Genomic DNA, 57,671 nt, shown 5'->3' with positions numbered 1-57,671 from the left:
TGCAGGACGCCCTGCTCGCGGGCGTGTCCATGGGCGGTATTCAGGCCCTGGCGTACGCCGCGGCGTACCCCGGCACGCTGTGCGGCCTCGTTGTGGCGGACAGCTTCGCGTCGCTGCCGGTTGAGATCGCTGCGGCGAAGATCGCCTCGTTCACTGACCAGGCGCACACGACGTCGATGGCGGAGGTCGCGGCGACCTATGTGGCCGACACCTTCCGCGAGCCGGTGCCCTCGGCCGGCGACGCGGTGCGCCACGCGATGGCGGGGCTCGACGCCGAAGACTTTGTCGCGGCCGTCGAGGCGTGTTTCGGCGCGCAGCTCGACGATCGGCTGTCCGACGTCAAGGAGCCCGTCCGCGTGCTGTGGGGTGAGCGCGACGGTAAGACACCGCGGGCACTGTCGGAGTCGATCGTGCGGCAGCTCCCCGAGGCCACGCTCCGTGTCATCCCAGGCGCGGGGCATCTGTCGAACGTCGACAACCCCGACGTCTTCGCCACCGAGTTACGCGAGTTCAAGGCGGCGCTCCGTGCGCGACCCGCCTCAGAGGTCTAGGAGGGCCACCCACCCATGAGCAGCACCCATGTCATCGACGTCGACGTCAATGGCGAGGTTCGTCGATGTGAGACCACCGGGCGTACCAGCCTGGCCGATTTCCTCCGTGATGCCCTCGGGCTGACCGGCACGCACCTGGGCTGCGAGCAAGGCGTCTGCGGGGCCTGCACGGTCCTGCTCGACGGCCAGCCGGTCCGCTCGTGCCTGATGCTCGCGGCGCAGGCGGACGGGCGGTCCGTCACGACGGTCGAAGGACTCTCCGGTGTCGACGGCGAGCTCAATCCGGTCCAGGAGGCCTTCTGCGGTAGCCACGCACTGCAGTGCGGCTTCTGCACGCCAGGGATGGTACTCGCGGTGCAGGCCCTGGTAGAGAACGTCCCCGAGCCGACCGACCACGATATCGACGAGGCGATCGGCGGCAACATCTGCCGCTGCACCGGCTATGTGCAAATCCGCGAGGCGATCGCCAAGGCACTCGAGGCGAGGTCAACGATCGAGACGGTGCCGGCGCGATGACCCTGCAACAGGAGCGCCCACGCACCGGACCGCTGAGCGAGCCGGAGCGCCACTACCTCTCGAAGCCCGACCGGGTCCGCGAAGACCGGCGGTTCGTCACCGGCAAGGGCCGCTACGTGGCCGATCTGATCAGGCCGGACACGCTGCACGTCGCCCTGGTCGCCAGCCCCCACCCGCACGCCCGCATCGGCGCGATCGACACCTCGGCTGCCCTGCAGGTGCCGGGCGTGGTGGCTGTCCTCACCGGTGACGAGCTCGCAGCGGAGACCGAGCCGCTGCGCCAGTACCTCGACGTCCCCGAGGTGCAGTGGTGGCCGCTGGCCGTCGGTTCCACGCGGTACGCCGGCGAGTGGGTCGCCGCGGTTGTCGCCGATTCGCGTGCGGTGGCCGAGGACGGTGCCGAGCTGGTCGTCGTCGACTACGAGCCGCTGCCGTTCGTCATCGATCCCGAGGTCGCCGCGGGGAAGGACTCGCCACTGGTGCATCCGACACACGGGACGAACGTGATGGCGGACCGCCACTTCGCCTGGGGCGACGTTGCGGGCAACCGCGCCCTGGCGGACCGCACGACGACCGTCCGGACGCGATGGAACCGCAACTCGACCGTCCCGTTGGAGACGTTCGGCGTGATCGCGGCTTGGGATCCCCACCGCGAGTTGCTCGACGTCTGGGCCTCGATCCAGATGCCGCAGTTCCCCGAGCAGGTCGCGGGCTCACTGCGTATCCCCACCAACCAGGTGCGCGTGCACTTCGACGTCGACGTGGGCGGCAGCTACGGCGTCAAGCGCGGCATCAAGCACGCCGTCCTCGCTGGCTTTCTCGCCCGCCGGCTGGGCCGAACTGTGGCGCTCATCGAGGACCGCAGCGAGAACATGCATGGCGGCGATTTCCACGGGCCGGACCGGATCTTCGAGGTCGAGCTGGCCTACACCGACAAGGGCGACATCACCCACATCCGCATCGACGTCCTCGATGACGAGGGCGCCTACCCCGGTCGCTCGCCGCTGCAGCTGGCGAAGCCGATCGGCGCGATCGTTGGCCCTTACCGGATCACGAGCGCGGAATATCACGCAAAAGCCGTGGTGACGAACAAGACCGGACAGGTTGCCGTCCGCGGCTTCGGCCAGTCGCCGACCAACTACGCGATCGAGGCAGCGGTGGACGCGGTGGCCCGTGACCTCGGCATGGACCGCATCGAGCTGCGTCGGCGCAACTTCATCAAGCGCGACGAGTTCCCCTTCCGCATCCCGAGCGGCACCGAGTACGACTCGGGCGACTACGAGACGGTGCTCGAGAAGGGCATCGCCGCCGCGGACCTTGCCGCTTTGATTGCCGAGCGTGACGAGTTGCGCGGCAAGGGCTACCTCGCCGGCATCGGCGTCGCGTCATGCCTCGAACCGGGCGGTGGCAACGCGATCTTCGAGAACATCATGAACCCGAAGAACGACAAGACCACTTTCCCCGAGGCCTGCCGCATCCGGGTGGACGGCGAGGGTGCGGTGACTGCGGTCATCTCGATCTCGTCGGCGGGCCAGGCGCACGAGACGATGGTCGCGACACTGGTGGGCGAGGAGCTTGGCATCAGCCCCGACCGGATCGCGGTCGTCCGCGCCGACTCGCTGTCCGGCTTCCCCTCACAGAGCCCGGTTGGGTCCCGGATGACCATCGTGCTCGGCCAGGCAATCCATGGCGCGGCCGGCGAGCTGAAGAACAAGCTCCGGATCATCGGCGCCCACCAGCTTGGCCTGCCGGTCGACGAGGTTGACTACCGCGACGGCGCCGTGGTGTCCGGCTCGAACCCCGACGTACGCCTCTCGTGGGGAGAGCTAGTCGCCATCGCTCATCGCAAGCAGCATCTGATGCCTCCGGGGATGCAGCCGGGGCTAGAGATGGTGCACGTCGCCCACACCCCACGGTCCGGCACGTTGACCTCGCCTGAGGGCACGGTCCAGCTCTACCCGACGTACTCCTTCGAGCTGCACCTGGTGCTCGCCGCTGTTGACCCTGGTACGGCGAAGGTCGAGCTCAAGCGCTACGTCGTGGCACACGACTGCGGCACGGTCATCAACCCCGACGTCGTCCGCGGCATGGTCTACGGCGGCACTGCGCACGGGATCGGCGTGGCGCTCTACGAGCAGTTCGCCTTCAGTCCCGAGGGCCAGCCGCTCACCTCGTCCTTCATGGACTACCTGTTGCCGAGTTCCCACGAGGTGCCCCGCATCGTCGACGTGGAGCACTGCACTCCCTCGCCTTACACCTCGCACGGCCAAAAGGGCGCCGGCGAGGCGGGCTACATGGGAGCGCCGGCCGCCGTCGCCAGCGCCGTCAACGATGCGCTCAACGGCGTCGGCGCCGCTCCGTTGCACAGCCTGCCGATCAAGCCCAGTGACATCTGGTCCGCGCTGCGGGCCGCAGAACAGGAGAGCTCGTGACCAGCGTCGTCGACGTCCACGCCCACATGGTGCCCCTACGCCTCATCGAGCAGGTGCACGGCGGGGAGCTGAGCTTCCCGGACATCGAGGTGACGGCGCACGAGTCGACGTACCGTGTCGCCTTCAACGGTGGTGCGCCGACGCGCCCCATCGCGCCTGGCCTTAGCGATCTCGGCAAGCGGGTGGCCTGGCTCGACCAGAACGGCATCCACCACCAGCTGGTCGGCGGCTGGCTGGACATCTTCGGCTACGACCTCCCGGCCGAGGAGGGTGCGGAGTGGTCGGCCGCACTGACCGACGCACTGCGTGAAGTGGCAGTCGAGGAGCCGCGGCTCACCGTCCTCGGAACCGTGCCGCTGCAGGACCCCAAGCGGGCAGCCGAGGCGCTGCGCCAGCAGGTCTCCTCCGGCTCGCCGGGCATCATGATCGCCACCCGCGCTGCTGGCCGAGACCTCGACGACGCCGCGTTCACGCCTTTCTGGGAATCCGCCCACGAGACTGGCGCGATCGTCTTCCTGCACCCGGGTTTCGGCGGCGCCAGCGAGCGCTACAGCGACTTCGGGCTTGTCAACGGCCTGGCTCGCTTGGAGGACACCACGGTCACGCTGGCGCGGTTGCTCTACGCGGGCATTCCGGAGCGGTACGCCGGGGCGAAGATCGTCGTCGCCCACGCGGGTGCCGCGCTGCCGTACGTGCTGGGCCGGCTCACTCGCAACCACCTGCTCAACAAGGACACCACCCACGATCCCGTGGCCTCCTTCCGCAACCTCTATTTCGACTCGGTGGTCTTCGACCCCGACGCCCTGCAGCTGCTCATCGGCAAGGTGGGCGCGCAACGGGTGATGCTGGGGTCGGACTACCCGTTCCCGATCGGCGACCTGGAGCCGCGCAAGCTGGTCGCGGATCTACAGGTCGGTGACGAGGACAAGCGCGACATAGAGGGGCGCAACGCTGCCCAGCTGTTCGGCGGTGGGGCGGCGTGAAGCCCGTCGACTTCGAGCTCCACCGACCCGAGACACTCGCGGAGGCACTCGAGCTTCTCGCCGAGCACGGTGCCGACGGCAAGGTGCTCGCCGGCGGCCAGAGCCTCATCCCGCTGCTCAACTTCCGGCTGGCGCGCCCTGACCACGTCATCGACCTCGGCCGGATCGGCGCTCTCCGGGCGATCCGGCGGAATACCGATGCTCTGGTGATTGGGGCGATGGTGACCTATCACCAGGCCGAGCGGTCCGCCGCGGTGGCCGAGACCGCCCCGCTTGTCAGCGCCGCGCTGCCCCATGTCGCCCATCAGGGAATCCGGGCGCGGGGCACGATCGGCGGGAGCGTGGCGCACGGCGACCCTGCCGCCGAGCTGCCCGCAGTGTTCTCGGCTCTGGACGCCACGATGGTGGCGGTCAGCCGGCGTGGTACCCGCGAGATCGCGGCACGCGACTTCTTCCTTGCCAACCTCGTCACGGCGCTGGAGGAGGACGAGCTGCTGGCCGAGATCCGCGTGGCCCCGGTGCCCGCCCGCACCGGCGCGGCGTTCAACGAGGTCGGCCGTCGGCATGGCGACTTCGCGCTTGCTGGGGCCGGTGCACAGCTCACCCTGACCGACGACGCGACCGTCTCGTCGGCGCGGATCGCGCTGACCGGCGTCTCAGCAAAGCCGTTCCGGGCCACCGAGGCCGAGAACACGCTCGTCGGCCAGCGGGTCGACGAGCGGCTGTGGCGCCGGGCCGCCGACGTCGTACGCCGCGATGTGGACCCGGCTGCCGATCTGCACGCCACTGCCGACTACCGCCGCGACGTCGCCGGCACGATCGTCGAACGCGCCCTGGCCGCCGCCGCCGCGCGGGCCCTGGGTAACCGAACCGGATCCATGGAGGCAACCGGATGATCTACGAGCTGCGCGAGTACGTCGCGCACGACCACACCACGGACCGCGTCCATGACCGGTTCCAGAAGGCGACCATCCCCTTGTTTGAACGGCACGGCCTGGAGCTCATGGGCTTCTGGGTCGACGCCGGTGACCCGCGGCGGATCGTCTACCTGCTTCGGTTCGAGGACGAGCAGGCGCAACGGCGGGCCTGGGAGGGCTTCCAAAAAGACCCCGAGTGGAAGGACGCCAAGCAGACGTCCGAGACCGATGGCCCGATCGTGGCCGAGATGAGCAGCCGCAACCTGCTCGAAGTGCCGTACTGGCCCAGCTCTGACACCGGAGGCACACGATGATCCCTCTCAACCAGCAGTTCCGGGTCGACCTCGGAGTCGACGACGCGTGGGGCCTGCTGACCGACCTTCCCAAGGTCGCACGCTGCATGCCTGGCGCCAACCTCGACCAAGTGATCGACGATGAGTACCGCGGTCGTCTCTCCACGAAGATCGGCCCGATCAACGCCACTTACCAGGGCGTCGCCGTCTTCCGCGAGCGCGACGATGTGGCCCACCGGGCGGTTGTCGAGGCGCGGGGTCGCGAGGCGAAGGGCAGCGGCTCAGCCTCCGCCCTGGTCACCCTGCACCTCAAGCCGGACGGCGAAGGCACTCTCGTCGACGTCTCGACCGAGCTCGCGATCAGCGGCCGTGCTGCACAGTTCGGGCGCAGCCTGCTCGCCGAGGTCAGCAACGCCATGCTCGACCAGTTCGTGCAGCGGCTCGAGGCGATGATCGCCCAGTCCGACGACGGTGCCGACACCACGGGGACGCCCGAGACGGCCGCACCGAGCATCTCCGGCGTAGCCCCCGCTGCTGCGGCCGACGCTCGCGGCGAGCTCGGCGGCACGGACACGAACGTCACGGGCAACCAGTCGCTCGACGTCGTCCGGGCGATCGTTCTGCCGTTGCTCCGGCGCGCGGCCGTACCGATCGTCACGGCAGGTCTCGGCGGTCTCATCGGCCTTCTGGCCGGACGCCGCGGCCGACGGGCCAGCCCGGGTGGCATCCCGGTCACCTATGTGCTGCCCTACCCAGGCTCCGCGCCGCACCTGCCCTGACCGGCCACCAGCTCGGCATACCGACCAATCCGTCCAGAAGTCTGTGATATCCCTCAGAGACGAGGTCATCTTGCTTCGCAACACCGACTCCCGGCATCTCCCGGGAATACGCACGACCGCTCCGCGCCGCCGCATCGCGGCAGCCAGCCTCACCCTCGCTGCGCTGGCACCGCTGGCGGCGTGCGGCTCCGACGAAGGATCGGCCGAGGGCGGGGGCGCCCGCGTCGACGTGGTGGCCTTCCAAGCGCCGTCGCTGGGCGCCTTCCTCCCCGCCATCATCGATGATCAAGACCTCGACGCCGCCCACGGCCTCGACATGCGCTTCACCTACGCGACGCCCGATAACTACAACTCAGAGTTCGGTGCGGGGCATTACGACGTGGGTGCCAGCGCGGCCCTGCTCTCGGAGGCCTTACGCACCGAGCGCGGGTCCGAGGTCACTTACCTGTTCAACCTCTTCGACTTCTACGGCACCGTGGTGACCCAGAAGGACGACATCCAGCAGTTGACCGACCTCAAAGGCCGCACGCTCGCCGCAGCGACCGGCACGACGAACTACGCGATGTTCGCGTGGTTCGCCCAGGAGGCGGGCCTGGACCTCAGTACCGTAGAGACCCAGAATCAGACCACTCCCGGCCTCTCGACCATGGCCCAGACCGGTCGGACGGACGCGACCCAGCTGTGGGAGCCGGCGTACTCCTCGCTCGCGGCCGCCACCTCTGACATCCACAAGATCGACCTCGACTACGACGCGTGGAAGGCCAAGCTGGGGACCGACCAGATCCCCTATCTCGGCGTGGCCGCGCAGCTGGAGTGGGCCAAGAGCCACCCGCAGGAGGTCCAGGGCCTCTACGACACCTACAAGGCCGCCGCTGACTGGGTTCTGGAGAACCCCGAACAGGCGGCCGAGATCATCGCCAAGGAGATCCCCGGTGGCGACGCGGGCGTTATCCAGCAGCTCATCGAGACCAACGACGAGCGGCTGAAGATGAATGTCCAGCCTGCCAGCGCCGTGGCAGACGGTATCCGATCGGTCTTCCAGGCCGGCCAGCAGACCGGATACCTCACCAAGGAACCGCCGGAGACGGTCATCTACGACGGGCTCGACTGACCGCCGGTCGAGGCCACTCGCGGCGAACACCTTGTTAGCCGTGAGTACGCCGCTTATCACGGGCCAGCCACCACCCACTACGGCGGCAGCCTCTGCGACCGTCACCGCGACCACCGCTGTGGCGACGCCCGAGGAGGACTATCTGGCCGTGCTCGCAAGCACCGGGCAGTTCCCCAACGTCGAGGGCCACGCGCGCGAGCTGTGGCTGCGACACGGTTACGAGGCGTGCCGACAGCTGGAGCTCACCGGCGACATCGTCGCGACGAGATTCCCTATGGCGGACGCGATGGCGGACTGGTCCCCCCAGGACAGGGCCGGGGCGAGCCCGGGCTCGCCGAGCGCGCCGTGATCCTCGTCGACACGGCGGGGATCCAGCTACGCCCGGACGTGCAGGCGTACTAACCCTGCGGCTCCCCTCGGCCAGGCCTCCCGAACTGCCGGACTGCCGGACTCCGGAAGGCCCGGAGCCCGGCAGTCCGGGGGGTGTCCCTATGTGGTTGTCAAGCCGCAGCGGGCGTGGTCTCGGGTTGCGGGGTTCGGTAGTAGGTGTGGTTGCGGAGCATGGCGAAGAGCACGTCGCAGCGGCGGCGGGCCAGGCAGATGAGGGCAGCGTTGTGTTTCTTGCCTTCAGCGCGCTTGCGGTCGTAGTAGGCCCTGCTGGTGGGGTCGTGCAGGGCGGCGAAGGCGGCCAGGAAGAACGCCCGTTTGAGCTTGCGGTTACCGGTGCGGGCGGGGTGTTCGCCCTTGATCGAGCTGCCGGAGGTGCGGGTGACGGGGGCGATCCCGGCGTAGGCGGCGAGGTGTGCCGGAGCTTTTGAAGGCGGAGGCGTCGCCGATCTCGAGCAGGATGCGGGCGGCGGTCCTGACCCCGATGCCGGGCATGGAGGTCAGGACCCCGGCAAGAGGGTGCGCATCGAGGATCTCCTCCACCTCCGTGGCGACGGTTTTCCGTTGTGCCAGCACGGCTTTCAGGCTGTCAGCGAGCCGTGGGAGCACGGCGTCGGCGGCCGCCGTGCCGGGGACGGTCACGGTCTGCTCGTCCAGCGCGGCGAGGATGCTCTCGACCAGCTTGGCGCCCATGCGAGGTGCGTGCTTGGTCGCGATGGCGCTCAGTTTGCGGCGTCCGGCCTTGCGGATCCCGGCCGGGCCGCCGCAGCGGGAGAGGATCTCCAGCACGGCCGTGTGGGTGATACGCGGTCCGAGGACGCGTTCCAGCGCGGGGTGGATGCCGGTGAGCAAGCCGCGGATGCGGTTGCCGAGGCGGGTGGCCTCACCGGCCAGGTCGTCGTCGAACCGACCAGCACCTCCAGCTCGGCAAGGGTGTCGTCACCGGTGTCGACCTGGCGCAGCGTGTGCGGCAGGCTGCGGGCGGCATCGGCGATGACGTAGGCATCGCGGGCGTCGGTCTTGGCGGTGCCGGGGTAGAGGTCGGCGATGCGGCGCATCGCCAGGCCGGGCAGGTAGGCCACCTGGTGCCCGCAGGCGCGGGCGACCGCGACCGGCAGGGCGCCGATCGTGGCTGGTTGGTCGACGATGACCAGCAGCGGCCCGTGGGCGGCGAGCTTGTCGAACAGCGCCCGCAGCTTGGGTTCGCTGTTGGGCAGTGGCCCGTCATGCAGCCGTTTCCCGGCCGGGTCGAGGCCGACGGCGTGGTGGTTTCCTTTGCCGACGTCCAAGCCGAGGAACACGCCATAACTGCTGGTCATGTGCAGTGTCTTTCGTCCGTCGCGGGTGGTCGCCGGTCGAGCATCGATGGCCGGCACCCACGCCTGCGACGAGACCTGCCCGAAGGCGGCCGTGTCCCTATTCAGCGGTCCCTCGATGCCACCAGGTCCGGTGACACCACCCCCCGGATCATGCGTGCGACTGGGGGCATCAGTCATGCCGGACCTGGCGACCACAGCTCCTTGATCAGGAACTACGAAGAAGGTAACGGGGCGGTGCGGGCCAAGGGACCTGCGCCGGGATCGTCGGCGGTCGACCACGCGGTCAGCGTTCAGGTGCGGATGATCTCGTTGAACGGCACCCAGATGCCGCGCGGGTCAAGCAGGGCGATGAGTTCGTCGAGCGCTTCCGTGATCGCGGTGAGCCGTGGCCGCGCCCGCGCGGGATCCGGGATGTAGGCCGCGATGTCCTGCTGCAAGGGCTGAAACCAGCGGGCAAAGGCGGGGTCGTCGAGCCGGTCGACGAAGGCGACGTAGCTGATGCAGGCAGGGTCGTCGGCCGGACTGTCTGGGTCGATCATCAGCTCACCCAAGGCCCACTGCTCGCCCCCGAGCAGCATGAACGTGAGGTCTCCGTCCCTGCTGGAGATCGCGCCCTGCACGGCGGCGAGTCGGCGCACCAGCTCACGGTTACGTTCCTCGTTGCCGAAATCGAGGACCCGGACTTCCCGCGAAACGATGTGCACCCAGCACAAATACCGGCCGATGCGGTACATCGTCTCGTTGATCGCGTAGTCGAGATAGCGCTGGCTGCGTGGTTCGTCGGCGGCGCTGAACTCGGTGATCTGCTCGGGGTCCATGACGTTACGCAGGCGACTCGCCAGGGCGGAGGCTGCGGCCAACAGGGGGCCGCTGTAGCGGTCGGTGTGGTCCAGGCGTTCCTGCCGCCGCTGTTCCAGCTGCCGCCGACGCTCGAACCGAGCACCCAGCACCACCGTCACCAACGCACCGCTGACCGAAATGAGCGCAGCGATGACCGCAACCGCGTTCCCCATCCGAGAAACCGTACAACAGGTAGAACACGGATACGCTGAGTCGCCAAGTCCGCCGAGCCTTCCTGCACCGCCGTCCGCTCCACGTGGTCGACAGCAAGCTCGCCGCAGACTCACAGCGAGTGATGGCCGACCCCGGCGACGAACTGCTCGACGAGCACCTCGCACCCGAGTTCGTCGCCGTCCTCGGTTCGGCCAGCAAGACACTGGCCCCGGGACTGCGCCTCGGCTGGCTCGTCACCCCGCCCAGCTGGACCGAGCACGTTGCGGTCGCGCGCCGGGCGATCGACCTCGGCATCTCGACACTGGACCAACTGGTCCTCACCGAGCTCTTCGAATCGAGCGCGCTCGCGCGGCACCTTCGCCAGATGCGCAAGACCTACTCGAGCCGGCGAGCCACAATGCTCGACGCCGTGAAGCAGGCACTGCCGTCCGCACAGGTCCCCGGCGTCGCCGCCGGACTGCACATGCAGGTGATGCTCCCTCCAGAGATCGATGAGGAGCGACTGGTCAGCGACGCAGCTCTCGAGGGGCTCAAGATCTACGGCCTGCACAGGTACCAGCAGACCGCGTCCGCGCCACCGGGCGTCGTGCTCGGCTTCGCCCGCGCGACCGACGCTGCGATCGTCGAGGGGGTGCAGATCCTGGCGCGCCTGGTCGACGCTCAGGCCTGACCCCATCTGACGGACCGTAGTCGACGTCGGAGCGCCGAACAGCCGCCATCGACCGTTGATGTTCGCGCAGCCAGTCGGTGGCGGCCGCGAACACCCGGTCGGCTCGCACCCGGTGATCGTCACCATCTTGGCGGGCCTCGGTGCTCAGCGAAATGTCCGCGTCGGTGGCCATCGGCTGGACACCGGGTACCACTCGTGGGCGGACTGGCGGCTCACGCCGAGGCGGCGCCGATGTCGGTCCCAGGTGGCCCCGGTCTCGCGTGCCTCCCGCATGACGTACCAGCGGCGGCCGGTGAGTAGCTCGACCAGCCGCTGGCCGGCGGCCACGGCTTGGGTGGCGGTGACCGGGGCAACTTGTCCAGGTCGTGCTGGAAGTTGCACGGATCGTCCGGTTTGCGGGCCACCATGCGGTGCAGCAGCACCCGCTCGTCCTACTTCTCGCGGATCACGCGGTCGACGTCGGGCCCGGCGGGCAGGTAGCGCCGCCCGGCGCCGATCGGCGATAACCGTTTATGCGGAATTACGACTGGAGACCGACTTGCCATAGCAGGACTAAACCATACTCCGCCGACGAAAAGACTCTGCCATTCACCACTATCGCTTCGCAAATATCTTCTACCCGCCTTTGGGTTCGATTGGTGAGCTTTCTACCGTACTCGGGTGATCCCCCGATAACGAATAGATCCGGCGAACCGGACATTTTCGTGGGCGGGCTCGGCGAGCGCAGAATGGTCGCCCGCGAGCCCGCCGTGCGCCTCCGATTCAGGACTCGGCCGGACGATCAGGGGTTCTGCCCAGGCGGGGCCTGACCGGCCGGGTTCTGGTTCTCCGTGTCCTGCGTGAGGCCACCACCCTGGCAGCTCGGCTGCTGGCCGCCCGGCTGGTTGCCACCTTGGTTGGTGCAGGACACATCGACAGGCTGGATCTTGGCGAACGCTGGCGTGGCAGGCAACAGCACCATCGCCACTGCTGCCACCGCTGCCGAAACAGCTGCAGCGACTCTCTTCTTTGTCATTTCAGAACAACCTTCATGATTTTTGCGCGTCGTTATTCTCCGCTCGCACAGCCCGGACTGTTGAGAGAAGTCCTGACCCTTTTCATTGGCCAGTTGATTCGCTCGAGCGGCTGTATCGTCACGCCGCTCGCGGCGGGATGTCAATTGGACTCCCGGAAAAATCCCATTGCGTTTTTCGACGCTCATTCTGAGTGGACGATCCACTACCATCGGAGAACAGACACGCGAGTATGACGGACCACGGCGGGAGGCTTCAGCGCAAGCCGAGCAAACTCGCACTGACGCGCAACCTCAGGTGCCTCAACCCGGCGTCGAGGCTGCTCGCTCGTGCACCACAGTTCGTGCCTAGCGGGGCAGCCGCGCGAGGAGGTCGTCAACCCATTGCCTGCGGGCGCCGCCGCTGCGATGCGGCCCCAACCGAGGCGGTCGGTGAGTGCCCGAAGCACCGTGGATGCTTCGCTCGGCCGGATCCCGCGTCGGATGAGTAGGTCGCTGAACTCGCGTGCCCCGTCGTGCGTGCCGGCCTGGCATGCGTGGTCGAAGTCGGTGACGCGCACGTTGACGGGCACACCCGTGCTGCGTGTGCTCGATCGTCAACCCGCCCTCCACCATGGTCACCGCCAGCGCCGCGGTACCCAAGCCCTGCGCGAGCTGGGCGTTGTCGAACTCCGGTTCGAGGCCGCCCTCGCCGATCGCGACTCCCAGTACCGGAAACAGCAGCAAGCTCGGCAAGCCCGGCCGCACCACAGCGTGGGTGGCGGCGATGCTGACCAGCAACACGTGCCCCCGGTCAAGAGCACCACGTAACTGCGGCAGCGTCACCAACGCCCCACACGACCCGATGGCATCTCAGGAATGCGACGTGGCGCGGTCGATACCCGGCACACGTCAGCCGGTGTCTCCGACGCAGGACCGTTGCACTGGCCGGACAGGGCCCCGACCTCCCAGATCTCCATCTGTGCAGGTCAGGGCGATTGCGGCGGCTACCTTGACGGTCGAGGTCACTGGTTCGATCCCAGTATCGCGCACCACCTGTTTCCCAGGTCAGACTCCCAACGGTGATCACCGCCGGTGGGGTTTCGTCATTCCTGGGCGGACTTCCAGCGCCGCCGCCGTCAGGGCTCAGGCGACGGACGGCGGGCGTGGCTATCGCGACCCGGACCGATCGATCTGTTCGCGAAGGATGTCACCGTGTCCCGCGTGCCGGGCGAACTCTTCGATCATGGCGAGGAGAGTCCAGCGCATGCTGACTGTTCCTTCCCGGGGATTATCCCTGGTGTCGTCGAGGTCGAAACGGGCTGCGATCACCCGCGATCGCTCGCTTGCCCGCTCGAACTCGGCGATCACGTCGACCAGCAGCTCGTCGTCGGCGACGGCGAAGGTGCCCTCGTCCCGGTTCGAGTATCCGTCGCATTCGGATTCGTCGAGTCCCGCCCAGAATCGCTGGAACCAGATCCGTTCGGCGGCCGCGGCATGCTTGATCAGGGAGATCGGTGTCGTCAGTGACGCAACGAGCCGGCGCCGCGCGTCGGCCTCGGAGAGGCCGCGTACGGTGTCGATCAGGGCTTCGCGGTTGCGATCGAGCATGTTCTCGATGATCGCTCGCTCGGCGCCGTTGGTCATTCGGTTGGTATCCACGGGTTTCACTCCATCTCCAGCGAGGCGTCGGGACCGTGCGGTCCCGCCTCGGTCGGCGGTCAGGCTGCGTTCGGCGAGGGCAGGCGAAGCCGGGACGTCGCATCCAGAGCTGGAATGAGCCGGAGCGTTCGGGGTCACCGCTGTGATCCGCAGGGCGCGGGTCGACGCGGGCGGAATTGAACATCACAGCCGAAGCCGGTTCAGGTCGGGAGCCGAACCGATCGCTGACGCGTATGCCTGTCTGTCGCAGATCATCCCATGACTTCGGCCGTCAGGCCATGTACTTGAACCGAGGGTCGGAGACGACCTGCCCGCCCGCCCCTGAGGTGGAGAGTTGACACGGCCGCGTTTCAGTAGCCCTCACGTCTGCACTAGCCTGGACAACTCCTCGAACAGCAAGGACCGTGAGGCTGGCATGCGCACCTACTTCGAGCCCGAGGACACCGACGCGCTCGAATCGGCCAAGGCCGTCCTGATCCGACGCTGCGTGGCCTGGGCGGAGCAACAGGGCCGCGAGCTCGATCCGATGGCGTTGAACACGATGCTGGACTTCCGGCACCACAGCGTCGACGGGCGGCTCGGGTACTGGACCACCGGCTTGGTCGAGGAATTCCTGCTGTCGCACACGCCGCGAACGGTGTCGGCCACCGCGCAGGACGTAGCCCACATGCCCGAGGACCTGCGCGCGCTCATCCGTTACCTGCACGCGACCGGGCTGGCCGACCCGACCGGTGATCCGCAGGCCGAGCTCGACGCGGCGATCACGAAGGCCGGGGCCGAGTTCCCCGCGGCGATGGCCGACGAACGCAACTTCGGCGTGGCCAAATTCTGGGTGATGAAGGCCCTCCGCCTGGGGGTGGACCCCACGGACGATGCCGCCATGGCAGGGTTCCTCGACGACGCCCGCGCGGGCCGGGTCGACTACGACGACGGCATTCTCGCTGAGATCGCCGCCCGGCATGTCCGCGATGGCGGTGGCCGGCCCGAACGCGCGGTGCTCCAGCTGCCGGTGTCGCTTCCGCCGGACGCGGAACTCGCGGCAGCCGCCGAGCGGACCCCGGTGGTCGCCCGGTTGCGAGGGCTGGTCGACTGGGTCGGCGAGGGTCGATCGCTGACCCCGAGCGGCAACCTGAAGCTCGCTGATGCCCGCGAGCTGGTGGCGCTGCTGGACACCGGCGACCGGTTCGACCCGCGGATCGGGGACCGGGTCTTTCAGACCCGGAGCAGCTCCGACCTGCCGGTGTTGTCCTCTCTGGTGGAGCTGGCCAAGCAGGTCCGCGTCGTCCGGGTGGTGAAGGGCAAGCTGGTGCCGGTGGCCAAGAACGCTCGGCTGCTGCGCGACAGCCTCGCGTTGTGGACGGCCGCGTTCGGCGCACTGCCCTCACCCGAGCTCGTCACGCAAGGACGTCACTGGGTACCTGAGCACACCACCCTGCTCAGCGTCCTCATCGACGAGGTGCTGGCCGACGTGCTCAACACCCTCTACGGGCTCCCCGAACCGATGCCGGTCGTCCGGCTCGCGGAGGGTGTCTGGCTGTCCCTGAACGAAGCCTTCGACATCGATGATCTCGATGCGGCGTCCGAGACGACGTGGCGAAAGGGGGTCGGCGACGACCTTCGTCGGCTGTTCGCCACGCTCGCCGACTTCGGCGCGGTCGAGCTGACCACCGCGGAGCCCGATCCGGTTTTCCGCGCCGATCTGGGCCTCGACCCGGGGGCGGCTGACCAGGTCGCGCCGTTGCCGCCGGACATGCTCGATCGGCTGCGGGCCGCACTGCGGCCGGGGGCCGGCCCGATGGAACTGGTGTCCCTCACGCCGCTGGCCACCCGGGCGGTGCGCGCCCGGCTGGTCGAAGAGGGCCGGCACGCGCCGCTGGTCGGTGAGCTGGCCGACGCCGAACCCGGGCCCATGCTGGGCATGCTCTCCGAGCACTACAGCCCGGAGACAGCAGAGGCAGAGGTCGCCGGATGGCTGGCCGCCCACGGCGGCCGGGACCGCGGCCTGCCGCGACTGCTGGACGCGATCCGCGACTGCCCGTTCCGCACGCGCGCGCTCGGGATGCTCGACATCCTGTCCCACACCTTTCCCGACCGAGCCGCCTTCCTGCGGAACCTGCGCGCGGACCGGCACCTGGGCCCGATCGCGACCCACTTGCTGGTCGAGGACGGCGAGCTCGCGATGGAGGAACTCGGCGAGGAGGAAAGGGTGCTTGGCATGGCCGAGCAGTTCATCCACCTGCTGGAGATCGGCGGCCCCGACGCCGTTGCCGACATGCTCAGCGAGCTCCCCCCGGACGAGGCGCGCGGCTTGACGGCGACGCTGCTGGCGTCCGGTCATCCGGACGAGACCGGGCTCGAGGAGCTCCGCGAGCTGCTCGCCGCGCGGCGGCCCGGGCTCGCGACCGTGCACCCGCTCGCCGGGACGTCCCGGTCGTCCCGGTCCTCTCGGAAAGCGCGCGAGAAGCGACGCAAGCGCCGGCGTTGAGCCCGGCCTCGCTCGACCTGCCACGGTGCGAGCGCGACCCACCGGCGACCGCAGTGAAGGCCACCTTCACTGCGTTCAACGCAGTGAAGGTGGCCTTCACTGCAGCGGGTGGCCGCAGACGTGGTGGCCTTCACCGCGGCCGGGCGGTCACTGCTCGGTGGAGTCGTTGCCGCCCTGCTCGGCCAGGAAGCGTTCGAACTGGCTCGCCAGCTCGTCGGCCGTCGGCATCGGGGTGTTGTCCGCCAGCAGGTTGCCCTTCGCACTCGCCGCCGTGAACGCGTCGTACTGGCGCTCCAGCGCGCTCACCACCTCGGCCACCTCGTCCGACTCGCGGACCTGGCGGTCCACCTCCTCGTCGGTGCGCCGCGCCGCCTCCCGCAGCGTGTCGGACGGCAGGCTCAGTCCCGTCGCACGCGTGATCGCGTCCAGGAGCGTCAGTCCCGCCGCCGGATACCGCGCCTGCGCCAGGTAGTGCGGCACGTGCGCCGCGAAGCCCATCGCGTCGTGGCCCGCCTCCCCCAGCCGCAGCTCCAGCATCGCCGCGGCGCTCCCGGGAATCCGCACCTCGTTGAACAGCGGCTGGTAGTCCTCGATGAGCTGCGCGCGGGTCGCGTGTGCCGTCAGGCCCAGCGGCCGCGTGTGCGGCACGCCCATCGGGATGCCCTGGAAGCCCACGCTCAGCCGCACCTGCCAGCGCTCCACGAGATGCCGCACGGCGGCGGCGAAGCGTTCCCACTCGTGGTCCGGCTCCGGTCCCGTGAACACCAGGAACGGCGTCGCGTTCTCGTCGTGCAGCAGCCGCACCGCCAGCTCCGGCGCCTCGTAGTCGGTCCAGTGGTCACCCGAGAACGTCATCGTCGGCCGCCGTGAGCGGTAGTCGATCAGCCGGTCGACGTCGAACCTCGCCACGACCGGCCCGTCCAGCTCCTCCAGGAGGTGATCGGCGACCGCCCTGCCCGCCGAGCCCGCATCGATGAACCCGTCGAAGTGGTAGAGCAGCACCGCACCGTCCAGAACGGGAACGTCGGAATCCACTTCGTACAATTCGACCGGATCCGACACCACCGCGAAACCTCCTGATCTTCAGCTGTCTGTCCCAAGCGGATACCAACGCATGGCGGTCCTGTTTCCATCCCACCACATCGACCTGCCCCCGGGCGCCCCGTGGTGGAAGATGTTCGCGTGCAGGAGCCGAAGACACCCCGGACCCCGACCGTGCCGAGTCCCGAGCACGTCGACAGCCTCGCGACCGTGCTCGACCTCGTTCGCTCGGGCACGGCGCGCACCCGGCCCGAGATCAGCCGCCACTCCGGGCTCGGCCGCACCGTCGTGACCCAGCGCGTCAACCAGCTCACCGAATGCGGGCTCATGGAAGAGGGCGCGCTCGGCCCGTCGAGCGGCGGGCGCGCTCCCCGCGAGCTGCGGTTCCGGGCCCGCGCGGGCGTGATACTCGCCGCGGAGCTGGGCGCCACCAGCATCGGCGTCGGCGTCACTGACCTCAGCGGCACCGTGCTCGCCGAACGGGAGGAAGCCGCCGACATCGCGCTCGGCCCCGATCCCGTGCTGGACCGCGTCGAGATCCTGTTCGACGAGCTGCTCACCGAGATCCGCGCCGAACACGGCGACGTCGCCGTGTGGGGCATCGGGATCGGCCTCCCCGGTCCGGTCGAGTTCGCGACCGGACGGCCGAGCGCGCCGCCGATCATGCCCGGCTGGGACGGCTACCCGGTGCGCGACCGGCTCACCGCCCGCTTCGGCGCGCCCGTGTGGGTCGACAACGAGGTGAACACGATGGCGCTCGGCGAGCTGCGCGCCGGATCCGCCAAGGGGCAACGCGACATCCTGTACGTCAAGATCGGCACCGGCATCGGCGCCGGGCTCGTGTCCGGCGGGCGGCTGCACCGCGGCAGCCAGGGCTGCGCGGGCGACATCGGCCACGCCGCCGTCAACGACGAGGCGACCGTGGTGTGCCGCTGCGGCAACACCGGCTGCCTCGAGGCGTACGCCGGCGGCGCGGCACTCGCGCGCGACGGGCTCGCCGCGGCACAGGAGGGGCGCAGCGAGTTCCTCGCCGGCGTACTGGAGTCCACGGGCACCGTGACCGCGGCGGACATCTCCCGCGCCGCGCAGAGCGGCGACCGCACCTCCGTGGAGCTGCTCACCCGCGCGGGCAGGCTGATCGGCAGCCTGCTCGCGACGCTCGTCAGCTTCTACAACCCCGCGCTCGTGATCATCGGCGGCGGGGTGGCCGCGGCGGGAGACCTGCTGCTGGCCGCAGTGCGCGAGTCCGTCTACCGGCGCTCCCTGCCCCTCGCGACGCGTGAGCTGCGCATCGCGCGCTCCACGCTGAGCGACCGGGCCGGGCTCGTGGGGGCCGCGTTCATGGTCATCGACGAACTGTTCGCCCCCGAGCGGCTAGCCCATTGGGTGGCGGCGGGAAGTCCGGCCGGAGCACCTGAACTCGTCGACGTCCCATTGCGCGCTCCCCTGCTCTAGCCTGGGAAGATGCCCGATCGCGTCTACGGGGGCCGGACGGCGGCCGATCGCAGAGCAGAGCGCAGGCAGCGCCTGCTGGACGCCGGGCTGGAACTGTTCGGTACCGAGGGCTACCTGGCGACCTCGATCGAGCGCCTGTGCTCGGCGGCCGGAGTGTCCACGCGGAACTTCTACGAGGAGTTCACCGGACGCGAGGCATTGCTGACGGCTTTGCACGACCTGGTGCTGGAACGCGCGATGAGGGCCGTTGCCGACGCGTTCGCCCGCGCGGAGAACGAGCCGCTGGCGCTGCGGATCGAGCTCGCCGTGCGTGCCTACATCACCACCACCGCCGAGGATCGCCGCTGGGCGCGACTGTCCTATGTGGAGATCGTGGGCGTCAGCGAGTCCGTGGAGCGGCACCGGCTCGCGTGGCGCGAGCGGTGGGTGGCGTTCCTCGTCGCCGAGGCGCGCCGCGCCGTCGAGCACGGGGAGGCCATGTCGCGCGACTTCCATCTCAGCGCGGTCGCGCTGATCGGCGCCGTCAACGAACTGGTCTACCACTGGGCGGTCGGCGACCACCGCATCCCGCTGGACGACGTGATCGCCGAGATCGTGCGCATCGCCACGGCGACCCTCACCGGCCCCTAGGCGCAGCGTCTCCGTTTGGGTGGTGGGGGGAGAGGCGTCCTAGGGCAGAGCGGTTTCCTCCAGCCAGGTGGTGAAGAAGGCGTCCAGGGGGCGGGCGGCGTGGCGGGCGGCCAGTGCGGTGAACTGCTCCGTGGTCACCGTCGCGTGCCGGTGGGTGTCCGTCCACGCGCGCAGCAACCCGAAAAAGGTCTCGTCGCCGAGTTCGCCGCGCAGCGCGTGCAGCAGCAGCGCGCCCTTCTTGTACACGCCCTCGTCGAACATCCCGGCCACACCGGGATCGGCGAGCCGCAGCCCCGGCCGCTCCGCGAGCACCCCGCGCCAGTACCGCGCGTGCTCGCCGGCCGGCCGCCCGCCCGACGCCTGCGACCACAGCCATTCCGCGTAGGTCGCGAAGCCCTCGTTCAGCCAGATGTGCCGCCAGCCGGCGACGGTGAGGCTGTTGCCGAACCACTGGTGCGCCAGCTCGTGCACGACAAGCCGCTCGTGGGTGCGCCCGCCGTCGACGTGGTTGGCGCCGAACACGGCCATGCCCTGCGCCTCCACCGGATCGTCGAGGTCGTCGTCGGTGACCACCACGACGTACTCGGCGAACGGGTACGGGCCGAACAGGTCCGCCAGCACCTCCAGCATCCTCGGCTGCCGGGCGAAGTCGGCCTCCGCGCGGGCTTGCAGCCTCGGGGGCACGGCGAGCCGCTGCCCCGGCCCGGGCTCCAGTTCGGTGTAGCGGCCGATCTGCACGCTCATCAGGTACGTGGCGGTCGGCGCGTGCTGCTCGTAGACCCACGTCGTGGTGCTCGCGGACCGCTGCCGCGACACCGGCGTGCCCGTCACGTACACCGAGTACGCCGACGCCGTCGTCAGCGCCACGCGGTAGGTCGCCTTGGCGGACGGGTGGTCGTCGCACGGGAACCACGACGGCGCGCCGATGGGCTGCGCGGCGACGAGCACGCCGTCGCTCAGCTCGTCCCAGCCGATCTCGTCCCAGTACCGCGACGCGAGCGGGCGCGGGTTGCCGGAGTAGCGGACCTCGACGGTGAACTCCTCACCGTCGGCGAGCGACCGGGCGGGCGTGATGGCGAGCTTGTGGCCGCGGTGCGCGTACCGCGCGGGCCTGCCGCCCACCAACACCCTGCCGACCTTCAGGCCCGCGAGGTCGAGGCTGAACCGGGACAGCGCCTGGGTCGCGACGGCGTCGATGCGGGCTCTGCCGGAGAGCCGGTTGGCGCCGATCCGGTAGTCGAGCTCGAGGTCGTAGTGCCGGACGCGGTAGCCGCCGTTGCCGTGCTCGGGCAGGTACGCGTCGCCCGATGTCCTCGCGCCCGCGGCCGGCGCCGACCTCCTCACCACGGCGTCACCGCCAGGCGGCGATGGCGTTGCCCTGCCACCGCGTGCCGGCCGGCACCACGTCGCCCCGCGTCACCAGCGAGCCGGGGCCGATCGTCGTGCGGGCGCCGATGCCGGCGCCGGGCAGCACGATGCCGTGCGGGCCGAGCGTCGCGCCCTCGTCGAGCACCACCGTGTCCATGCTCATGATCCGATCATGGAACAGGTGGGTCTGCACCACACAACCCCGGTTGACGGTCGCGCCGTCGCCGATGCGGACGAGGTCGGACTCGGGCAGCCAGTACGTCTCCACCCACGCCCCGCGCCCGATCCGCGCGCCCATGCTCCGCAGCCACGCCGGCAGCAGCGGGGTACCGCCAAGCGAGCCGACGAGCCACGGCACGGCGAGCACCTCCACGAAGGTGTCGGCCAGCTCCGCGCGCCACACGAACGAGCTCCACAGTGGCCGCTCTGACGCGCGGAACCGGCCCACCAGTACCCATTTCGCGACGGTCGCGGTCGCGGCGGCGAGGACGCCCGCCGCGAGCAGAACGCCGCCGGACAACAGCGCGGCCACGCCGGGCCCCATACTCGCCATCAGCGCGACGAGCGCGCCGACCACGAGCACCGCCAGCGCGACCCCGCACATCACCGGCACCACGCGGCACAGCTCCACGACCGCCCGCGCGACCCGCAGCCTGGCCGGCGGGTCGAACGTGCGGCTGGTGTCGGCGTCCTCCACCGACCGGCGCAGCGGCATCGGCGGCATCCCGAGCCACGACGAGCCCTTCTTCGCCTTCGGCGGTGTGGACGACAGCACCCCGACCAGCCCGCGCTTGGGTACCGACCGCCCGGGCGCGGTCATGCCGGAGTTGCCGAGGAACGCCTGCTTGCCGATGCGCGCGGGGGCCACGTGCAGCCAGCCGTGGCCGAGCTCGTAGGTGGCCACCATCGTGTCGTCGGCGAGGAAGGCCCCGCTGTCGATCTTGGTCATCTTCGGCACCGCGAGCACGGTGGACGCCTCGACGCCGCGGCCGACCCTCGCGCCGAGCAGGCGCAGCCACACGGGGGTGAACAGGCTGGCGTACAAGGGGAACAGTCCCGCCCGCGCGGAGTCCATGAGCCGCTCGGTGGCCCACACCTGCCAGGCGCCGCGGCTGTGCACCGGGTGGTAGCCCTCGCGCAGGCCGATCCCGAGTGCCCGCACGCCGCCGAGCACGAGCAGCGCGTACGCCACGAGGTAGGCGAGGGTCGCGACGGGAACGGCGGCCAGCGCGGCGCCGAGCGCGGGCCCGGGCGCGCGGCCCGCGACCGCGGCGCCGAGCACCGCGAGCGCGGGCACCGCCGCGAGCGCCGGGAGCAGCCCCAGCAGCACCGAGGTGAGGCCGTAGCCGGCGGCCCACCGGCGCGAGCGGGGCGGCGCGCCCGGCGGCCACTGCCTGCTCGCCTTGCCCTCGCGGCGCGCGGGCGAGCCCGCCCAGCGCTGCCCCGCCGGCACGCTGCCCAGGACGGTGGAACCGGCCGCGATCTCGGCGTGCTTGCCGACGCGCGCCCCTGGCAGCAGGGTGCTCCTCGCCCCGACGCGCGCGCCGGCGCCGACGCGGATCTTGCCGATGTGCACGACGTCGCCGTCGACCCAGTAGCCGGAGAGGTCGGTCTCCGGTTCCACGGCCGCTCCCCTGCCCAGCTTCAGCAGCCCGGTCACCGGCGGCGGGGAGTGCAGGTCGACGTCACGGCCGACCTTGGCGCCCAGTGCGCGCGCGTAGTGCGTCATCCACGACGCGCCCGCGAGGGCGTTGGCACCGCTGGCGTCGGCGAGCCGTTCGGCGGCCCACAGCCGCAGGTGCACCCGTCCGCCGCGCGGATGGGTGCCGGGGCGCACACCGCGCAGCAGCAGCCGCGCGCCGCCCGCCGCGAGGGCGATCCGCCCTGCCGGGCTGAACAACACGAGCCACGCCGCGGCGAGCGCCCACCACGGCACCGAGGGCGCCCACGCGAGCCCGGCCCAGCCCGCGAGCACCGTCGACACCGCGGCGGCGATCGTGGTCCAGCGCAGCCCGGTGAGGGTGAACAACGGCAGCAGGAACAGCGTCTGCGCCAGACCCGTGCGGCGCCGGGTCGGCACCACCGCCCGGGTGCTGGTGGTCGCGTCGCCGAGCCCGTCCAGCAGTGCGGCGAGCTCGCCGAGGCGCGGGTGCCGGTACACGTCGGTGACCGACACCGTGGGGTGCCGCGTGCGGATGCGGGAGACGAGCTGCGCCGCGGTGAGGCTGCCCCCGCCGTTGCGGAAGAAGTCGGCGGAGGGATCGGTCACGGCCACACCGAGGATCTCGCCCCACGCCTCGGCGAGCCAGGACTCCGTCGGGGACAACGACCCCGGCGCGTCCACGGTGGACAGTGGCCACGGCAGCGCGGCGCGGTCGACCTTGCCCGAGGTCCGCGTCGGCAGGTCGCCGACCACGGCGAGCAGCGGCACAAGCGCGGCGGGCAGCTGCTCCCGCAGGCGCGACACGGCGCCGTCGTGGTCGAAGCCCTCGCGGGGCACGACGTAGCCGACGAGGATCTGGTTGCCCGCCTTGGTGGTGCGGATCGCGGCCGCTCCGCCCGCGACGCCGGGCAGCGCCTGCAGCGCGGCGTCCACCTCGCCGAGCTCGATCCGGCGGCCACCGAGCTTGATCTGTTCGTCGGCCCTGCCGAGGAACAGCAGGCCCTCCGGCTCCGCGCGCACGAGGTCGCCGCTGCGGTACGCGCGCTGCCAGCCGAGCGCGGGCAGCGGCGCGAACTTCTCGGCGTCCTTGGCCGCGTCAAGGTAGCGCGCGAGGCCCACCCCGCCGATCACCAGCTCGCCGGACTCGCCCATCGCCACCGGCCTGCCCGCGTCGTCGACGACGGCGAGCTGCCAGCCCGCGAGCGGCAAACCGATCCGCACCGGGCCCTCGCCGGTGAGCGGCGCCGCGCACGCCACGACCGTCGCCTCGGTGGGACCGTAGGTGTTCCAGACCTCGCGGCCCTCGACGGCCACGCGCTCGGCCAGCTCCGGCGGGCACGCCTCGCCGCCGAAGATCAGCAGCCGGACGTCCTCGAGGGCGTCGGCTGGCCACAGCGCAGCGAGCGTCGGCACGGTCGACACGACGGTGATCCGCCGCTCCACCAGCCACGGGCCGAGGTCCACACCGGTGCGCACGAGCGCCCTCGGCGCGGGAACCAGGCACGCGCCGTGCCGCCACGCCAGCCACATCTCCTCGCACGAGGCGTCGAACGCCACCGACAGCCCGGCCAGCACCCGGTCGCCGGGCCCGAGCGGCTCGTCGGCGAGGAACAGCCCGGCCTCGGCGTCGACGAACGCGGCCGCGCTCGCGTGGCTCACGGCGACGCCCTTGGGCTTGCCCGTGGACCCGGAGGTGAAGATGATCCAGGCGTCGTCGCCGGGCGCGGGCGCGCCCGTCCCGCCGCGCGGAGTGCCGCGCAGCGTGAGCGCGCCGCCGTCGCCGAGCACGGCACACACCCCGGCCTCCCCGAACACGAGCTCGGCCCGCTCGGCGGGGTCGTCGGCGTCCACCGGCACGTAGGCGGCGCCGAGCGAGAGCACCGCGAGGATCGCGACGTACAGCTCCGCGGTGCCCGACGAGACCCGGACGCCGACGCGGTCACCGCGGCCGATGCCCTGCGCGGCGAGCATGCCGCGCACGGTGTCGATCTCCTCGGCGAGCTGCCGGTACGTCAGCGTCTGCGTGCCGTCGTCGAGGGCGGGCGCGCCGGGATGGCGCGCCGCGGTCTCGGCCAGGATGTCCAGCAGCGTCCGCTCACTCGGGGCGAGACCGGACCAGAACAGCGCCCTGCCCGCGGTGGGGGTGGCGTGGGCCGGGGCGGTGTCGATCGCGAGTGTCACACGGCCTCACAGCGGCTCATCCGGGTCGGCTCCGGATGAGGCGCCCCATTTCCGGCCGACCAGAATACCCGACGGTGAACGGCAGGTTGCCGACCGGTGTCGCGTCGCCTCATGCAGTGAAGGCCACCTTCACTGCGTTCAACGCAGTGAAGGTGGCCTTCACTGAGCCTTTTCCATCTTGATCTTTGTGTGGTTTGGCGTGTTGGTGTGCCGAACGTAGTGAAGCTCCTGGTAGATGGATCGTCGACCAAGATCAACCCAGGACCACCAGGAGCTTCGCGTGTTGTTGTATCCCGGCACGATCGACCTGTCCACCACCCACCTGCGGTATGTCGCCACCGTGGTCCGCGTCCACCGCCGCCGGATCGGCAGCCGCTGGCGTCGGCTCTCGGCCGGCCAGCAGGCCCTGCTGGTGCTGGCCCACCTGCGCAACGGCGACCCCTACGCGCGGCTGGCCGCCGGATTCGGCATCGGGATCGCCACCGTGTACCGCTACATCCGCGAAACGGTCCACCTGCTCGCCGCCCGCGCACCCACCCTCACCGACGCACTCCGGCGCCTGTCCCGCCACGGCGACAACTACGCCATCCTCGACGGCAGCGTCATCCGCACCGACCGGCTCGCCGCCGACCGACCGTTCTACTCCGGCAAACACCGCCACCACGGCATCAACCTGCAAGCACTCACCGACCCGCGCGGCACCCTGCTCTGGGTCTCCGACGGCCTACCCGCAGCGGTCAACGACACCGCCGCAGCCCGCCACCACAACATCCCCGACGCCTGCCGCCAAGCCGGCATCACCGTGCTGGCCGACAGCGGCTACCACCACATCGCCGACGGGGTGATCACCCCCTACAAACGCGTGGGCGGCGGCCACATCACCACCCGGGAACTCAACCCCGGCCAACGCGTAGCCAACACCGCCCTCGCCCGCGTCCGCGCCCCCGGCGAACGCGCCTTCGCCACCCTCAAAGCCTGGCGCATCCTCACCCGCGTCCGCTGCAGCCCCCACCACGTCACCACACTCGCCAAAGCCATCCACACCCTCGAACACCACCCCCACCACCAAGGATGAAAAAGGCTCACTGCAGTCAACGCAGGCATGGTGGCCTTCACTGCACGGGGGCCTAACGCGACTTCTTGGGCTTCTTCTCGCGCACGCGCACGTTGATCCGCACCGGGCTGCCCTGGAAACCGAAGCGTTCCCGGAACTTCCGCTCGATGAAGCGCCGGTAGCCGGCCTCCAGAAAACCGGTGGTGAACAGCACGAGCGTCGGCGGGCGGATCCCCGCCTGCGTCGCGAAGAGCACCTTCGGCTGCTTGCCCCCACGCACCGGCGGCGGGGTGGCCGCCACGAGGTCGGAGAGCCAGCCGTTGAGCTGCCCGGTCGGCACGCGCTGGTCCCACGACGCGAGCGCCGTGCGCAGCGCGGGCGCCAGCTTGCGGACTGCGCGGCCGGTGAGCGCGGAGACGTTGACCCGCTCCGCCCACGGCACGCGCACGAGTCCCCGGTCCAGCTCGCGGTCGAGCTGGTGCCGCCGGTCCTCGTCCACGAGGTCCCACTTGTTGAACGCCAGCACCAGCGCGCGGCCCGCCTCGGCGACCAGCGTCACCACCCGCAGGTCCTGCTCCGACACCGGCTCGCTGGCATCCAGCAGCACGATCACCACCTCGGCGGCGTCGATCGCGGTCCGGGTGCGCAGGGACGCGTAGTACTCCATGCCGCTCGCGGTCTGCACGCGCTTGCGCAGGCCGGCCGTGTCGACGAAGCGCCACAGCTGCCCGTCCAGCTCCACCAGCGAGTCGACCGGGTCGACGGTGGTACCGGCGACGGAGTCCACCACCGCGCGCTCCTCGCCGGTGAGCTTGTTGAGCAGGCTGGACTTGCCGACGTTCGGCTTGCCCACGAGCGCGACGCGACGCGGCCCGCCCGCGGCACGGTCGGCGTCCCTCGGCGCCTCGGGCAGCGCGTTCACGATCGCGTCGAGCAGGTCGCCGGAGCTGCGGCCGTGCAGCGCGCTCACCGCGTGCGGCTCGCCGAGCCCGAGCGACCACAGCGACGCGGCCTCGGCGAGCAGGCGCTCGTCGTCGACCTTGTTGGCCGCGAGCAGCACGGGCCGCTTCGAACGGCGCAGCACCTTCGCGACCGCCTCGTCGGTGGCCGTCGCGCCCACGGTGGCGTCGACGACGAGCAGCACGGCGTCCGACGTGGACATCGCCAGCTCCGCCTGTGCCGCGACCGAGCCCTGCAGGCCGGTGGCGCCGGGCTCCCAGCCGCCGGTGTCGACGACGGTGAACCGGCGCCCGTTCCACAGCGCGTCGTAGGCGACGCGGTCGCGCGTCACCCCGGGCACGTCCTGCACGACGGCCTCACGGCGGCCCAGGATCCGGTTCACCAGGGTGGACTTGCCCACGTTCGGCCTGCCCACCACGGCCAGCACCGGTTGCGCGAGCTCGGCGGCGTCGTCGGGCTCTCCCTCGGCGCCCTCCACGTCGGCGGCGAGGAACTCCGCCTCGTCGGACCAGGTGCCGTCTGCTTCGGTCATTGTCTCTGCTTCTCTTCTCGTTGCCGGTCAAGCTTTTCGACGAGCGCGGCGAGCGTCCCCCTGATGCGCTCGGTGCCCTCGGCCAGCGCGGTGCGTCCCCTGCCGACGTCCACAGTGAACGGTTCGCCGACGAGCACGTCGACCGAGGGCCGGAACCGCCGCCGGTTCCCCGGGTTCAGCGTTCCGCGCACCGCCACCGGCACCACGACCGCACCCGACATCCGCACCAGCCATGCGGCGCCCTGCTGGGCCTGTGCCACGTCGCCCGCGCCCCGCGTGCCCTCGGGGAACACCCCGATGAGCCCGCCGTCGCGCAGCACCTCGGTCGCCGTGCGCAGCGCCTCCCGGTCCGGCACGCCGCGTTTCACGGGAACCTGCCCGATGCGGCGCAGACCCCAGCCCGCCGGGCCCGAGAACATCTCCTCCTTGACGAGGAACACCGAGCGCCTCGGCAGCATTCCGAAGATGAGCTGCGGCTCGATCATCGAGCTGTGGTTGGCGACCAGCACGACGGGACCCGTGCGCGGCACCCGGGCGGCGCCGTGCACGCGGATGCGGTAGGCGGGCCGGTAGAGGTACCGGGCGATCACCCTGCCCACGTCGTGCAACCAGGGCGTGGCGCCCTGGGGGAGTCCGGTCACCGGCGGGCCTCCGCGAACTCGCCGCCGAGCAGGCCCCGCCTGCTGGCCAGCTCGCTCAGCGCCGTGATCACCTGCTCGATCGACAGCTCGGACGTGTCGAACACCACCGCGTCCTCGGCCGCGCGCATGGGCGAGACGGCCCGCGTGGAGTCGAGCTGGTCGCGGCGCTCCACCGACGCGCGCGCGTGCTCCGGGGTCGAGTCCCTGCCCGCGGCGGAGTCCTGCGCGCTGCGCCGCGCGGCCCGCACCTCGGCCGACGCGGTGAGGAAGACCTTGAGCGGCGCGCCGGGCGCCACGACCGTGCCGATGTCGCGGCCGTCGACCACGATGCCGCCCACGGAGCCCAGCACGGACTCGATGATCTCCCGCTGCCCCGCGACGAGCACCCGCCGCACCTCGGGCACGGCCGAGACGGGCGACACGGCCACGTTGACCCGCTCGGTGCGGATCTCCTCGCCGACGTCCTCGCCGTTCAGCTGCGCGCGCGGGTGCTCGGGATCGGTGCCGACGCCCACGCGCACGTCCCCGGCCAGCGCGGCGACCGCAGCGGAGTCGGTGGGGTCGATACCCGCGCGCAGCACCGCGAGGGTGACGACGCGGTACATCGCGCCCGTGTCGAGGTAGCCGGCGCCCAGCTTGGCGGCCAGCTTGCGCGCGACCGTGGTCTTGCCGGTTCCCGATGGGCCGTCCAGAGCGACCACGCCGCGTAGGGCTCCCGCCACCGACTGTTCTCCCTCGCTTCTCGCCGTCCCTTGCGAGGGTCCATTCTGCCTTCCGGTCAGCCGCGCTCCGCACGCAGGCGCTCGTCCAGCTCGTCGGTGACCAGCGTGGACTTCTCGATGGCTCCGGTGTGGTAGGCGGTACGGCCGAAGAGCTGCGACAGCACGGGCGCGGTGATCACCTGGAACAGGCCCGCGAGCACGAGGCCCACCGCGTACTGCGGCTCCAGCCGCACGGCGGTGCCCGCGAGGATCAGCAGCAGGCCCAGCGTCTGCGGCTTGGTGGCCGCCTGCAGCCTGCTGGGCACGTCGGGCAGCCGCAGCACGCCGTAGGCCCCGATCACGCAGAACAGCGCCCCGGAGAGCAGGAGCACCGCACAGATCCAGTCGCGCACGGTCACCGGTACTCCTCCCTCCGCTCGACGAGCCGCACGACCGAGATCGAGCCGACGAACCCGAGCAGGGCCACGGCCACGAGCAGCGCGATGTAGATGCCGCGCAGCGACATCGCCATGCCCACCGAGGTCCCGGCCACGATGAGCACCACGAGCACGTCGACCGCGAGGATCCGGTCGAGCGTCCGCGGGCCGCGGACGAGCCGCAGCAGGATCATCAGCCCGGCGAGGCCGAGCAGGGCGAAGGTGATGGCGAAGACGACGGTCATCGGGACTCCATCCGGGTTCGGGCGCGGCGCCGCTGCTTGGCCTCCTCCGCGCGGGACCGCGCCGTGCGGGCCTCCTCGGCGGAGCCGTACGCGTGCATGACCTTCACCTGCAGGTCGAGCGCGTCGTCGTGGATCTTGTCGCAGGACACGCGCGAGTGGACGCCGAGCGCGTAGACGTACCAGATGCGGTTGGTCCGGTCGATCTGCAGCACGAACCGGCCGGGGCCCAGCGAGAGCACGTTGGCCGCGGAGGCGATCACGTGGTCCACATCGGACAGCACGGGCACCGCGACGATCGCGGCCTTGACCTTGGAGCCGTGGCGGAACTCGTCGAACGCGAGCCGCACCGCCGACAGCACCAGGTCCCACACGACGTACAGGGCGAGGCTCAGCAGGCGCAGCGGGTGGCCGAAGATGTTCCACCGGTGCACCGGCAGCGGGAAGAACAGCAGCACCGCGAACGCGAGCAGCACCCCGAAGATCGCGGTGCTGAGATCCAGCGTGCCCCACAGCATCAGCCACACCAGCACGAGCCAGACCAGCAGCGAGGGCGAGATCCTGCGCATCACTCACCACCCGCCTCGCCGAGCACGGCGGTCCGGTAGGCACCGCCGTCGAGCAGGTCCGCGGCCGCGCGCTCGCTCATGTCCGCCAGCGGGCCCGCGAACACGGCGATCAGCACGCTCACCGCCACGAGCCCGCCGGTGGACACGAGCATGCCCTTCGACGTCGAGCCGGTGCCCACCGTCACCTCGTCGGTCGGGTCCGGGTCGGGATGCGGCTCGGCGACCTTGCCCCAGAACGCGCCCACCCAGATCTTGGTCACGGCGAACAGCGTCAGCAGGCTCGTCAGCACGGCCGCCGCGGTGACGGCGTAGGCCGCGGGCGTTCCCACGGCCGCACCCGCCTGCAGCAGCGCGATCTTGGCGACGAACCCCGAGAACGGCGGGATACCGGCGAGGCTCAGCGCCGGCAGCGCGAACAGCACCGCGATCAGCGGGTATGCCTTGGCCACACCGGACATCGCCTGCAGCGACACCGTTCCCGTGTGCCGGGTGATCAGACCGCTGGTGAGGAACAGCGCCGCCTGCACCGTGATGTGGTGCACGACGTAGAGGATCACGCCCGCCAGGCCGATCACCGTGAACAGCGCCAGGCCGAAGAGCATGTAGCCGATGTGGCTGACGAGCAGGAATGACAGCATCCGGTTGAGGTCGTTCTGCGCGATCGCGCCGAGCACGCCGATGATCATCGTGAGCATCGCCACCACGAGCAGCACGGTCCAGCTCTCGTCGTGGATGAACACCAGCGTCTGGGTGCGGATCAGCGCGTAGACGCCCACCTTGGTGAGCAGTCCCGCGAACACCGCGGTGATCGGCGCCGGGGCGGTCGGATAGCTGTCCGGCAGCCAGAAGTGCAGCGGCACCAGCGCGGCCTTGATCCCGAACACCACGACCATGAACAGCCCGAGGCTCGTCTGCACGCCGGGGTCGAGCTCGCCGATCTTCTCCGGCAGCGCCGCGAGGTTCACGGTGCCCGTCGCCGCGTACACCAGCGCGATCATGGTGATGAACAGCAGCGACGACGTGAGGCTCACGATCACGTACGTCATGCTCGCCCGCACGCGCTCGGCCGTGGTGCGCCGCGTGATCAGCACGTACGACGAGGCCAGCATGATCTCGAAGGCGACGAACAGGTTGAACAGGTCGCCCGTGAGGTAGGCCAGCGAGACGCCGGCGCACAGCATCAGGTACATCGGGTGGAACGCCGTGGACGCGGTCTGCCTGCCGTAGTCGGTGATGCGCTGGCCGATCGAGAAGACCAGCACGGCGAGCGTCACCAGCGCCGAGGTCAGCAGCAGCAGCGCGGCGAGCCGGTCGGCGATCAGCGTGATCCCGAACGGCGCCGCGTACCCGCCGAGCTGCAGCACCACCGGGCCGTGCTTGTCGGACTCGGCGAGCAGCACGCCCGCGATCACCGCGATCGCGGTGAGCACGGTGACGCCGATCAGCCGCTGCATGCGCGGCGAGCGCATCACGATCAGCGACAGCGCGGCGGCGAGCAGGGGAAGCAGCACCGGCAACGCGACGAGGACGGTCACCTCGGCACCTCCTCACTCGCCTCGGGGGCCTCGAACCCGGCGACCGCCTCCGCGGCCTCGGCGTCGGGTTCGTCGGACTCGTCCATGCCCTCGCGCCGCCGCTCCGCCTCGCGGATCCGCCGGTCCTCCACGTCGTCCTGCACCTCGTCGTGGCCGAGCAGCGCCCACGAGCGGTATGCCAGCGCCAGCAGGAACGTGGTGAGCGCGAAGGTGATGACGATGGCGGTGAGCGCGAGCGCCTGCGGCAGCGGATCCACCATCGCCTCGATCAGCGCGGTGCCCGCGAACACCGGCTCCCCCGGCGGTCCGCCCGCGACCTGGAGGAACAGGTTCGCGCCGTGGCCGAGGATCACGATGCCGAGGATCACGCGCATCAGCGAACGCTGCATCAGGAGATAGAAGCCGACCGCGTAGAGCCCGGCGAGCACCACGGCCATCGTGAGGTTGACGGTCACGTGCGCTCCACCTCCTCGCGCTCGAGCGTCTCGTCGTCGAGCCCCGGCCCGCCGAGCTCCGTGCCCGCGCCGACCGTGCGGAGCAGGTCGATGACGACGCCGACGATCAGCAGGTACACCCCGATGTCGAGGAACAGGTTGGTGGTGATCTTCAGCTCGCCGAGCACCGGCAGGGTGAGCTTCCAGATCGCCGAGGACAGCACCGGCTGGCCGGACAGCGCGGGCACGAGCGCGGTGATCACCGCGATGCTGAGCCCGCTGCCGATCACCACCGGCGGCCGGATGCGCACGGTCGCGGCGAGCTCGGCGCTGCCGCCGGCCACGTACCGCAACACGAACGCCAGCCCGGCGACGAGCCCGCCGCTGAAGCCGCCGCCCGCGTCGTGGTGCCCGGCCAAGAGCAGGTACACCGACACCATCAGCACGGTCGGGAAGACGATGCGGGCGCACACCTCGAGCAGCAGCGAGCGCGGCCAGGTGTTGCAGTTGTGCTCGGCCATCAGCCACTGGTCGCGGGGTCGGTCCCACTCCTCCCACGGCACCGGCTCGATCCGCTGCTCCGGTTCGGCGGTCACTGCTTCACCTCCGCTCGCTCGGCCACGGCTTCCTCGCTCGCGTAGCCCCCGGGCGGCCTCCGCCGCGCGCGGGCGAGGATCAGGCTCGCCGCGCCCGTCGCCGCGACGGCGAGCACCGCGATCTCGCCGATCGTGTCGAACGCGCGGAAGTCGACGATGATCGCGTTGACGACGTTGGTGGCTCCTGTCGCGTCCTCGGCGTTCTCGATGTAGAACCGGCTCGCCTCCGGCATGCCCTCGCGGCTGCCGGAGAAGAGCACCGCGAGCACGGCGACGAACGTGCCCGCCACGGCCGCGAGGGTGGCCTTGACCCAGCGGGCCCTGCGGAAGTACGGCCGGTCGTCGACGAACCGCGGCGGGAAGCGGCGGATCACGAAGACGAACACCACGAGCGTGAGCGACTCCACCAGGAACTGGGCCAGCGCGAGGTCGGCGCCACCGTCCACGATGAACAGAGCGCCGATGCCGTAGCCGACCACGCCGGTGAGGAGCACGGCGGTGAGCCGCCGCCGCGCGAGCACCACCGTGCCCGCCGCCACGAGCACGAGTGCGGCGAGCGGCACCTGCAGCAGCGAGTCCCACGCGCGCAGGTCCACGGGCGTCTCGATGCCGGACAGCAGTCCGGCCCCTGGCACGGCGACCATCGTCACGAGGATCACGCCGAGGTAGATGGGCAGCGAACCGGCCTGCAGGCGCCCGGTCACGGACTGGGCGAGCGCGACGAGACCGTCCACGCCGGCCTGGTAGCCGCGCTGGGCGTGCAGCGGCCCCGGCACCCAGCCCGCGAGCCTCGGCGCGAGCGCCGTGCGGTGCAGCAGGTACCCGGCGACGATGATCGCGATGCTCAGCAGCAGCGGCATCGTGAAGCCGTGCCACAGCCCCAGGTGGTAGTCGGGCGGATTCGCCGAGTAGGCGTCGGCGTACCCGGCGAGCAGCGGCTCCACGAGCCCGGGCACGAACGCGAGCACGAGGCCGGTGACCGCCGGGATGCCGACGATCGTGGTCATCACGGTGCCCGACGGCGGGGCCTCGGTGGGCGCGACCGTCGGCCGGGTACCGAACGCGCCCACGAGGAACCGCAGGCTGTAGGCCACGGTGAACACCGAGCCGAGCACCACGCCCGCGAGCAGCAGCAGGTCCTTCGGCTGGCCGTGGAGCAGGCCCTCGATGGCCGCCTCCTTGCCGACGAAGCCGAGCAGCGGCGGGAACCCGGCCATCGACAGCACGGCGAGCGTCGCGAACACCGTCAGCGGGGGCCAGCGCGCCCCGAGCCCGGACAGCTCGCGGATGTCGCGCGTGCCGGTGCGCTTGTCGATGATGCCGACGGTGAGGAACAGCGCGGACTTGAACAGGCCGTGGGCGAGCACCAGGGTCACGTCCGCGAGCGCCGCGATCCACGTGCCCGCGCCGACGAGGACCATCAGGAAGCCGAGCTGGCTGATGGTGCCGTACGCCAGCAACGTCTTGAGGTCGTGCTGCCGCAGCGCGCGGAACCCGCCCAGCACCATCGTCCACAGCCCGAGCACCACGATCGGCACCCACCAGGCCGGCAGGTCCGAGAAGCCGGGGGCGAACCGCGCGACGAGGTAGACACCGGCCTTCACCATCGCCGCCGCGTGCAGGTACGCGCTCACCGGCGTCGGCGCCACCATCGCGCCGGGCAGCCACGGGTGGAAGGGCACCTGCGCGGACTTGGTGAACGCGCCGAGCAGGATCAGCAGCACCGCCGCCGTCACCACACCACCGCCGGGCGGGTTCGCGAGGATCTCCGAGATGCGGGTGGTGCCGGCCGCCGTGGCGAGCAGGATCAGCCCCAGCAGCATCGCCAGGCCGCCGAGGCTCGTCACGAGCAGCGCCTGTGTCGCCGACTTCCGCAGCTTCTTGGTGAGGCCGTCCCCGCCGACCAGCAGGAAGGAACACACCGTGGTGAGCTCCCAGAAGATGTACAGCGAGATGACGTCGTCGGCGAGGACGAGGCCGAGCATCGAGCCCGCGAACAGCACCAGCAGCGACGAGTCGCGGCCGACGGCGCGGTCGCCGGGCTTGGCGTAGCAGGCGTAGTAACACAGCACCAGCGCCCCGATACCCGACACGAGCACGATCATCAGCAGCGCGAGCTCGTCGAAGCGCGTGGTGAACTCCAGGCCGATGGCAGGCGCCCACGCGAACGACTCCGCCGGGTGGCGCTCCGCGAGCGCGCTGCCCGCGTGGCTCAGCGCGAACACGAGCGTCGCCGCGGGCACGAGCGCGCCGACGACGAACGCGGCCCTCCCCCACCGGCGCGCGATCAACGGCAGGAACGCCGCGAGCACGAAATGGGCCGCTATGGCCGTCAGCACTCGGTCTCACCCCTCCCCGCTAGCCACCCGACAGGTCCTGATCGTACGGACCTGCCCGAACGGCCCGCGCGTTGACCGAAATGGACAGTCCGGCCAAACCGGTCGGGGAGCGGTTCCGGGTGCCGAATGGGTTACCGTGGGATACGTGAACGTCGAAGTAACTCCCCTGCCGGGAATCGGCGTCCGTAAGGACTTCGCCATCGGCAACGGCCGCAGGGTCGGCGTGGTCACCCAGCGGGACGGCAAGATCGAACTGATCGTGTCGAAGTCCGACGATCCCGACGCGTGCCTGGCCTCGCTGCCGCTCACCGCCGAGGAGGCGGGCGCGCTGGCGAACCTGCTCGGGGCCCCTCAGCTCGTGGCGCAGCTCACGGAGGAACACCGGGAGCTGCCGGGCATCAACACCAAGCAGCTGCCGATCAAGACCGGCTCGCCGTTCGACGGCCGCACACTCGGTGACACCGCGATCCGCACCCGCACCGGCGTGTCGGTGGTGGCCGTGATGCGCGCCGGACAGATTCACCCGTCACCGACCCCGGACTTCACCTTCACCGCGGGCGACCTGCTCGTGGCGGTCGGCACGGCGGAGGGCCTCGAGGCGGCCTTCAAGATCCTCAAGCACGGCTGAGTACGTGGATCACACAGCACTCGAACTGATCGAACTGGGCGCGGTCTTCTTCGCGCTGGGCGCACTCGGCAGGCTCGCGGGACGCATCGGCCTCTCACCGATCCCGCTGTACCTCGTCGGTGGCCTGTTCTTCGGCCAGGGCGGGGTGATCCCGCTCGGCGACATCGGCGAGTTCACCCAGCTCGCCGGCGAGATCGGCGTCGTCCTGCTGCTGTTGCTGCTGGGCCTGGAGTACTCCGCGGCCGAGCTGTTCACCGGACTGAAACGGTCGTGGATGGCCGGCGTGCTCGACATCGTCCTCAACGCCGCGCCGGGTGCCGCGGTCGCGCTGCTGCTCGGCTGGGGTCCGGTCGGCGCGCTGGTGATGGCGGGCGTCACCTACATCTCCTCCTCGGGCATCATCGCGAAGGTCCTCGGCGACCTCGGGCGGCTCGGTAACCGCGAGACGCCGGTGGTGCTGTCGGTGCTCGTGTTCGAGGACCTCGCGATGGCCCTGTACCTGCCGATCCTCACGGCCGTGCTGGGCGGCATCAGCTTCTTCGGCGGCCTGCAGGCGGTCGGCATCTCGCTCGCCGTGATCACCGTCGTGCTCGTGGTGGCCCTGCGCTACGGCCGGTACGTCTCCGCGATCGTCGACAGCGACGACCGCGAGGTGTTCCTGCTCAAGGTGCTCGGCGCGGCGCTGCTGGTCGCCGGGTTCGCCTCGGCGCTGCAGGTGTCGGCCGCGGTGGGCGCGTTCCTGCTGGGCATCGCGATCTCCGGGTCGACCGCCGAGAACGCCACGCGACTGCTGGAGCCGCTGCGCGACGTGTTCGCCGCCGTGTTCTTCGTGGTGTTCGGACTCAACACCAACCCGGCCTCGATCCCGCCGGTGCTGGCCTGGGCCGTCGTGCTCGCCGTCGTGACCACGCTGACGAAGGTCGGCACCGGCTGGTGGGCGGCGCGGCGCGCCGGCATCGGCAGGCTCGGCCGGGCGCGTGCGGGTGCCGCGCTGGTCGCCAGGGGTGAGTTCTCGATCGTCATCGCCGGTCTCGCGGTGAGCGCGGGCGCCGTGGAGGGCGAGCTCGCCGCGCTGGCGACGGCCTACGTGCTGCTGATGGCCGTGCTGGGCCCGATCGCGGCGCGCGTGGTGGAGCCGGTGGCGCGTGCGCTGCAGCGCAAAACCGCCGGCGTCACGCGCACGGCCACCGACACCCCGTAGCTACCTCACCCCGGCCTTGGCTCTAGAGGTCCACCATGCGGTAGAGGCCGCCGATCTCGGCGCGGTTCAGCGGCCGCAGCGCGCCCTGCTTCACGTTGCCGAGCTGCACGTCGCCCACGGCCGTGCGCACGAGCTTGCGCACCGGGTGGCCGACCTCGGCGAGCAGGCGGCGCACGATGTGCTTGCGGCCCTCGTGCAGCACGATCTCGACGAGCGTGCGGCCGGGCCGGACGTCCTTCACGCGGAACTCGTCGGCCTTCGCGGGCCCGTCGTCGAGCTCGACACCGGCGCGCAACCGCTTGCCGAGCCCGCGCGGGACGGTGCCGTCGACCTCGGCGAGGTAGGTCTTGGGGACGTGGAACGACGGGTGCATGAGCCGGTGCGCGAGGTCGCCGTCGTTGGTCAGCAGGAGCAGGCCCTCGGTCTCGGCGTCGAGCCTGCCGACGTGGAAGAGCCGCTCGCGCCGTTCGCGCACGTAGTCCCCGACGCAGGGCCTGCCCTGGTCGTCGGTCATGGTGCTGTGCACGCCCTTGGGCTTGTTGAACGCGAAGTACACGAGGTCGTCGCGCAGGATCACGCGCAGGCCGTCGACGTGGATCACGGCGGTGTCCGGGTCGACGCGGCGGCCCTGCTCGCGCACGACCTCGCCGTTGACGCTCACCCGGCCGCGCGCGATCAGGTCCTCGGACGCGCGCCGCGACGCGACGCCCGCCTGCGCGAGCACCTTCTGCAGGCGCACGCCTTCGGGCTGGTCAGATTTCATCGATGGAGTCCACCTCGGGGAGCAGGGGGGCGATCGGCGGCAGGTCGTTCAGCGACGACAGCCCCAACCGCTCCAGGAACAGTTCGGTCGTCACGTACAGCGTGCCACCGGTCTCGGGGTCGGCGCCGGACTCCTCGATGAGCCCGCGCGCGACGAGCGTGCGGATCACGCCGTCGACGTTCACGCCGCGCACGGCCGCGACGCGCGAGCGCGTGACCGGCTGCCGGTAGGCGATCACGGCCAGCGTCTCCAGCGCCGCCCTCGTCAGCTTCGAGCGCTGCCCGTCGAGCAGCATCTTCTCCACGAACGGCGCGTAGGTGTCGCGCGTGTAGAACCGCCAGCCCTCGCCGACGCGGCGCAGGTCGATGCCGCTGGCCCGGTCGGTGTAGTCGCCCGCCATCGACCGCAGCGTCTCGGTGACGCGCTCGACGGGCTGGTCCACGGCTCCCGCGAGCACCTCCTCGTCCACGGGCGTGTCTACCACGAGCAGCAGCGCCTCGAGCGCGGAGACCAGCGCGTCGTACGAGGTCAGGTCGGGCAGGCTCCGGTCGGCGGCGACGGCCACGAGGCTCGTGTCGCCGGGGTCGCCCCCGTCCTCGCCTTCGCTGTCGTCCTCGGCGTCCAAGGGCACCGCCTCCGGCTCGGGCGCCGGGTCCGGGCGCGGCTCCGGCTCCGGCCGCGGTTGCGCCTCGGTCGTCACCTGCTCGGCGTCTGGCTCACTCACCCGTACTCCTCGTCGTCGGCGGCGGCGGCGCGATCGCGTTCCGCCTCGGCGGCGGCCTCCTCGACGTCCCCGCCGGTCCAGCGCACGTGCAGCTCCGCGAGCGCCTCGGCCTGCTCGAACTGCACCGACGACTCGCGGTACAGCTCCAGCAGCGCCAGGAAGCGGGCCACCACCTCGATCGTGTGCTCACAGTCGGAGACCAGCTCGCCGAACGTCGCGCGGCCCGTCTCGGCCAGCCGCATCCGCAGCACGGCCGCGTGCTCCCGCACCGACACCTTGCCCGCGTGGATGTGGTCCAGCGACACGGTGGGCGGCGGCTTGGGCTTGAACACCGTGAGCGCGAGGTCGGCGAATCGCTCCGGCGTGACGCCGAGCATCACCTCGGGCAGCAGCCCGAGGTAGCGCTCCTCCAGCGCCACCGACCGAGGGTAACGCCGCAGGGCACCGGCCTCCAGCTCGGCGAACAGCGCCGCCACCTGCTTGTACGCGCGGTACTGCAGCACGCGCGCGAACAGCAGGTCCCTGGCCTCCAGCAGCGCCAGGTCGTCCTCGTCCTCGACGTCGCCCGCGGGCAGCAGCCTGGCCGCTTTGAGGTCGAGCAGCGTCGCCGCGATCACGAGGAACTCGGTGACCTCGTCGAGGTCCCACTCGGCGCCCAGCGCGCGCGTGTAGGCGATGAAGTCGTCCGTGACCTGGTGCAGCGCCACCTCGGTGACGTCGAGCTGGTGCTGCGAGATCAGCTGCAGCAGCAGGTCGAACGGCCCCTCGAAGTTGGCGAGGCGCACCTTGAACCGGGACGCCGAGCCGCCCTCCTCGGGTGTCTCCGGAACGGGCACCTCGGGGGCCGGCTGGGGCGGGGCCCCCTCGTCCATCAGTTCGCGGCTTCCTCGGCGGTGAGCTGGCCGTCGCGCAACCGTCGCACCAGCACCGAGTCCTCGCCGTGCTGGTCGAAGTCGGCGAGCAGCACCGCCACCGCCTCGCGGACGATCCGGCCCCGGTCCACCGCGAGGTCGTGCGAGCCGCGCAGCGTCAGCCGGGCGTGCTCCATCGCGAGCAGCTCCTCGCCGGAGACGTACACCGTGATCTTGGCGTCGTGTTTCTGCCTGCCGGAGCCGCGCCGGGCCGTGGCCGACCGGGCGAGCTGCCGCTCGCCACGCCCCGACCCGGTGCCCTCGGCGCCGCCGTTGCCGTTGCCGGTGGAGTGGGAGCCGGCGTGCCCGTTGCCCGCCGGCGCGGGGTCGGCCACCACGGGGGTGTCCGCGAACACGGGGCTGCTGGTCCTGCGGAAGAGCTCTGACGCGCCGGGCAGGGAAGCTCGCCTGCTCACCGAGCGATCACCTCGCGCGCCAGCGCGCGGTACGCCGTCGCGCCGGCCGACCGGGGAGCCCAGCGAGTGATCGGCTCGCCGGCCACAGTGGTCTCTGGGAATCGCACGGTGCGGTTGATCACCGTGTCGAACACGGTGTCCCCGAATGCCTCCACCACGCGCGCCATGACCTCCTTCGAATGCAGGGTTCTCGGATCGAACATGGTGGCGAGAATCCCGGTGATGTCCAGTTTGGGGTTGAGCCGCTCGCGCACCTTCTCGATGGTGTCGATGAGCAACGCCACACCGCGCAAACTGAAGAACTCGCACTCCAGCGGGATGATCACGCCGTCGGCCGCGGTGAGCGCGTTGACGGTGAGCAGCCCGAGCGACGGCTGACAGTCGACTAGAACATAGTCGTACTGGTCCATCACCGGTCTCAGCACCCTCAGCAACGTGTGCTCACGGCCCACCTCGGCGACGAGCTGCACCTCGGCCGCCGAGAGGTCGATGTTGCTCGGCAGCAGGTCCACGTTCTCGACCCGGGTCTTGCGGACGACGCCCTCGATGTCCACCGAGCGTTCCATGATCACGTTGTAGACGGTCTGGTCCAGCTCGTGCGGCTGGATGCCGAGGCCGACCGAGAGGGCACCCTGCGGGTCGAAGTCCACGAGCAGCACGCGCCTGCCGTACTCGGCCAGCGCGGCGCCGAGGTTGATGGTGGAGGTGGTCTTGCCGACGCCGCCCTTCTGGTTGCACATCGCAACGACCCTGGCGGGCCCGTGCCTCTCCAGCAGCGGCGGCTCGGGGATCTCCCGGCGCGGACGGCCGGTCGGACCGAGCTTGTTCTTGGCGTCCTTGCCGTTCGGCTCCTCCGCCGCGGTCACGTCGTACTCCCCACTATCGCCGCCGGTCTCGGTCGCGATGCTCACCCGGCTGAGATCGTCCGGAACGCGCCTTGTCGGTTGCTGGGATGTCGACATATGGCGAAAGCTCCTCGTTCGGCCATGGACGGCGCCAGCCTATTCGGGCACGTGGAGCACCAGCAATGCGGCTCGCCGGGCGCGAACGGAGTACTTCCGCCGGTCAGCCGAGCGCCCGGGGATGGGCGGTCGCGTAGACCTCACGCAGAGTGTTCACCGTTACCAGAGTGTAAACCTGCGTGGTCGTGACCGACGCGTGCCCCAGCAGTTCCTGCACCACCCGCACGTCGGCGCCGCCTTCGAGCAGATGCGTCGCGAAGGAGTGCCGCAGGGTGTGCGGCGAGACCGTCGCGGCGAGGCCTGCCCGCTCGGCGTTGGTCTTGAGCACCTGCCACGCGCTCTGCCGCGACAGCCTGCCGCCGCGCGAGTTGAGGAACACCGCCGCGGTCCCCCGCCCCCGGCTCGCGAGCACGGGCCGCGCCCGCACCAGGTAGGCGTTGACGGCGTCCAGCGCGGGGCGGCCCACCGGCACGAGCCGCTGGTGCCCGCCCTTGCCGTCGAGCAGCACGGTGCGCTCCTCGCCGTCGAGGTCGTCGAGGTCGAGTCCGACGGCCTCGGAGATGCGCGCGCCGGTGGAGTACAGCAGCTCCAGCAGCGCGCGGTCGCGCAGCGGACGCACCCCCTCGGCGGTCGGCATGTCGAGCAGGCGCAGCACGTCGTGCACCGGCAGCGCCTTGGGCAGCCGCCGCGCCGGGGCTGGCGGTTTGACGTCGCGCGCGGGGTTGTGCCCGGTCAGCCCGTCGGCGTGGGCGAAGCGATGCAGGCCGCGCACGGCCACGAGCGCCCTGGCCGCCGACGACGCCGCCAGCGGGCGGTGCTCGCCGTCGCCCTCGCGCAGTGCCACGCCGAACGCCGTGACGTGCCCGGGTTCCACCGAGGACAAGTCGGTGACACCGGCCCGTTCGAGGTGGGCGGCGTAGCGGCGGAGGTCCCGCGCGTAGGACTCGACGGTGTTGGGCGCGGTGCCGCGCTCGACGACGAGGTGGTCGAGATACGCGGCCACGACCCTGGTCACCGACGCGCCGTCCGAGGTCACCACGCGGTCACTGTAGACGCCCGCCCCCCTCCGGCTCCGGTAACGTGGGAACATGCCGGGCGATCCCGATTCGGAGATCCTGCGCATCGGCACCGCCGAGCGCGAAGAGGCCTGCCGCCTGCTCGGCGACCACTTCTCCGACGGCAGGCTCACCTCCGCGGAGTACGAGGAGCGCGTCGCCACCGCGCTGGCCGCGCACACCAGGGCCGACATCCGTCCCCTGTTCACGGACCTGCCCGCGCCCCGGCCGGTGTACCTGCTGCCGCCGCTGGAGCCCCGCGCCTACGCGCTGCCCTACGCCCCGCCCGCCACCGAGCTGGAGCGGTCCGAGAAGTCGCGCATCGTCGCCGGTGTGCTGCAGATCCTGATCCCCGTGGGCACGGGCCGGTTCTACACCGGGCACACCAGCATGGCGGTCGCCCAGCTCCTCGTCACCCTCTTCACGCTCGGCGCCGGGGCGCTGTGGCCGCTGATCGACGGCATTCTGCTCCTGGTCAACGGCGGCTGCGACGGCAAAGGCCGCCCCTTGCGCGACTAGCGCACGGCACAGGACCGGCAGACACGACCTAACGCAGCCGGGCCGCGAAGGTCGTCGGCCGGTCCCGCCACGGCGTCCGCGCCGGGCGCGCCTGCTCCACCCCGGTGAGCACCGCGTGCGCGGCGAGCACCCCGGCCACCGTCGCGCCGTTGACGATGTCGCCCGCGAGCGCCATCCGCACGGCCTCCGCGAGCGGCACCGTGGTGATCACCAGGTCGGCCTCCTCGTCGCCGTGCATCTCGCGGGGCACGGCGGTGAGGTCGCGCGCGAGGTACACGCGCACGACCTCGTCGGTGAAGCCGGGCGAGGCGGCCACGTCCACGAGGGTGTCCCAGCGCCCCGCGGCGAGCCCGGCCTCCTCAACGAGCTCGCGGGCCGCCGTGTCGAGCGGGTCCTCGCCGTCCTTGTCGAGCAGGCCGGCGGGCAGCTCCCACAGCCGGTCGCGCAGCGGGTGCCGGTACTGGTGCACCAGCGTCACGGCCCCGTCGTCGTCCACCGCGCACACCGCGACGGCCCCGAGGTGCTCCACGACCTCCCTGCGCGCGGTGCCACCGCCGGGCATCACGATCTCGTCCACCCGCAGGCCCACGACGCGTCCGATGTGGATGTACTCAGAGGACACCACGGTGAACTCGTGCGAGCCGGGCTCGCTCATCGCGCGCCCACGGACGAGGTCTCGGGCAGCTCGACGGGCAGCCGCTCGGCGGTGCGGTACTCCACGACCGCGCGCACGAACGCGTCGAACAGCGGGTGCGGCCGGGTCGGCCTGCTCTTGAGCTCAGGGTGCGCCTGCGTGCCCACGAAGAACGGGTGCTCCTCCTTGGGCAGCTCCACGAACTCGACGAGCCGGTCGTCGGGCGAGAGCCCGGAGAACACCAGGCCGGCGTCGGAGAGCCGCTTGCGGTAGGCGTTGTTGACCTCGTAGCGGTGGCGGTGCCGTTCGGAGACCTCGCGCGTGCCGTATGCCTCCGCGACCTGCGAGCCCGGCAGCAGCTTCGCCGGATAGGCGCCCAGCCGCATCGTGCCGCCCATGTCACGGTCGCCGGCGACGACGTCCTTCTGATCGGCCATCGTCGAGATCACCGGGTTGGCCGTGGTCTCGTCGAACTCGGCCGAGTTGGCGTCGGCGATGCCGGCGAGGTGCCGTGCCGTCTCGATCACCATGCACTGCAGCCCCAGGCACAGGCCCAGCACCGGGATCTTGCGGGTGCGCGCGTACTGGATCGCGCCGATCTTGCCCTCGATGCCGCGCACGCCGAACCCGCCGGGGATCAGCACACCGTCCACACCGGACAGCGCGGCCGCGGCACCGGCCGGGGTGGTCGCCTCGTCGGAGGGCACCCACACGATCTCCACCTTGGCGCGGTGGGCGAAGCCGCCCGCGCGCAGGGCCTCGGTCACCGACAGGTACGCGTCCGGCAGGTCGATGTACTTGCCGACGAGGGCGATCCGCACGGTCTCGGTGGGGTTGTGCACACGCTCGAGCAGGTCGCCCCACACCGTCCAGTCGACGTCCCGGAACGGCAGCCCGAGCCGCCGCACCACGTACGCATCGAGGGCCTCGCCGTGCAGCACCTTGGGAATGTCGTAGATCGAGCGGGCGTCGGGGCAGGCGATCACGGCCTCGGTGTCCACATCGCACATCAGGCCGATCTTGCGCTTGAGGTCCTCGGACAGGTCGCGGTCGGCGCGGCAGACGAGCGCGTCGGGCTGGATGCCGATGTTGCGCAGTGCCGCGACGGAGTGCTGCGTGGGCTTGGTCTTCAGCTCGCCGGACGGCGCGAGGTAGGGCACGAGCGACACGTGCAGGAAGAAGCAGTTGTCCCTGCCGACGTCGTGGCGGACCTGACGGCAGGCCTCGAGGAACGGCAGCGACTCGATGTCGCCCACCGTGCCGCCGACCTCCGTGATCACCACGTCGGGACGCAGCCCGGTGCCGTCCGACTCGGCGACGGCCATGATGCGCGTCTTGATCTCGTCGGTGATGTGCGGGATCACCTGCACGGTGTCGCCGAGGTACTCGCCCCTGCGCTCCTTGGCGATCACCGTCGAGTACACCTGGCCGGTGGTCACGTTCGCCGAACCGGACAGATCGCGGTCGAGGAACCGCTCGTAGTGACCGATGTCGAGGTCGGTCTCGGCGCCGTCCTCGGTGACGAAGACCTCGCCGTGCTGGAACGGGTTCATCGTCCCGGGGTCGACGTTGAGGTAGGGGTCGAGCTTCTGCATCGTGACCCGGAGACCACGAGCGGTGAGGAGCTGACCCAGGCTGGACGCCGTGAGCCCCTTACCCAGAGAGGAGGCGACGCCTCCGGTGACGAAAACGTACTTGGTTGTCCGCGGCTGAAGTCCCACGGGCTTCCACCTTATCGCACCTCGCCGGGAACGCGCCGCAAGCCTCACCCGCACCGCGTGGCGGGCGCTGTGCCACAGTGGTGGCGTGCCCGAGCGAAACTCCTGGACAGCGCCGGTTGCCGAGGACAAGGTCGACGCCACGATCCGCGTCCCGGGGTCGAAGTCGATCACCAATCGCGCCTATGTGCTCGCCGCGCTGTCGGCCCGGCCGACGCTCGTGCGCGCGCCGCTCGACTCGCGCGATGCGCGGCTCATGCTCGCGGCGCTGGGCGAGCTGGGGGCCACCTCGGAGCACACGGCCGACGGCGTGCGCGTGCAGCCGCTCACCCCGGGTGAGGGCGAGGTCGCCATCGCGCTGGGCAACGCGGGCACGGTGGCCCGGTTCACGCCGCCGCTGGCGGCTCTCGGGGCCCGCACGGTGCGTTTCGACGGCGACCCCGCGATCCGCCGCCGCCCGCTCTCGCCGCTGCTGACGGCGCTGCGCGCGCTCGGCGCCGACCTCGACGACGAGGGCCGGGGCGCCCCGCCGTTCACCGTGCGCGGGCACGGGGCGCTGCGCGGTGGCACCGTCGAGCTCGATTCCTCCGCGTCGAGCCAGTTCCTGTCCGCGCTGCTGCTCGCGGCCCCCGCGTTCGAGTCCGGGGTCACGGTGCGGCTGGTGGGCAAGCCACCGAGCGAGCCGCACATCGCGATGACGCTGGACATGCTGCGCCGCTTCGGCGCGGCCCCGGAGCGGCACCTGGACGAGTTCCACGTGCCCGCCGCCTCGCTGTCGCTGGCCGACTACACCGTGGAGCCGGATCTGTCGACGGCGGCTCCGTTCGTGGTGGCCCCGCTCGTGGCGGGCGGCACCGTGCGGGTCGCGGGCTGGCCCGCCGAGACGACGCAGCCCGGCGACTGGCTGCGCAGCCTCGTGCGCGAGCTGGGCGCCGACGTGACGCTCGACGGCACCGGGCTGACGGTCACGGGCACGGGCAGGCTGCCGGGCGCGACGCTGGACCTGCACGAGGTCGGCGAGCTGACCCCGGTGATCGCGGCGCTGCTGTGTTTCGCGGACGGGCCGTCGGTCATCTCCGGGGTCGCCCACCTGCGGGGGCACGAGACCGACCGGCTGGCGGCGCTCGCCGCGGAGCTCACGGCGCTCGGCGGCGACGTCACCGAGACCGAGGACGGCCTGCGCATCCGCCCGGTGCCGCTGCACGGCGGCGTCTTCCACACCTACGACGACCACCGGCTGGTGATGGCGGGCGCCGTGCTGGGCCTGCGCGTCGCGGGCGTCGAGGTGGAGAACCCGGCGACCGTCGGCAAGACGTTCCCCGGGTTCGTCGAGGCCTGGGACGGGTTGCTGAACCCCGCCTGAGGTCCGGCTACTGGCCCTGCTGGTCGACGCCGGGAGCGGGACCCTGCGCGTTGCCTGCCACGCCGTAGCGGCCCGAATTGCCCTCGAGCTGCTCACGCAGCGCCAGGATCGTCACCACGCGGCCCGCCGCCGTGTTGACGTTGTCCACAGTGGACAGCACCGAGGTCATGGACGTGTCGGCGCGGGCGACGCCGACGGCGCCGGCCCCTTCCGCCGACGACGGGTCGCCCGCGAGCACCGTGCCCGCGCCGGAGCGGTCGAGCTGGGCGGCGAAGCGCGCGAGCGTCGCGGCCCTGTCCCCGGCGCCGTCGCCCGCGGCCTTGCCGCCGGTGAGCACCACCGCGAGCTGCGCGGGGCGCACGTTCTGGCTGGGCCGCACGAAGCCGCCGTCGGTCAGGCCGGCCAGCGCGGCGGCCAGCTCGGCGTCGGACGACTGGGGCTCGGCGGAGTTCTTGTCCAGGAGCAGCACGGAACCGAGCAGCGCACCGGCGAGCGTGCCGGGGTCACCGGCGGTCGGGAACTGCGCGCCCGCGGGCTGCAACCGCGTCACGACCTCGCGCAGCTGGTCGGCCTTGGCCGGGTCGGCGAAGGAGTCGGTGAGCTGCACCTCGCCGGTCACCGACGCGCCCGCCTTGCCGACGAGCTCCTTGAGCGCGTCGCGGTCGGCGGGCCGGGCGTCGGCCGTGGTCACGAGCACCACCGAGCGCTTGTCGAGTGAGCCCGCCACCACCTTGCCGCCGACGGAGCCGGCGAACGCGTCCGCGTCGGCCAGCCGCGCGTTGAGCGCGTTGCGCTCGGCCTCGAGGTCGCTGACCTGCGTGGCCAGGTCGCCCTTCTCGTCGTTGAGGCCGGATAGCAGCGAGCCGTTCAGCGCGGTCGAACCGAGCACGACACCGATCGCGAGCGCGAGGAAGGCCGCCGCGATCGAGACGATGTGGTACCGCAGAGAAATCACGTGAAGAGCCCCTTGACCCAGCTTGTGAAGGAATTCCAGGTGTCGCGCACCCAGTCGAGGTAGACGCCGCCGACGTCGGACACCAGCAGCGCGGCGATCACCACCACCAGCGCGGCGAGCACGAGCAGCACGACGGCGCCCACCGACACGCGGCTGCGGTGCAGTGTCGCGACGGCCTTGCCGTCCACCAGCTTCGTGCCGAGCTTGAGCCGCGTGAGGAACGTCGACGGGTTGGAGCCGGAGCGGCCGTGGTCGAGGAACTCCCGCAGCGTGGCCTGGAAACCGACCGTCACCACGAGGCTCGCGTCGTGGGTGTCGGCCAGCAGCAGCGCGAGGTCCTCGGCGTTGCCCGACGCGGGGAACGTCACCGCGCCGATGCCGAGGTCCTGGATGCGCTCGACGCCGGGCGCGTGTCCGTCCGGCTGCGCGGGGACCACGACCTCGCCGCCCGCCTTGAGCGTCGCGGCCTCGATCCCGCTCGGGTCGCCGACGATGACGTCGGGCGTGTAGCCGTGGGCGCGCAGCGTGTCGGCGGCCGAGTCGACGCCGATGAGCACCGGCCGGTGCTCGGCGATGTACTTCTTCAGCCCGCGCAGGTCCTCCGCGTGCCCGTTGCCGGGCGCGACCACCACGACGTGCCGGTCGCGCAACGAGATCCGCAGCTCGGGGACGCCGACGCCGTCGAGGATGAGCGTGCGTTCCCTGCGCAGGAACTCGATGGTGTTGGCCGAGAACGCCTCCAGCTGCGTGGACATCCCGGCCTTGGCCTCGATCATCTGGTCGGCGACGCTCTCGCTGGTCTGCACGGTGCCCGAGCCGACCCTGCGCTCGCCGGAGTAGACGACGCCCTCGTGGATCCGCACGCGGCTGCCGTCCTTGATGCGCCGCAGTACCTCGCCGCCGACGTTGTCGATCAGCGGGATGCCCTCGGCGACAAGGATTTCCGGCCCGAGGTTGGGGAACCTGCCCGAAATGGACGGTGCCGCGTTGACGACGGCGGCGACGCCTGCCTCCACCAGCGCGTCCGCGGTGGCCCGGTCGAGGTCGACTTGGTCCAGCACCGCGATCTCACCGGGTCCGAGCCTGCGCAGCAGATCCCGGGTGCGCCGATCGACCCGGGCGACTCCACTCACGCCGGGCAGCGCCTCCTTGGTTCGTGCGAGCAGACCGGTGAGTTTCATGAGGCGATAGTGACAAACGGGCGCGCGAAAACTCCGCCGACACACCGGGCGGAAGCCGCCCTTTACGAGGCACTGTGTCGTGCTCCACAGCGGGCGATCAGGAGTTCTTTTTGCTCCCCGGCTTCTTCTTGGCCCCCTTGCCCGAACGCGAAGCCGTCACCGGTTCGGGTGTCTTTTTGAAATTCTCGGCCGCGTTGAGTAGTTCCTCGGCGTGCGCGCGACCCGTTTCGGTGCCGTCGAGACCGGCGAGCATCCGCGCCAGTTCCGCAACGCGATCGGACTGGGCGAGCACGGTGACGCCGCTGCGGGTGACGCCGCCCGAGGTGCCCTTGTCCACCACGAGGTGCCGGTCGGCGAACGCGGCGACCTGGGGCAGGTGGGTGACCACGAGGACCTGGTGGCTGCGCGCGAGCTTCGCGAGCCGCCTGCCGATCTCCACGGCGGCCCGCCCACCGACGCCGGCGTCCACCTCGTCGAAGACGAGTGTGCCGACCGTGTCGGCGTGGGCGAGCACCACCTCGATCGCGAGCATGACGCGGGACAGCTCACCACCGGAGGCGGCCTTGTGCACCGGCAGCGGCGGCGCGCCGTTGTGGGCCTTGAGCAGCAGCTCCACCTCGTCGACACCGTCCGGGCCCGCGTGCACGACCTGACCGCCGACCTTCAGCTCCTGCGGGTCGCCGGACTCGGCCTGCCTGGCGCTGACGGTGATCTCGATCTCGGCCTGCCCCATCGCCAGCCCGGCCAGCTCGGCGGTGATCTCCCCGGCCAGCTCCCGCGCCGCCGCCGTGCGGGCGGCCGACACGTCCGCGGCGTGCCCGGCCAGCTCGGCGGCCAGCTCGTCCCGGCGCGCCGCGAGCTGGGCGAGTGCCTCGTCGGAGGTGTCCATGGTCTCCAGGCGGGCGCGGGCGTCCTCCGCCCACGCGAGCACGCCGTCGACGTCGGCCGCGTACTTGCGGGTCAGCTTCTTCAGCTCGGCCTGCCTGGCCAGGATCTGTTCGAGTCGCTCGGGATCGGCGTCCAGCGACTCCAGGTAGGCGGTCAGCTCGGCGCCGACGTCGCCGAGCAGCACGGACGCCTCGGCGAGCCGTGGCTCGAGGTCGGACAGCGCGGCGTCCTCGGCCGCGGTGAGCCTGCGCCGGGCCTCGGCGAGCAGCCCGAGGGCACCGGGCACGTCGGGGTCGCCCTCGGCGGAGCCCGACACGGCGACGCTCGCCGCGCTCGCCGCCTCCCGCAGCTCGTCGATCGCGGCGAGCCGCTTGACCTGCTCGGTCAGCTCGGCGTCCTCGCCGGGCGCGGGGTCGACGGCCTCGATCTCGGTGAGCCCGTGCCGCAGCATGTCGGCCTGCTGGGCCAGCTCGCGCGAGCGGCTCGAGCGCTCCCGCAGCTCCGTGGCCACGGCGATCCAGTCCTCGCGCACGCGCCGGTACTCGGCGAGCGGAGCGGCGACGGCCTCACCGGCGAAGCGGTCGATCACCGCGCGCTGTTCGGCGGGGCGCAGCAGCCGCAGCTGGTCGTTCTGCCCGTGCACGGCGAGCAGCTGCTCGGACAGGTCGGCGAGCACGCCGACCGGCACCGAACGCCCGCCGAGGTGTGCGCGGGAGCGCCCGTCGGCGTTCACCGACCGCAGCGCGATGACACTGCCGTCCTCGTCGACATCGGCCCCGGCGTCCGTGACGATCTTCGTCGCCTGCTCGGCGGTCACGTTCTCGAAGCGGCCCTCGACGGTGGCCTTCCCGGTGCCGGTCCGGACCTTCGACGCCTCCGCGCGGCCACCCGAGAGCAGGTGCAACCCGGTGACGACCATGGTCTTGCCCGCACCGGTCTCCCCGGTGACCACGGTGAATCCCGGGTGCAGTTCGAGCAGGGCGTCCTCGATGACCCCGAGGCCCTGGATTCGCATCTCGGCCAGCACGCCACCACCGTAGCGGCCACCACCGACATCCGGGTGACTCGGTCAAGAAGGTTCGGTGCCGCGGCTGCCCCTGCGGTCGTGCCGCTCCCGCCAGCTCTTCACCGGCAGCGCGAACTTGTGCACGAGCCGGTCGGTGAACGGGCCGTCCCACAGGTGCACCAGCCGGACCGGCACCGATCCCGCGACCACCTGCACGCGCGCACCCGGCTCCAGCTCGACGTGGCGCAGTCCGTCGCAGGTCAGCACCGCGGGCGAGCCGTCGGGGTCGACCTGCACCGTGATCACCGACGAGCGCGAGACCACGAGCGGGCGGGAGAACATCGCGTGCGCGTTGCTCGGCACCACCAGCAGGGCCTCCACGTCCGGCCACACCACCGGTCCGCCCGCCGAGAACGCGTACGCCGTGGAGCCGGTCGGGGTCGAGCACAGCACGCCGTCGCAGCCGAACGACGACACGGGCCTGCCGTCGACCTCGATGAGCGCGTCGAGAACCCGTTCCCGCGAGGCCTTCTCCACGCTCGCCTCGTTGAGCGCCCACGTCTCGGCGACGACCTTGCCGCCGAGGGTCACGGTGACGTCGATCGTCATGCGCTCCTCGATGCGGTACCGGCCGGTGACCACGCGGTCGACGGTGGCGGCGACCGCGTCGGACTCGGCCTCGGTGAGGAACCCGACGCGCCCCAGGTTGACCCCGAGCACGGGCACCCCGGCCGGCCTGGCGAGCTCGGCGGCCCGCAGCAGCGTCCCGTCGCCGCCCAGCACGAGCACCAGTTCGACGCCCTTGGCGGGGTTGTCCTCGGGGGCGACGACGGTGCACGGCATGTCGTGGTCCTCGGGTTCGACGAGCCGCAGCACCTCCTCGTCGATCACCCGCAGCCACATCCCGGCCTCGGCGAGCCGGACGGCGACCTCCCTGGCGGCGCTCCTCGTGGCCTCCCGGTCGGGATGCACGACCAGGAGCACTTCGCGCGTTTCGCACGCTTCGGTCACGACGGGCCTTCCCGGACGGCGGTGCGGACCAGTTCGCCGGGGTCGGCCGCGTCCTCCCCGGGGTCGGCTCGGCGCAGCCACGCGAAGTACTCGACGTTGCCCGATGGGCCGGGCAGCGGGCTCGCGACCACGCCGCGCGCACTGAGCCCGAGGCCCTTGGCCTCGGTGAGCACGCCCAGCACGGCGTCGGCCCTCAGCTCCGGGTCGCGGACCACGCCGCCGCTGCCGAGGCGCTCCTTGCCGACCTCGAACTGCGGTTTGACCATGGGCAGCAGGTCGGCTCCCTCGCCCGCGCACGCGGCGAGCGCGGGCAGCACGAGCTTCAGCGAGATGAACGAGAGGTCGGCGACGACGAGGTCGACCTGGCCGCCGAGCTGCTCCGGGGTGAGGTTGCGGACGTTGGTCTTGTCCAGCACCACCACGCGGTCGTCGGTCCGCAGCCGCCAGTCGAGCAGGCCGCGCCCGACGTCGGCGGCGACCACCGTGCGCGCGCCCCTGCGCAGCAGCACGTCGGTGAACCCGCCGGTGGAGGCTCCCGCGTCGAGACAGCGCCTGCCCTCCACGGTCAGCCCCGCCGCCTCGAACGCGCTGAGCGCGCCGAGCAGCTTGTGGGCACCGCGGGAGGCCCAGCCGGGGTCGTCGGCGGTGCGCACGACGATCGCGGCGTCGGCCTCGACGCTCGTGGCCGGTTTGCGGGCGACCATGCCGCGCACGGTCACCTTGCCCTCACCGATGAGGGAGCTGGCGTGTTCCCTGGACCGGGCGAGCCCTCGGCGGACGAGCTCGGCGTCCAGGCGGGCCCTGCGAGGCACCGCTAGACCTTGTCGATGCTGGACAGCGCCACGGCCAGCTCCGTGTGCACCGCGTCGAAGCGCTCGACGTGCTCGGCCGGGGGCAGGTCGTCGAGCTCGTCGAGCCCGGCGATGGCCTCCTCGATGCCGGCCCTCGGGTCGGTCTCCTGCGGCGCCGGCGCCATGCCGGGCGGCGGCCCCGGGACCGGGCGCGGTACGGGGTTCGTGTGTTCCTGCACGCCTCAACGCTATCCGATCCGGTGGCGCGACGGCGGAGGCGTACGGAGCAGTTCAGCCCAGTCCGAGGTCGCCGAGCGCGGTGGCGGCCTGGCCGTCGCCGGCACGCACGGTGGTCACGCCGTGGCGCCACGCCGCGTCGCACAGCGCCCGCAGCAGGTCGAGACCGTCGTGGCCGCCGTCTCTCGTGACCACCAGCTCGCCGTCGCGGGCCTCGGCGCGCCAGCCGGGCCGGGGACCGATCTCCAGCTCGTCGGCCTTGCCGTCGAGACCCGTGAGGTCGGCGGCGAGGTAGCGCGGGCGTTCGGCGGGGATCGCGGCGAGCAGGCTGACCGGGGTGGCGACCCCGGTCAGCACCACGAGCGAGTCGACGCCCGCGGCCACCGCACCCGCGATGTCGGTGTCGAGCCGGTCGCCGACCACGAGCGGGGCGGTCGCGCGCGCCGACTCGGCGGCCGTGCGGAACAACGGCGGTTCCGGCTTGCCCGCGACGATCGGCGCGCGGTCGGTCGCCGCCTTCAGCGCGGCGACCATGGCGCCGTTGCCGGGCAGCAGGCCGCGTTCCGTGGGCAGGGTGGCGTCGGCGTTGCAGGCGACCCACAGGGCGCCCTCGCGGATGGCGACGCACGCCTCGGCGAGGTCGGCCCAGCCGGTCTTGGGCGAGTGGCCCTGCACCACGGCGGCGACGCCGGCGTCGGCCTTGCGGACCGAGCGCAGCCCTCCGCCGTCGACCTCGGCGGCGAGCGAACCGGCGCCCACCACGAGCACGGCCGCGCCCTCGGGCAGGTGGTCGCGGAGCACCCGCGCCGCGGCCTGCGCGCTGGTGAGGACCTCGCCGGGTTCGGCGACGACGCCGAGCGACTTCAGGTGCTCGGCCACCGCCTCGGGTGCCTTGGAGGCGTTGTTGGTGACGAACCGAATGGACGTGCCCCGGTCGCGGGCGCGGCCGATCGCCTCCGCGGCGTGCGGGATCGGCCGCACGCCGTGGTAGACGGTGCCGTCGAGGTCGAGCAGGACGGCGTCGTGGCGGTCGAGCAGCGCGCCGTCAGTCACCGGCCAGCTCCGCCGCTCGCTCGGCCGCGTCGGTCTCCTCCTCGGAGTCGGCGTCGGCGGCGTGGAGGAACCAGCGCACGGCCTCCTCGGCGCGGCCCGCCGCGGCGAGGTTGTCCGCGTAGGCGTAGAAGAGGCGCGCGCTCCACGGCTGCCTGCGCTTGGGGTCGAGGTCGTCGCCCTGGAGCGCCACGACGGCGGCGTCGAGCTGGCCGAGGTCGCGCCGGGCCCCGGCCGCGACGATCTTCAGCTCGATCGAGACCTCCTTCGGCAGGCTCGCGGTGTCGGTTTCCTTGGCGATGTCGAGTGCCCGCTCGGGGCGGCCCATCGCGCGCTCGGCGTCGGCGATCACGGCGACGTGCGCGTCGGTGCGCGTCATCCGCCGCACGGCCCGCAGCTCCGACAAGGCCTCCGACCACTTGCCGGCGTGGTAGGCGGCGAGCCCGGCCGCCTCGCGCACCACGGGGATGCGGGAGGCCTTCGACTTGGCGTACTTCGCGTGTGCGAGCGCGGCCTCGGGGTCCTCGTCGATCAGCGTCCCGGCCGCGACGAGGTGCCTGCCGATGCGCTCGGCGAGCTCCTTCGGCAACGAGCGCAGCTCCCGCCGGGCCTCGGGGTCGAGGTCGGCGTAGTCGATGCCCTCGGGCAGTTCGGGGGCTTCGAGCAGCTCGCGCGCCACGGCCTCGTCGCTGCGTTCCACGCGCGGCGTGGACTCGGCAGGGGGCCGGTTCTCGCGCTGTGGCCGGTCGTCGCGGCGCGGGCGCTCCGTTCGCGCCGGCCGGTCGTCGCGGTCCCGCCGGGGCCGGTCGCTCTTGCCATGAGGCCGGTCGTCCCGGTCGCGGAAGGGCCGGTCACCGCCACGTCCACGGTCGTCCCGGTCGCGGAACGGCCGGTCGCCGCCACGTCCACGGTCATCGCGGTCGCGGAACGGCCGGTCGCCACCGCGTCCACGGTCATCGCGGTCGCGGAACGGCCGGTCACCGCCGCGGGGCCGATCGCCGCGGTCGTGGAAGGAGCGGTCGCCGCCACGTCCACGGTCGTCCCGGTCCCGGAACGGCCGGTCACCGCCACGCCCACGGTCATCGCGGTCGCGGAACGGCCGGTCACCGCCGCGGGGCCGATCGCCGCGGTCGTGGAAGGAGCGGTCGCCGCCACGTCCACGGTCGTCCCGGTCCCGGAACGGCCGGTCACCGCCACGCCCACGGTCGTCCCGATCGCGGAAGGACCGGTCACCGCCACGCCCACGGTCGTCCCGGTCCCGGAACGGCCGGTCACCGCCACGCCCACGGTCGTCCCGATCGCGGAAGGGCCGGTCACCACGTGAACGATCGTCGCGATCCCGGTACGGGCGGTCACCGCCGCGCCCGCGATCGTCGCGGCGCGGACGGTCGTCCCGGTAGGGGCGGTCGTTGCGGTCCCGGTAGGAACGCTCGCCCCGGCCGCGGTCGTCGCGATCCCGGTACGGACGGTCCTCGCGGAAGGAACCCTTGCCCCGTGGGCGGTCGTCTCGCTCCCTGCGGGGCCGGTCGTCGCGGCGGAAGTCCCCGCCGCGGTTCGGCCGTCCCTCCCGGTCGTTGCGGTACGAGCCGCGGTTGCCCTCATTCCGGCGCTGCGGTCGAGCGGACTCGCCGTCGTCCCGTGAGCCGCGTCGACCGAACTCGGACACGTGTCCTCCTACTGAACTGCTTCTGCACTATGAACGTAGACATGCTGAAGGCCCGTTAGGGTGGCCAGCAGACCAACCCTAACGGGCCTCCGTAAGTTAAGTTCGGCGGTGTCCTACTCTCCCACACCCCCACGGGTGCAGTACCATCGGCGCTGGTGGGCTTAGCTTCCGGGTTCGGAATGGGACCGGGCGTGACCCCACCGCTATAACCACCGAAACACTGGTGAAACCATCACTATCCACATATCACATGCGTGTGGTGTTTCAGAATCGTAGAGTGAGTGCGTAGCACCTTTGTAGGCAAGTCCTCGGCCGATTAGTACCAGTCCACTCAAAAACACGTTACCGTGCGTCCATGTCTGGCCTATCAACCCAGTGGTCTACTGGGAGCCTTAACCCACAAAGGGGTGGGAGACCTCATCTAGGAACAGGCTTCCCGCTTAGATGCCTTCAGCGGTTATCCCTTCCGAACGTAGCCAACCAGCCATGCCACTGGCGTGACAACTGGCATACCAGAGGTTCGTCCGTCCCGGTCCTCTCGTACTAGGGACAGCCTTCCGCAAGTCTCCTACGCGCGCGGCGGATAGGGACCGAACTGTCTCACGACGTTCTAAACCCAGCTCGCGTGCCGCTTTAATGGGCGAACAGCCCAACCCTTGGGACCTACTCCGGCCCCAGGATGCGACGAGCCGACATCGAGGTGCCAAACCATGCCGTCGATATGGACTCTTGGGCAAGATCAGCCTGTTATCCCCGGGGTACCTTTTATCCGTTGAGCGACACCCCTTCCACCAGGAGGTGCCGGATCACTAGTCCCTACTTTCGTACCTGCTCGACCCGTCAGTCTCACAGTCAAGCTCCCTTGTGCACTTACACTCAACACCTGATTGCCAACCAGGCTGAGGGAACCTTTGGGCGCCTCCGTTACCCTTTAGGAGGCAACCGCCCCAGTTAAACTACCCACCAGGCACTGTCCCTGAACCGGATCACGGTCCGAAGTTAGATTCCCAGCACGACCAGAGTGGTATTTCAACAACGACTCCACCAACACTAGCGTGCCAGCTTCACAGTCTCCCACCTATCCTACACAAGCCGAACCGAAAACCAATACCAAGCTATAGTAAAGGTCCCGGGGTCTTTCCGTCCTGCCGCGCGAAACGAGCATCTTTACTCGTAGTGCAATTTCGCCGGGCCTGTGGTTGAGACAGCCGGAAAGTCGTTACGCCATTCGTGCAGGTCGGAACTTACCCGACAAGGAATTTCGCTACCTTAGGATGGTTATAGTTACCACCGCCGTTTACTGGCGCTTAAATTCTCAGCTTCACCCCCCGAAAGGAGTTAACCGGTCCTCTTAACGTTCCAGCACCGGGCAGGCGTCAGTCCATATACATCGACTTGCGTCTTCGCATGGACCTGTGTTTTTAGTAAACAGTCGCTTTCCGCTGGTCTCTGCGGCCACTCCCACCTAGCCCGAAAAAGGCTTCAGCAGGCTTGGCCCCCCTTCTCCCGAAGTTACGGGGGCAATTTGCCGAGTTCCTTAACCACAGTTCACCCGATCGCCTTAGTATTCTCTACCTGACCACCTGTGTCGGTTTGGGGTACGGGCCACACATGCACTCGCTAGAGGCTTTTCTCGGCAGCAGAGGATCACCCTACTTCACCACAAACGGCTACGCATCACGCCTCACCCTTCATGCCTGGCGGATTTACCTACCAGACGGGCCACACGCTTACACCAGTATCACCACTGACTGGCGGGGCTACCTTCCTGCGTCACCCCATCGCTTGACTACTACAGGATCAGGCCCCACGCTCACCAACACCACAACTCCGAAGAGTCATGATACGGCTCGGGTGGTTAGTATCCCCTGCCTCGCCAGGGACGCACACACGCGGGTACGGGAATATCAACCCGTTGTCCATCGACTACGCCTGTCGGCCTCGCCTTAGGTCCCGACTTACCCTGGGCGGAACAACCTGGCCCAGGAACCCTTGGTCATCCGGCGGCAGAGATTCTCACTCTGCATTCGCTACTCATGCCTGCATTCTCACTCCCACACCCTCCACGACTCGCTCACGCGGCCGCTTCCCTGGATGCAGGACGCTCCCCTACCCACCCACACGACTACACCCCCCTCCCAAAGAGAGGAGCGGATCTCCTGTGTGAGTGACACAGCTTCGGCGGTGTGCTTAAGCCCCGCTACATTGTCGGCGCAGAACCACTTGACCAGTGAGCTATTACGCACTCTTTCAAGGATGGCTGCTTCTAAGCCAACCTCCTGGTTGTCTCAGCGACTCCACATCCTTTCCCACTGAGCACACACTTAGGGGCCTTAGCTGGCGTTCTGGGCTGTTTCCCTCTCGACGACGAAGCTTATCCCCCGCCGTCTCACTGCCGCACTCTCACACACCCGTATTCGGAGTTTGGTTGACTTCGGTAACCCGGTAAGGCCCCTAGGCCACCCAGTAGCTCTACCCCAGGTGTGAAACATACGACGCTGCACCTAAATGCATTTCGGGGAGAACCAGCTATCACGGAGTTTGATTGGCCTTTCACCCCTACCCACAACTCATCCCCCAGGTTTTCAACCCTGGTGGGTTCGGCCCTCCACGCCGTCTTACCGGCGCTTCAGCCTGGCCATGGGTAGATCACCCCGCTTCGGGTCTCGACCACGCAACTAACACGCCCTCTTCAGACTCGCTTTCGCTACGGCTACCCCACACGGGTTAACCTCGCCACGCAGCACGAACTCGCAGGCTCATTCTTCAAAAGGCACGCCATCACAACGACCAGCGCTGCTCTGACGGCTTGCAGGCACACGGTTTCAGGTACTCTTTCACTCCCCTCCCGGGGTACTTTTCATCTTTCCCTCACGGTACTCGTCCGCTATCGGTCACCAGGAAGTATTTAGGCTTACCGGGTGGTCCCGGCAGATTCACAGCAAATTCCACGAGCTCGCTGCTACTCGGGAACACCATCACACCAACACAACACAGTTTTCGCGTACGGGACTCTCACCCACTCCGGCCCGCCATCCCAAGCGGTTCCACTAACCATGTGTATCAGCGCCAGAAGTGTCAGCCCCTGGACGACAGGTCCCACAACCCCGCACACACAACACCTGACAGCTTGACATGCGCACGGTTTAGCCTCCTCCGCTTTCGCTCGCCACTACTCACGGAATCACACTTGTTTTCTCTTCCTACGGGTACTGAGATGTTTCACTTCCCCGCGTTCCCTCCACACACCCTATACATTCAGGTGCGGGTGACACCTCATAACAGGTGCCGGGTTACCCCATTCGGACACCCTCGGATCACAGCTCGGTTGACAGCTCCCCGAGGCTTATCGCAGCCTCCCACGTCCTTCATCGGCCCCTAGTGCCCAGACATCCACCATGTGCCCTACACAACTTGACCACAAAGATGCTCGCACTCACTCTACAATTCTCAAACACCACACCGAAACAACACCACCGTGCTGCCTCAGGACCCAACAGTGTG

General features: G+C 70.7%; 52 protein-coding genes, 2 rRNA genes and 1 pseudogene (1 of these 55 running past the window's edge). 20 read left to right on the top strand and 35 right to left on the bottom strand.

The genetic code is table 11. The features are described from left to right. The 9 genes from BA062_RS24390 to BA062_RS24350 form a co-directional block, all read left to right on the top strand. Positions 1 to 551: the 3' portion of an alpha/beta fold hydrolase gene (locus tag BA062_RS24390; RefSeq protein WP_110340611.1), read on the top strand. The gene continues 271 nt to the left of window position 1, outside the view; only the last 551 of its 822 coding nucleotides appear in the window; the start codon falls outside the window, past its left edge; its stop codon occupies positions 549 to 551. 15 nt (positions 552 to 566) lie between these two features. Then, entirely contained in the window at positions 567 to 1,067 is a 501-nt protein-coding gene (locus BA062_RS24385) for a (2Fe-2S)-binding protein (RefSeq protein ID WP_110340609.1), read from the top strand. Next, positions 1,064 to 3,499: a xanthine dehydrogenase family protein molybdopterin-binding subunit gene (locus BA062_RS24380; protein ID WP_110340607.1), complete on the top strand. Its 2,436-nt coding sequence runs from the start codon at positions 1,064 to 1,066 to the stop codon at positions 3,497 to 3,499. The genes BA062_RS24385 and BA062_RS24380 overlap by 4 nt, the downstream gene beginning before the upstream one ends. Then, positions 3,496 to 4,482 carry an amidohydrolase family protein gene (locus BA062_RS24375; RefSeq protein ID WP_110340605.1) on the top strand — a complete coding sequence of 329 codons (987 nt, stop codon included), beginning with the start codon at positions 3,496 to 3,498 and terminating at the stop codon, positions 4,480 to 4,482. The genes BA062_RS24380 and BA062_RS24375 overlap by 4 nt, the downstream gene beginning before the upstream one ends. Further along, a complete protein-coding gene (locus tag BA062_RS24370; RefSeq protein ID WP_110340603.1) occupies positions 4,479 to 5,378 on the top strand; it encodes an FAD binding domain-containing protein in 900 nt (299 codons plus the stop codon). Before BA062_RS24375 ends, BA062_RS24370 begins: the two co-directional genes overlap by 4 nt. Continuing rightward, on the top strand, positions 5,375 to 5,713 hold the full coding sequence (locus BA062_RS24365; protein WP_110340601.1) for an NIPSNAP family protein: 339 nt from the start codon (positions 5,375 to 5,377) through the stop codon (positions 5,711 to 5,713). The genes BA062_RS24370 and BA062_RS24365 overlap by 4 nt, the downstream gene beginning before the upstream one ends. After that, the gene (locus BA062_RS24360) at positions 5,710 to 6,471 is read left to right on the top strand and encodes an SRPBCC family protein (protein ID WP_110340599.1); all 762 of its coding nucleotides are present in this window, start codon (positions 5,710 to 5,712) and stop codon (positions 6,469 to 6,471) included. Before BA062_RS24365 ends, BA062_RS24360 begins: the two co-directional genes overlap by 4 nt. A gap of 70 nt (positions 6,472 to 6,541) precedes the next feature. Then, entirely contained in the window at positions 6,542 to 7,582 is a 1,041-nt protein-coding gene (locus tag BA062_RS24355; RefSeq protein WP_168214084.1) for an ABC transporter substrate-binding protein, read from the top strand. Between the two features lie 40 nt (positions 7,583 to 7,622). After that, positions 7,623 to 7,931 (top strand): hypothetical protein, encoded by a 309-nt coding sequence (locus BA062_RS24350; RefSeq protein WP_146240066.1) that lies wholly within the window; start codon positions 7,623 to 7,625, stop codon positions 7,929 to 7,931. A gap of 151 nt (positions 7,932 to 8,082) precedes the next feature. Here BA062_RS24350 and BA062_RS24345 read toward each other — a convergent pair. Together BA062_RS24345 and BA062_RS24340 are read right to left on the bottom strand one after the other, a co-directional pair. Continuing rightward, positions 8,083 to 9,288, bottom strand: a pseudogene (locus BA062_RS24345) (IS110 family RNA-guided transposase). A gap of 290 nt (positions 9,289 to 9,578) precedes the next feature. Beyond that, a complete protein-coding gene (locus tag BA062_RS24340; protein WP_110340594.1) occupies positions 9,579 to 10,301 on the bottom strand; it encodes a hypothetical protein in 723 nt (240 codons plus the stop codon). A gap of 83 nt (positions 10,302 to 10,384) precedes the next feature. On the opposite strand from BA062_RS24340, the gene BA062_RS24335 reads away from it, so the two are divergent. Continuing rightward, positions 10,385 to 10,972, top strand: coding sequence for an aminotransferase class I/II-fold pyridoxal phosphate-dependent enzyme (locus BA062_RS24335; protein ID WP_110340592.1), 588 nt, complete (start codon positions 10,385 to 10,387; stop codon positions 10,970 to 10,972). Positions 10,973 to 11,753: 781 nt separating this feature from the next. Here the strand turns inward: BA062_RS24335 and BA062_RS40275 are convergent. Further along, positions 11,754 to 12,173, bottom strand: coding sequence for a hypothetical protein (locus BA062_RS40275; RefSeq protein WP_210406983.1), 420 nt, complete (start codon positions 12,171 to 12,173; stop codon positions 11,754 to 11,756). A 360-nt stretch (positions 12,174 to 12,533) separates the two neighbouring features. On the opposite strand from BA062_RS40275, the gene BA062_RS24325 reads away from it, so the two are divergent. After that, a complete protein-coding gene (locus BA062_RS24325) occupies positions 12,534 to 12,794 on the top strand; it encodes a hypothetical protein (RefSeq protein ID WP_110340588.1) in 261 nt (86 codons plus the stop codon). A 339-nt stretch (positions 12,795 to 13,133) separates the two neighbouring features. On the opposite strand, the gene BA062_RS24320 is transcribed toward BA062_RS24325, so the two are convergent. Further along, positions 13,134 to 13,625: a DinB family protein gene (locus BA062_RS24320; RefSeq protein ID WP_110340586.1), complete on the bottom strand. Its 492-nt coding sequence runs from the start codon at positions 13,623 to 13,625 to the stop codon at positions 13,134 to 13,136. A gap of 415 nt (positions 13,626 to 14,040) precedes the next feature. Here BA062_RS24320 and BA062_RS24315 point away from each other — a divergent pair, with 415 nt between their 5' ends. Further along, entirely contained in the window at positions 14,041 to 16,110 is a 2,070-nt protein-coding gene (locus tag BA062_RS24315; protein WP_110340584.1) for a hypothetical protein, read from the top strand. Between the two features lie 147 nt (positions 16,111 to 16,257). On the opposite strand, the gene BA062_RS24310 is transcribed toward BA062_RS24315, so the two are convergent. After that, positions 16,258 to 17,145 carry a proteasome assembly chaperone family protein gene (locus tag BA062_RS24310; RefSeq protein ID WP_425452948.1) on the bottom strand — a complete coding sequence of 296 codons (888 nt, stop codon included), beginning with the start codon at positions 17,143 to 17,145 and terminating at the stop codon, positions 16,258 to 16,260. Positions 17,146 to 17,292: 147 nt separating this feature from the next. On the opposite strand from BA062_RS24310, the gene BA062_RS24305 reads away from it, so the two are divergent. Together BA062_RS24305 and BA062_RS24300 are read left to right on the top strand one after the other, a co-directional pair. Further along, positions 17,293 to 18,606 (top strand): ROK family protein, encoded by a 1,314-nt coding sequence (locus BA062_RS24305; protein WP_245959981.1) that lies wholly within the window; start codon positions 17,293 to 17,295, stop codon positions 18,604 to 18,606. A gap of 9 nt (positions 18,607 to 18,615) precedes the next feature. Continuing rightward, positions 18,616 to 19,236, top strand: a complete 621-nt coding sequence (locus BA062_RS24300; RefSeq protein WP_110340580.1) for a TetR/AcrR family transcriptional regulator — start codon at positions 18,616 to 18,618, stop codon at positions 19,234 to 19,236. 39 nt (positions 19,237 to 19,275) lie between these two features. On the opposite strand, the gene BA062_RS24295 is transcribed toward BA062_RS24300, so the two are convergent. Further along, positions 19,276 to 20,583, bottom strand: coding sequence for a M1 family metallopeptidase (locus BA062_RS24295; RefSeq protein ID WP_391362513.1), 1,308 nt, complete (start codon positions 20,581 to 20,583; stop codon positions 19,276 to 19,278). A 4-nt stretch (positions 20,584 to 20,587) separates the two neighbouring features. Beyond that, on the bottom strand, positions 20,588 to 24,448 hold the full coding sequence (locus BA062_RS24290) for a Pls/PosA family non-ribosomal peptide synthetase (RefSeq protein ID WP_110340578.1): 3,861 nt from the start codon (positions 24,446 to 24,448) through the stop codon (positions 20,588 to 20,590). A 280-nt stretch (positions 24,449 to 24,728) separates the two neighbouring features. Here BA062_RS24290 and BA062_RS24285 point away from each other — a divergent pair, with 280 nt between their 5' ends. Next, the gene (locus BA062_RS24285; protein WP_110340576.1) at positions 24,729 to 25,523 is read left to right on the top strand and encodes a transposase family protein; all 795 of its coding nucleotides are present in this window, start codon (positions 24,729 to 24,731) and stop codon (positions 25,521 to 25,523) included. A gap of 52 nt (positions 25,524 to 25,575) precedes the next feature. Here the strand turns inward: BA062_RS24285 and der are convergent, their stop codons facing one another. The 10 genes from der to mbhE are packed head-to-tail and all read right to left on the bottom strand — an operon-like array spanning position 25,576 to position 34,488. Beyond that, on the bottom strand, positions 25,576 to 26,994 hold the full coding sequence (gene der / locus BA062_RS24280) for a ribosome biogenesis GTPase Der (protein ID WP_110340574.1): 1,419 nt from the start codon (positions 26,992 to 26,994) through the stop codon (positions 25,576 to 25,578). Continuing rightward, positions 26,991 to 27,635: a lysophospholipid acyltransferase family protein gene (locus BA062_RS24275; RefSeq protein WP_110340572.1), complete on the bottom strand. Its 645-nt coding sequence runs from the start codon at positions 27,633 to 27,635 to the stop codon at positions 26,991 to 26,993. Before BA062_RS24275 ends, der begins: the two co-directional genes overlap by 4 nt. Next, positions 27,632 to 28,357 (bottom strand): (d)CMP kinase, encoded by a 726-nt coding sequence (gene cmk, locus BA062_RS24270; protein WP_110340570.1) that lies wholly within the window; start codon positions 28,355 to 28,357, stop codon positions 27,632 to 27,634. The genes BA062_RS24275 and cmk overlap by 4 nt, the downstream gene beginning before the upstream one ends. A gap of 56 nt (positions 28,358 to 28,413) precedes the next feature. Further along, positions 28,414 to 28,755, bottom strand: coding sequence for a monovalent cation/H(+) antiporter subunit G (gene mnhG, locus BA062_RS24265; RefSeq protein ID WP_110340568.1), 342 nt, complete (start codon positions 28,753 to 28,755; stop codon positions 28,414 to 28,416). Next, complete coding sequence (locus tag BA062_RS24260) at positions 28,752 to 29,018, bottom strand: MrpF/PhaF family protein (RefSeq protein WP_110340566.1); 267 nt, start codon at positions 29,016 to 29,018, stop codon at positions 28,752 to 28,754. Before BA062_RS24260 ends, mnhG begins: the two co-directional genes overlap by 4 nt. Next, the gene (locus BA062_RS24255; protein ID WP_245959980.1) at positions 29,015 to 29,584 is read right to left on the bottom strand and encodes a Na+/H+ antiporter subunit E; all 570 of its coding nucleotides are present in this window, start codon (positions 29,582 to 29,584) and stop codon (positions 29,015 to 29,017) included. Before BA062_RS24255 ends, BA062_RS24260 begins: the two co-directional genes overlap by 4 nt. Beyond that, positions 29,584 to 31,119 carry a Na+/H+ antiporter subunit D gene (locus BA062_RS24250; protein WP_110340562.1) on the bottom strand — a complete coding sequence of 512 codons (1,536 nt, stop codon included), beginning with the start codon at positions 31,117 to 31,119 and terminating at the stop codon, positions 29,584 to 29,586. Before BA062_RS24250 ends, BA062_RS24255 begins: the two co-directional genes overlap by 1 nt. Continuing rightward, positions 31,116 to 31,574, bottom strand: coding sequence for a Na(+)/H(+) antiporter subunit C (locus BA062_RS24245; RefSeq protein WP_110340560.1), 459 nt, complete (start codon positions 31,572 to 31,574; stop codon positions 31,116 to 31,118). The genes BA062_RS24250 and BA062_RS24245 overlap by 4 nt, the downstream gene beginning before the upstream one ends. Continuing rightward, positions 31,571 to 32,149 (bottom strand): MnhB domain-containing protein, encoded by a 579-nt coding sequence (locus tag BA062_RS24240; protein ID WP_425452946.1) that lies wholly within the window; start codon positions 32,147 to 32,149, stop codon positions 31,571 to 31,573. Before BA062_RS24240 ends, BA062_RS24245 begins: the two co-directional genes overlap by 4 nt. After that, positions 32,146 to 34,488, bottom strand: a complete 2,343-nt coding sequence (gene mbhE, locus BA062_RS24235; protein ID WP_110340558.1) for a hydrogen gas-evolving membrane-bound hydrogenase subunit E — start codon at positions 34,486 to 34,488, stop codon at positions 32,146 to 32,148. The genes BA062_RS24240 and mbhE overlap by 4 nt, the downstream gene beginning before the upstream one ends. Positions 34,489 to 34,633: 145 nt before the next feature. Here mbhE and BA062_RS24230 point away from each other — a divergent pair, with 145 nt between their 5' ends. Next, the gene (locus BA062_RS24230) at positions 34,634 to 35,116 is read left to right on the top strand and encodes a cation:proton antiporter regulatory subunit (protein ID WP_168214083.1); all 483 of its coding nucleotides are present in this window, start codon (positions 34,634 to 34,636) and stop codon (positions 35,114 to 35,116) included. 4 nt (positions 35,117 to 35,120) lie between these two features. Next, a complete protein-coding gene (locus tag BA062_RS24225) occupies positions 35,121 to 36,317 on the top strand; it encodes a cation:proton antiporter (RefSeq protein ID WP_110340554.1) in 1,197 nt (398 codons plus the stop codon). A 22-nt stretch (positions 36,318 to 36,339) separates the two neighbouring features. On the opposite strand, the gene BA062_RS24220 is transcribed toward BA062_RS24225, so the two are convergent. The 6 genes from BA062_RS24220 to xerD all read right to left on the bottom strand — a co-directional run bounded on the left by BA062_RS24220 (position 36,340) and on the right by xerD (position 41,132). Further along, positions 36,340 to 37,080, bottom strand: a complete 741-nt coding sequence (locus BA062_RS24220) for a pseudouridine synthase (RefSeq protein WP_110340552.1) — start codon at positions 37,078 to 37,080, stop codon at positions 36,340 to 36,342. Beyond that, positions 37,070 to 37,804: an SMC-Scp complex subunit ScpB gene (scpB, locus tag BA062_RS24215; RefSeq protein WP_342768950.1), complete on the bottom strand. Its 735-nt coding sequence runs from the start codon at positions 37,802 to 37,804 to the stop codon at positions 37,070 to 37,072. The genes BA062_RS24220 and scpB overlap by 11 nt, the downstream gene beginning before the upstream one ends. Further along, entirely contained in the window at positions 37,801 to 38,676 is an 876-nt protein-coding gene (locus BA062_RS24210; RefSeq protein WP_110340550.1) for a segregation and condensation protein A, read from the bottom strand. The genes scpB and BA062_RS24210 overlap by 4 nt, the downstream gene beginning before the upstream one ends. Further along, positions 38,676 to 39,131 carry a cobyrinic acid ac-diamide synthase gene (locus tag BA062_RS24205; protein ID WP_110340548.1) on the bottom strand — a complete coding sequence of 152 codons (456 nt, stop codon included), beginning with the start codon at positions 39,129 to 39,131 and terminating at the stop codon, positions 38,676 to 38,678. The genes BA062_RS24210 and BA062_RS24205 overlap by 1 nt, the downstream gene beginning before the upstream one ends. Continuing rightward, a complete protein-coding gene (locus tag BA062_RS24200; RefSeq protein WP_110340546.1) occupies positions 39,128 to 40,093 on the bottom strand; it encodes a ParA family protein in 966 nt (321 codons plus the stop codon). Before BA062_RS24200 ends, BA062_RS24205 begins: the two co-directional genes overlap by 4 nt. A gap of 103 nt (positions 40,094 to 40,196) precedes the next feature. Beyond that, the gene (gene xerD / locus BA062_RS24195; protein ID WP_425452945.1) at positions 40,197 to 41,132 is read right to left on the bottom strand and encodes a site-specific tyrosine recombinase XerD; all 936 of its coding nucleotides are present in this window, start codon (positions 41,130 to 41,132) and stop codon (positions 40,197 to 40,199) included. Between the two features lie 49 nt (positions 41,133 to 41,181). Between xerD and BA062_RS24190 the strand changes: the two genes are divergently transcribed. Then, positions 41,182 to 41,667: a DUF1707 domain-containing protein gene (locus BA062_RS24190; RefSeq protein ID WP_110340542.1), complete on the top strand. Its 486-nt coding sequence runs from the start codon at positions 41,182 to 41,184 to the stop codon at positions 41,665 to 41,667. Positions 41,668 to 41,695: 28 nt separating this feature from the next. On the opposite strand, the gene BA062_RS24185 is transcribed toward BA062_RS24190, so the two are convergent. Next, positions 41,696 to 42,322: an NUDIX domain-containing protein gene (locus BA062_RS24185; RefSeq protein WP_110340540.1), complete on the bottom strand. Its 627-nt coding sequence runs from the start codon at positions 42,320 to 42,322 to the stop codon at positions 41,696 to 41,698. Next, the gene (locus BA062_RS24180; RefSeq protein WP_110340538.1) at positions 42,319 to 44,022 is read right to left on the bottom strand and encodes a CTP synthase; all 1,704 of its coding nucleotides are present in this window, start codon (positions 44,020 to 44,022) and stop codon (positions 42,319 to 42,321) included. The genes BA062_RS24185 and BA062_RS24180 overlap by 4 nt, the downstream gene beginning before the upstream one ends. 85 nt (positions 44,023 to 44,107) lie before the next feature. Here BA062_RS24180 and aroA point away from each other — a divergent pair, with 85 nt between their 5' ends. Beyond that, on the top strand, positions 44,108 to 45,382 hold the full coding sequence (gene aroA, locus BA062_RS24175) for a 3-phosphoshikimate 1-carboxyvinyltransferase (protein WP_110340536.1): 1,275 nt from the start codon (positions 44,108 to 44,110) through the stop codon (positions 45,380 to 45,382). 7 nt (positions 45,383 to 45,389) lie between these two features. Here aroA and BA062_RS24170 read toward each other — a convergent pair whose 3' ends face one another. The 8 genes from BA062_RS24170 to BA062_RS41025 form a co-directional block, all read right to left on the bottom strand. Continuing rightward, positions 45,390 to 46,337 carry a copper transporter gene (locus tag BA062_RS24170; RefSeq protein ID WP_110340534.1) on the bottom strand — a complete coding sequence of 316 codons (948 nt, stop codon included), beginning with the start codon at positions 46,335 to 46,337 and terminating at the stop codon, positions 45,390 to 45,392. Further along, the gene (gene steA, locus BA062_RS24165; protein ID WP_110340532.1) at positions 46,334 to 47,518 is read right to left on the bottom strand and encodes a putative cytokinetic ring protein SteA; all 1,185 of its coding nucleotides are present in this window, start codon (positions 47,516 to 47,518) and stop codon (positions 46,334 to 46,336) included. The genes BA062_RS24170 and steA overlap by 4 nt, the downstream gene beginning before the upstream one ends. Before the next feature lie 97 nt (positions 47,519 to 47,615). Next, on the bottom strand, positions 47,616 to 49,433 hold the full coding sequence (gene recN / locus BA062_RS24160) for a DNA repair protein RecN (protein ID WP_210406982.1): 1,818 nt from the start codon (positions 49,431 to 49,433) through the stop codon (positions 47,616 to 47,618). 42 nt (positions 49,434 to 49,475) lie between these two features. Continuing rightward, on the bottom strand, positions 49,476 to 50,423 hold the full coding sequence (locus BA062_RS24155) for an NAD kinase (RefSeq protein ID WP_110340530.1): 948 nt from the start codon (positions 50,421 to 50,423) through the stop codon (positions 49,476 to 49,478). Next, complete coding sequence (locus tag BA062_RS24150) at positions 50,420 to 51,235, bottom strand: TlyA family RNA methyltransferase (RefSeq protein ID WP_110340528.1); 816 nt, start codon at positions 51,233 to 51,235, stop codon at positions 50,420 to 50,422. Before BA062_RS24150 ends, BA062_RS24155 begins: the two co-directional genes overlap by 4 nt. 2 nt (positions 51,236 to 51,237) lie before the next feature. Then, positions 51,238 to 51,453 (bottom strand): hypothetical protein, encoded by a 216-nt coding sequence (locus BA062_RS24145; RefSeq protein WP_110340526.1) that lies wholly within the window; start codon positions 51,451 to 51,453, stop codon positions 51,238 to 51,240. 52 nt (positions 51,454 to 51,505) lie between these two features. Next, positions 51,506 to 52,504, bottom strand: a complete 999-nt coding sequence (locus BA062_RS24140; RefSeq protein WP_110340524.1) for an HAD-IIA family hydrolase — start codon at positions 52,502 to 52,504, stop codon at positions 51,506 to 51,508. After that, positions 52,497 to 53,201 carry a tetratricopeptide repeat protein gene (locus BA062_RS41025; protein ID WP_281271656.1) on the bottom strand — a complete coding sequence of 235 codons (705 nt, stop codon included), beginning with the start codon at positions 53,199 to 53,201 and terminating at the stop codon, positions 52,497 to 52,499. The genes BA062_RS24140 and BA062_RS41025 overlap by 8 nt, the downstream gene beginning before the upstream one ends. A gap of 117 nt (positions 53,202 to 53,318) precedes the next feature. Between BA062_RS41025 and BA062_RS41020 the strand changes: the two genes are divergently transcribed. Continuing rightward, the gene (locus BA062_RS41020; protein WP_281271655.1) at positions 53,319 to 53,825 is read left to right on the top strand and encodes a hypothetical protein; all 507 of its coding nucleotides are present in this window, start codon (positions 53,319 to 53,321) and stop codon (positions 53,823 to 53,825) included. A 442-nt stretch (positions 53,826 to 54,267) separates the two neighbouring features. On the opposite strand, the gene rrf is transcribed toward BA062_RS41020, so the two are convergent. Together rrf and BA062_RS24125 are read right to left on the bottom strand one after the other, a co-directional pair. Then, positions 54,268 to 54,384: ribosomal RNA gene (gene rrf, locus BA062_RS24130) — 5S ribosomal RNA — on the bottom strand. 79 nt (positions 54,385 to 54,463) lie between these two features. Then, positions 54,464 to 57,587 (bottom strand): 23S ribosomal RNA (locus BA062_RS24125). Positions 57,588 to 57,671: the final 84 nt, after the last annotated feature.

The sequence above is a fragment of the Prauserella flavalba genome (genome assembly GCF_003202235.1).
Lineage (GTDB): Bacteria > Actinomycetota > Actinomycetes > Mycobacteriales > Pseudonocardiaceae > Prauserella_A > Prauserella_A flavalba.
The sequence above is the reverse complement of the archived record's forward strand: the minus strand, read 5'-3'. Positions and strand labels throughout refer to the sequence as shown.

Coding starts and splice junctions, on each gene's coding strand:
- BA062_RS24385 (WP_110340609.1), top strand. CDS start 567: ATGAGCAGCACCCATGTCATCGACGTCGACGTCAATGGCGAGGTTCGT.
- BA062_RS24380 (WP_110340607.1), top strand. CDS start 1,064: ATGACCCTGCAACAGGAGCGCCCACGCACCGGACCGCTGAGCGAGCCG.
- BA062_RS24365 (WP_110340601.1), top strand. CDS start 5,375: ATGATCTACGAGCTGCGCGAGTACGTCGCGCACGACCACACCACGGAC.
- BA062_RS24360 (WP_110340599.1), top strand. CDS start 5,710: ATGATCCCTCTCAACCAGCAGTTCCGGGTCGACCTCGGAGTCGACGAC.
- BA062_RS24340 (WP_110340594.1), bottom strand. CDS start 10,301: ATGGGGAACGCGGTTGCGGTCATCGCTGCGCTCATTTCGGTCAGCGGT.
- BA062_RS40275 (WP_210406983.1), bottom strand. CDS start 12,173: ATGAGCGTCGAAAAACGCAATGGGATTTTTCCGGGAGTCCAATTGACA.
- BA062_RS24315 (WP_110340584.1), top strand. CDS start 14,041: ATGCGCACCTACTTCGAGCCCGAGGACACCGACGCGCTCGAATCGGCC.
- BA062_RS24300 (WP_110340580.1), top strand. CDS start 18,616: ATGCCCGATCGCGTCTACGGGGGCCGGACGGCGGCCGATCGCAGAGCA.
- der (WP_110340574.1), bottom strand. CDS start 26,994: ATGACCGAAGCAGACGGCACCTGGTCCGACGAGGCGGAGTTCCTCGCC.
- BA062_RS24260 (WP_110340566.1), bottom strand. CDS start 29,018: ATGACCGTCGTCTTCGCCATCACCTTCGCCCTGCTCGGCCTCGCCGGG.
- BA062_RS24255 (WP_245959980.1), bottom strand. CDS start 29,584: ATGCGCAGGATCTCGCCCTCGCTGCTGGTCTGGCTCGTGCTGGTGTGG.
- BA062_RS24220 (WP_110340552.1), bottom strand. CDS start 37,080: ATGAAATCTGACCAGCCCGAAGGCGTGCGCCTGCAGAAGGTGCTCGCG.
- BA062_RS24210 (WP_110340550.1), bottom strand. CDS start 38,676: ATGGACGAGGGGGCCCCGCCCCAGCCGGCCCCCGAGGTGCCCGTTCCG.
- BA062_RS24200 (WP_110340546.1), bottom strand. CDS start 40,093: ATGTCGACATCCCAGCAACCGACAAGGCGCGTTCCGGACGATCTCAGC.
- BA062_RS24190 (WP_110340542.1), top strand. CDS start 41,182: ATGCCGGGCGATCCCGATTCGGAGATCCTGCGCATCGGCACCGCCGAG.
- BA062_RS24185 (WP_110340540.1), bottom strand. CDS start 42,322: ATGAGCGAGCCCGGCTCGCACGAGTTCACCGTGGTGTCCTCTGAGTAC.
- steA (WP_110340532.1), bottom strand. CDS start 47,518: ATGAAACTCACCGGTCTGCTCGCACGAACCAAGGAGGCGCTGCCCGGC.
- BA062_RS41020 (WP_281271655.1), top strand. CDS start 53,319: ATGAGGCCGGTCGTCCCGGTCGCGGAAGGGCCGGTCACCGCCACGTCC.